General features: G+C 71.4%; 51 protein-coding genes and 2 pseudogenes (2 of these 53 only partly in view). 34 read left to right on the top strand and 19 right to left on the bottom strand.

All coding sequences use genetic code 11. From position 1 onward, the window contains the following. The 10 genes in view from ACYVIP_RS36120 to ACYVIP_RS36075 are tightly spaced (at most 13 nt apart) and all read left to right on the top strand, a layout consistent with a single transcriptional unit that may run on beyond the window. Positions 1–1558, top strand: partial view of an aldehyde dehydrogenase family protein gene (locus ACYVIP_RS36120; protein WP_460404717.1) — the 3' portion only. The gene continues 83 nt to the left of window position 1, outside the view; only the last 1558 of its 1641 coding nucleotides appear in the window; its start codon lies beyond the left edge, outside the window; it ends in the stop codon at positions 1556–1558. Position 1559: 1 nt separating this feature from the next. Then, a complete protein-coding gene (locus ACYVIP_RS36115) occupies positions 1560–2699 on the top strand; it encodes an acyl-CoA dehydrogenase family protein (RefSeq protein WP_460404715.1) in 1140 nt (379 codons plus the stop codon). Then, positions 2699–3946 carry an aspartate aminotransferase family protein gene (locus ACYVIP_RS36110; RefSeq protein WP_460404713.1) on the top strand — a complete coding sequence of 416 codons (1248 nt, stop codon included), beginning with the start codon at positions 2699–2701 and terminating at the stop codon, positions 3944–3946. The genes ACYVIP_RS36115 and ACYVIP_RS36110 overlap by 1 nt, the downstream gene beginning before the upstream one ends. 10 nt (positions 3947–3956) lie before the next feature. After that, positions 3957–4421, top strand: coding sequence for a type II toxin-antitoxin system RatA family toxin (locus tag ACYVIP_RS36105; protein WP_460404711.1), 465 nt, complete (start codon positions 3957–3959; stop codon positions 4419–4421). Beyond that, positions 4421–4834, top strand: coding sequence for a hypothetical protein (locus ACYVIP_RS36100; RefSeq protein WP_460404709.1), 414 nt, complete (start codon positions 4421–4423; stop codon positions 4832–4834). Before ACYVIP_RS36105 ends, ACYVIP_RS36100 begins: the two co-directional genes overlap by 1 nt. Continuing rightward, complete coding sequence (locus ACYVIP_RS36095) at positions 4831–5754, top strand: VlmB-like protein (protein ID WP_460404707.1); 924 nt, start codon at positions 4831–4833, stop codon at positions 5752–5754. Before ACYVIP_RS36100 ends, ACYVIP_RS36095 begins: the two co-directional genes overlap by 4 nt. Beyond that, positions 5751–6791, top strand: coding sequence for a beta-ketoacyl-ACP synthase III (locus tag ACYVIP_RS36090; protein WP_460404705.1), 1041 nt, complete (start codon positions 5751–5753; stop codon positions 6789–6791). The genes ACYVIP_RS36095 and ACYVIP_RS36090 overlap by 4 nt, the downstream gene beginning before the upstream one ends. 13 nt (positions 6792–6804) lie before the next feature. Then, the gene (locus ACYVIP_RS36085; RefSeq protein ID WP_460404703.1) at positions 6805–7050 is read left to right on the top strand and encodes a phosphopantetheine-binding protein; all 246 of its coding nucleotides are present in this window, start codon (positions 6805–6807) and stop codon (positions 7048–7050) included. Beyond that, entirely contained in the window at positions 7043–8281 is a 1239-nt protein-coding gene (locus tag ACYVIP_RS36080; protein ID WP_460404701.1) for a beta-ketoacyl-[acyl-carrier-protein] synthase family protein, read from the top strand. Before ACYVIP_RS36085 ends, ACYVIP_RS36080 begins: the two co-directional genes overlap by 8 nt. Positions 8282–8286: 5 nt before the next feature. Next, entirely contained in the window at positions 8287–9255 is a 969-nt protein-coding gene (locus tag ACYVIP_RS36075) for a diacylglycerol/lipid kinase family protein (RefSeq protein WP_460404699.1), read from the top strand. Here the strand turns inward: ACYVIP_RS36075 and ACYVIP_RS36070 are convergent. After that, positions 9177–9548: a nuclear transport factor 2 family protein gene (locus tag ACYVIP_RS36070; protein ID WP_460404697.1), complete on the bottom strand. Its 372-nt coding sequence runs from the start codon at positions 9546–9548 to the stop codon at positions 9177–9179. The genes ACYVIP_RS36075 and ACYVIP_RS36070 overlap by 79 nt on opposite strands. 128 nt (positions 9549–9676) lie before the next feature. Continuing rightward, positions 9677–10654 carry a helix-turn-helix domain-containing protein gene (locus ACYVIP_RS36065; protein ID WP_460404695.1) on the bottom strand — a complete coding sequence of 326 codons (978 nt, stop codon included), beginning with the start codon at positions 10652–10654 and terminating at the stop codon, positions 9677–9679. An 86-nt stretch (positions 10655–10740) separates the two neighbouring features. Here ACYVIP_RS36065 and ACYVIP_RS36060 point away from each other — a divergent pair, with 86 nt between their 5' ends. The 9 genes and pseudogenes from ACYVIP_RS36060 to ACYVIP_RS36020 all read left to right on the top strand — a co-directional run bounded on the left by ACYVIP_RS36060 (position 10741) and on the right by ACYVIP_RS36020 (position 22146). Further along, positions 10741–10893: a hypothetical protein gene (locus tag ACYVIP_RS36060; RefSeq protein WP_460404693.1), complete on the top strand. Its 153-nt coding sequence runs from the start codon at positions 10741–10743 to the stop codon at positions 10891–10893. Positions 10894–10970: 77 nt separating this feature from the next. Next, positions 10971–11819 (top strand): SDR family oxidoreductase, encoded by an 849-nt coding sequence (locus tag ACYVIP_RS36055; RefSeq protein WP_460404691.1) that lies wholly within the window; start codon positions 10971–10973, stop codon positions 11817–11819. After that, complete coding sequence (locus ACYVIP_RS36050; RefSeq protein ID WP_460404689.1) at positions 11819–13369, top strand: succinic semialdehyde dehydrogenase; 1551 nt, start codon at positions 11819–11821, stop codon at positions 13367–13369. Before ACYVIP_RS36055 ends, ACYVIP_RS36050 begins: the two co-directional genes overlap by 1 nt. Before the next feature lie 197 nt (positions 13370–13566). Further along, positions 13567–15258 carry a M14 family metallopeptidase gene (locus ACYVIP_RS36045; RefSeq protein ID WP_460404687.1) on the top strand — a complete coding sequence of 564 codons (1692 nt, stop codon included), beginning with the start codon at positions 13567–13569 and terminating at the stop codon, positions 15256–15258. Positions 15259–15330: 72 nt separating this feature from the next. After that, positions 15331–16134 (top strand): annotated as a pseudogene (locus tag ACYVIP_RS36040) (S1 family peptidase); the annotation flags it as partial. A 51-nt stretch (positions 16135–16185) separates the two neighbouring features. Next, entirely contained in the window at positions 16186–16506 is a 321-nt protein-coding gene (locus tag ACYVIP_RS36035; protein ID WP_460404783.1) for a proprotein convertase P-domain-containing protein, read from the top strand. Positions 16507–16718: 212 nt separating this feature from the next. Further along, positions 16719–18512 (top strand): AMP-dependent synthetase/ligase, encoded by a 1794-nt coding sequence (locus ACYVIP_RS36030; RefSeq protein WP_460404685.1) that lies wholly within the window; start codon positions 16719–16721, stop codon positions 18510–18512. A gap of 52 nt (positions 18513–18564) precedes the next feature. Further along, positions 18565–20274, top strand: coding sequence for a substrate-binding and VWA domain-containing protein (locus ACYVIP_RS36025; RefSeq protein WP_460404683.1), 1710 nt, complete (start codon positions 18565–18567; stop codon positions 20272–20274). A 66-nt stretch (positions 20275–20340) separates the two neighbouring features. After that, positions 20341–22146 carry a hypothetical protein gene (locus tag ACYVIP_RS36020; protein WP_460404681.1) on the top strand — a complete coding sequence of 602 codons (1806 nt, stop codon included), beginning with the start codon at positions 20341–20343 and terminating at the stop codon, positions 22144–22146. Here ACYVIP_RS36020 and ACYVIP_RS36015 read toward each other — a convergent pair. After that, positions 22143–22841, bottom strand: coding sequence for a class I SAM-dependent methyltransferase (locus ACYVIP_RS36015; protein WP_460404679.1), 699 nt, complete (start codon positions 22839–22841; stop codon positions 22143–22145). The genes ACYVIP_RS36020 and ACYVIP_RS36015 overlap by 4 nt on opposite strands. 42 nt (positions 22842–22883) lie before the next feature. Between ACYVIP_RS36015 and ACYVIP_RS36010 the strand changes: the two are divergent. Next, a pseudogene (locus tag ACYVIP_RS36010) lies at positions 22884–25922 on the top strand (alpha-(1->3)-arabinofuranosyltransferase); the annotation flags it as partial. Between the two features lie 894 nt (positions 25923–26816). On the opposite strand, the gene ACYVIP_RS36005 reads toward ACYVIP_RS36010, so the two are convergent. Beyond that, positions 26817–28040, bottom strand: coding sequence for a lipopolysaccharide biosynthesis protein (locus ACYVIP_RS36005; RefSeq protein WP_460404677.1), 1224 nt, complete (start codon positions 28038–28040; stop codon positions 26817–26819). Between the two features lie 81 nt (positions 28041–28121). On the opposite strand from ACYVIP_RS36005, the gene ACYVIP_RS36000 reads away from it, so the two are divergent. Together ACYVIP_RS36000 and ACYVIP_RS35995 are read left to right on the top strand one after the other, a co-directional pair. After that, entirely contained in the window at positions 28122–29873 is a 1752-nt protein-coding gene (locus ACYVIP_RS36000; RefSeq protein WP_460404675.1) for a hypothetical protein, read from the top strand. Between the two features lie 14 nt (positions 29874–29887). Beyond that, positions 29888–30058: a hypothetical protein gene (locus ACYVIP_RS35995; RefSeq protein WP_460404673.1), complete on the top strand. Its 171-nt coding sequence runs from the start codon at positions 29888–29890 to the stop codon at positions 30056–30058. Here the strand turns inward: ACYVIP_RS35995 and ACYVIP_RS35990 are convergent. After that, positions 30036–30776 (bottom strand): class I SAM-dependent methyltransferase, encoded by a 741-nt coding sequence (locus tag ACYVIP_RS35990; RefSeq protein WP_460404671.1) that lies wholly within the window; start codon positions 30774–30776, stop codon positions 30036–30038. The genes ACYVIP_RS35995 and ACYVIP_RS35990 overlap by 23 nt on opposite strands. Beyond that, a complete protein-coding gene (locus tag ACYVIP_RS35985; protein ID WP_460404669.1) occupies positions 30763–31881 on the bottom strand; it encodes a glycosyltransferase family 4 protein in 1119 nt (372 codons plus the stop codon). Before ACYVIP_RS35985 ends, ACYVIP_RS35990 begins: the two co-directional genes overlap by 14 nt. Positions 31882–31958: 77 nt before the next feature. Here ACYVIP_RS35985 and ACYVIP_RS35980 point away from each other — a divergent pair, with 77 nt between their 5' ends. Beyond that, a complete protein-coding gene (locus ACYVIP_RS35980; protein WP_460404667.1) occupies positions 31959–32708 on the top strand; it encodes a class I SAM-dependent methyltransferase in 750 nt (249 codons plus the stop codon). Here ACYVIP_RS35980 and ACYVIP_RS35975 read toward each other — a convergent pair. Next, complete coding sequence (locus tag ACYVIP_RS35975) at positions 32705–33745, bottom strand: PorA family protein (protein WP_460404665.1); 1041 nt, start codon at positions 33743–33745, stop codon at positions 32705–32707. The genes ACYVIP_RS35980 and ACYVIP_RS35975 overlap by 4 nt on opposite strands. 136 nt (positions 33746–33881) lie before the next feature. Between ACYVIP_RS35975 and ACYVIP_RS35970 the strand changes: the two genes are divergently transcribed. Next, positions 33882–34589 (top strand): 4'-phosphopantetheinyl transferase family protein, encoded by a 708-nt coding sequence (locus tag ACYVIP_RS35970; RefSeq protein ID WP_460404663.1) that lies wholly within the window; start codon positions 33882–33884, stop codon positions 34587–34589. Here ACYVIP_RS35970 and ACYVIP_RS35965 read toward each other — a convergent pair. The 3 genes from ACYVIP_RS35965 to mihF form a co-directional block, all read right to left on the bottom strand. Next, positions 34570–34983, bottom strand: a complete 414-nt coding sequence (locus tag ACYVIP_RS35965; protein ID WP_460404661.1) for a chorismate-binding protein — start codon at positions 34981–34983, stop codon at positions 34570–34572. The genes ACYVIP_RS35970 and ACYVIP_RS35965 overlap by 20 nt on opposite strands. A 2-nt stretch (positions 34984–34985) precedes the next feature. Then, positions 34986–35801 carry a chorismate-binding protein gene (locus tag ACYVIP_RS35960; RefSeq protein ID WP_460404659.1) on the bottom strand — a complete coding sequence of 272 codons (816 nt, stop codon included), beginning with the start codon at positions 35799–35801 and terminating at the stop codon, positions 34986–34988. Between the two features lie 116 nt (positions 35802–35917). Next, on the bottom strand, positions 35918–36229 hold the full coding sequence (gene mihF / locus ACYVIP_RS35955) for an integration host factor, actinobacterial type (protein ID WP_460404657.1): 312 nt from the start codon (positions 36227–36229) through the stop codon (positions 35918–35920). 290 nt (positions 36230–36519) lie between these two features. On the opposite strand from mihF, the gene ACYVIP_RS35950 reads away from it, so the two are divergent. The 6 genes from ACYVIP_RS35950 to ACYVIP_RS35925 all read left to right on the top strand — a co-directional run bounded on the left by ACYVIP_RS35950 (position 36520) and on the right by ACYVIP_RS35925 (position 41847). Beyond that, complete coding sequence (locus ACYVIP_RS35950; protein ID WP_460404655.1) at positions 36520–38160, top strand: long-chain fatty acid--CoA ligase; 1641 nt, start codon at positions 36520–36522, stop codon at positions 38158–38160. Between the two features lie 90 nt (positions 38161–38250). Next, entirely contained in the window at positions 38251–38667 is a 417-nt protein-coding gene (locus tag ACYVIP_RS35945; RefSeq protein ID WP_460404653.1) for a PaaI family thioesterase, read from the top strand. Positions 38668–38715: 48 nt separating this feature from the next. Continuing rightward, complete coding sequence (locus ACYVIP_RS35940; protein WP_460404651.1) at positions 38716–39279, top strand: PadR family transcriptional regulator; 564 nt, start codon at positions 38716–38718, stop codon at positions 39277–39279. Between the two features lie 40 nt (positions 39280–39319). After that, a complete protein-coding gene (locus ACYVIP_RS35935; protein WP_460404649.1) occupies positions 39320–40606 on the top strand; it encodes a C39 family peptidase in 1287 nt (428 codons plus the stop codon). Positions 40607–40629: 23 nt separating this feature from the next. Next, a complete protein-coding gene (locus ACYVIP_RS35930) occupies positions 40630–41334 on the top strand; it encodes a hypothetical protein (RefSeq protein ID WP_460404647.1) in 705 nt (234 codons plus the stop codon). A 54-nt stretch (positions 41335–41388) separates the two neighbouring features. After that, positions 41389–41847 carry a hypothetical protein gene (locus tag ACYVIP_RS35925; RefSeq protein ID WP_460404645.1) on the top strand — a complete coding sequence of 153 codons (459 nt, stop codon included), beginning with the start codon at positions 41389–41391 and terminating at the stop codon, positions 41845–41847. On the opposite strand, the gene ACYVIP_RS35920 is transcribed toward ACYVIP_RS35925, so the two are convergent. After that, positions 41812–43476: an FAD-binding oxidoreductase gene (locus ACYVIP_RS35920; RefSeq protein ID WP_460404643.1), complete on the bottom strand. Its 1665-nt coding sequence runs from the start codon at positions 43474–43476 to the stop codon at positions 41812–41814. The genes ACYVIP_RS35925 and ACYVIP_RS35920 overlap by 36 nt on opposite strands. 16 nt (positions 43477–43492) lie before the next feature. Here ACYVIP_RS35920 and ACYVIP_RS35915 point away from each other — a divergent pair, with 16 nt between their 5' ends. Together ACYVIP_RS35915 and ACYVIP_RS35910 are read left to right on the top strand one after the other, a co-directional pair. After that, positions 43493–44092, top strand: a complete 600-nt coding sequence (locus tag ACYVIP_RS35915; RefSeq protein WP_460404641.1) for a TetR/AcrR family transcriptional regulator — start codon at positions 43493–43495, stop codon at positions 44090–44092. Positions 44093–44198: 106 nt separating this feature from the next. After that, entirely contained in the window at positions 44199–45716 is a 1518-nt protein-coding gene (locus tag ACYVIP_RS35910) for a glycerol-3-phosphate dehydrogenase/oxidase (protein WP_460404639.1), read from the top strand. A 62-nt stretch (positions 45717–45778) separates the two neighbouring features. Here ACYVIP_RS35910 and ACYVIP_RS35905 read toward each other — a convergent pair whose 3' ends face one another. From ACYVIP_RS35905 to ACYVIP_RS35895, 3 genes are read right to left on the bottom strand one after another with little or no spacing between them, the layout of a single operon-like run. Continuing rightward, a complete protein-coding gene (locus ACYVIP_RS35905; protein WP_460404637.1) occupies positions 45779–47173 on the bottom strand; it encodes a M15 family metallopeptidase in 1395 nt (464 codons plus the stop codon). Beyond that, a complete protein-coding gene (locus ACYVIP_RS35900; protein WP_460404635.1) occupies positions 47170–47517 on the bottom strand; it encodes a type VII secretion target in 348 nt (115 codons plus the stop codon). Before ACYVIP_RS35900 ends, ACYVIP_RS35905 begins: the two co-directional genes overlap by 4 nt. A gap of 39 nt (positions 47518–47556) precedes the next feature. Continuing rightward, on the bottom strand, positions 47557–48006 hold the full coding sequence (locus ACYVIP_RS35895) for a YbaB/EbfC family nucleoid-associated protein (protein ID WP_460404633.1): 450 nt from the start codon (positions 48004–48006) through the stop codon (positions 47557–47559). A gap of 114 nt (positions 48007–48120) precedes the next feature. Here ACYVIP_RS35895 and ACYVIP_RS35890 point away from each other — a divergent pair, with 114 nt between their 5' ends. Continuing rightward, positions 48121–49431: an ABC transporter permease gene (locus ACYVIP_RS35890; protein ID WP_460404631.1), complete on the top strand. Its 1311-nt coding sequence runs from the start codon at positions 48121–48123 to the stop codon at positions 49429–49431. Between the two features lie 52 nt (positions 49432–49483). Here the strand turns inward: ACYVIP_RS35890 and ACYVIP_RS35885 are convergent, their stop codons facing one another. Further along, entirely contained in the window at positions 49484–50842 is a 1359-nt protein-coding gene (locus ACYVIP_RS35885) for a citrate synthase (RefSeq protein ID WP_460404629.1), read from the bottom strand. Positions 50843–50936: 94 nt separating this feature from the next. Then, complete coding sequence (locus tag ACYVIP_RS35880) at positions 50937–51881, bottom strand: carbohydrate kinase family protein (RefSeq protein ID WP_460404627.1); 945 nt, start codon at positions 51879–51881, stop codon at positions 50937–50939. Between the two features lie 83 nt (positions 51882–51964). On the opposite strand from ACYVIP_RS35880, the gene ACYVIP_RS35875 reads away from it, so the two are divergent. Next, positions 51965–53110: an acyl-CoA dehydrogenase family protein gene (locus ACYVIP_RS35875; RefSeq protein WP_460404625.1), complete on the top strand. Its 1146-nt coding sequence runs from the start codon at positions 51965–51967 to the stop codon at positions 53108–53110. Positions 53111–53118: 8 nt separating this feature from the next. Here the strand turns inward: ACYVIP_RS35875 and ACYVIP_RS35870 are convergent, their stop codons facing one another. The 3 genes in view from ACYVIP_RS35870 to ACYVIP_RS35860 are tightly spaced (at most 24 nt apart) and all read right to left on the bottom strand, a layout consistent with a single transcriptional unit that may run on beyond the window. After that, positions 53119–54330 (bottom strand): amidohydrolase, encoded by a 1212-nt coding sequence (locus ACYVIP_RS35870; protein ID WP_460404623.1) that lies wholly within the window; start codon positions 54328–54330, stop codon positions 53119–53121. A gap of 10 nt (positions 54331–54340) precedes the next feature. After that, positions 54341–55252 carry an aldose 1-epimerase family protein gene (locus ACYVIP_RS35865; protein ID WP_460404621.1) on the bottom strand — a complete coding sequence of 304 codons (912 nt, stop codon included), beginning with the start codon at positions 55250–55252 and terminating at the stop codon, positions 54341–54343. Between the two features lie 24 nt (positions 55253–55276). Then, positions 55277–55862, bottom strand: the 3' portion of a protein-coding gene (locus tag ACYVIP_RS35860; RefSeq protein ID WP_460404619.1) for an APC family permease. 824 nt of this gene lie beyond the right edge of the window; only the last 586 of its 1410 coding nucleotides appear in the window; its start codon lies off the right edge, out of view — the gene reads right to left on this strand; the stop codon is at positions 55277–55279.

The following is a 55862-nucleotide window of genomic DNA, read 5'->3' as shown; positions in this document are numbered from 1 at the left end:
CGGCCGGGATGTCGACGCGCCGCGCCACATCTACCCGGTCAGCACCAGGGCGATCCTCGACGACGTCTTCGCCACCCTCACCCGCAAACGCGGACTGGAACGGGGCGAGGACCTGCCGACCACCGGCGTGCTCGGCCGCTGCGCGCTGGCCGACGAGCAGACCGTCGCCGCCGCGACGGCCGCGGCCGCGCGCGCCGCACCGGAATGGGCCGCGACCCCGGTTGCCACGAGAATGGCGCTCGGCGAGCTGATCCGCGAGCGGGTGGACGCGCGGGCGGCGGAGCTGGTGGACCTGCTGGTCGCCGAGGGCAGCCCGGTCGCCATCGCCCGCTGGCAGTTGGCCGGGCTGCGCACGCTGTTCAGCCGGGAGACCCTCGACCACTGCGGCGCCCAACTGCACCAGAGCATCCGCCACGGCGACCGCGAGCTGACCATCCGCCGAATGGCCGACGGCGTGGTGTGCGTACAGCCGCCGCAGAACGCGCCGGCCGCGAGCGCGCTGTTCGCCAGCACCGCGTTGCTCGCCGGCAACGCGGTCGTGGTGCGCGCGCCCCGCAGCGCACCGCTCGGCGTCATGTTCGCGCTGCGCGAGCTGGTCCTGCCCGCGCTCGCCGAACTCGGCGCCCCGGCCGGCACGCTGAACTTCTTCTGCGCCCGCCCCGGCCAGGTACTGCGTTCCTGGCTGGCCAGCGAGCAGGTCAACGACATCTTCTACACCGGTGACGTCGACCGGGGGCTGGCACTGGAGCGCGAGTGTGTCGCCGTCGGCAAGAAGCCGATCCTGGAGCTGGCCGGCAACGACTGCGTCGTGGTGTGGCGCGACGCCGACCTCGACCTCGCGGTGGAGGCGCTCACCGAGTGCTTCTACGCCTCCGGACAGATCTGTATGGTGCCCAACCAGGTCGTCGCGCACCCGGACATCGCGGCGGAGTTGCTGGTCAAGCTCGCCTCGGCGGCCGGGGCGATCCGCCCGGGCTATCCGGAGGACGAGGGTGTGCTGCTTTCCCCAGTGCTGCGCGGTGACCGGTTCTTCGGCCACGTGCGCGACGCGCTCGCCAGGGGCGCGCGCCTGGTGTGCGGCGGGCGGCGCCTCGAGGTCGACGGCGAGCCGTCGGACACCGGCCTGTTCATCGAGCCGACCGTGCTCGCGGTGGACGGGCTCGCCGGCTGCCGGGACATCACCGCCGTGGCCGAGGAGACGTTCTTCCCGCTGCTGCCGGTGGTCGTCGCCGAGCCGGGACCGGACCTGCTCGACCGGGTGCTCGAGCACGTCAACTCCAACCGCTACGGACTGCGGAACTCGCTGTGGGCCGGTGATGAGACGGTGATCGACCAGTTCGTCGCCCGGACCGGCAACGGCGGCCTGTTGAAGATCAACGACTCGCACCTCGGCTGGCTGCCCTACCTGCCGACCCACGGTGGGACCGGGCTCACCGGCGGGGTCTTCGGCGAGGCGAACTACCCGATGCTGCGCAGCTCACATCTGCAGGGCATCTCCAGGGCGACCGGGGTCCGGCCACGGGACGCGGTCTTCGACGCACACCGATTGGGGAGTTGACATGCAGTTCATGGAGGCGGACCGGCAGGTCTGCGACAAGCTGTTACCTGGTCTGCGTCAGCAGCTCGCCGAGATCTCGTTGCCGGACCTGGAGTCCGAGGACAGCCCGGCGATCGACATCTTCCGCGCCCACGGCGGCACGAACCTGCTGGTGCCGGAGTCCTACGGCGGACTGGACGCCTCCGCGCTGGACACCGCGCGGGTGGTGCGCGCGCTCGCGGCCACCGCGCCGTCGATGACCGTGGCCACGATGATGCACCACTTCTCCCTCGGCACCCTGTTCGCGGTCGCCGAGCTGGTCACCGGTAAGTCCGATGTGGACGATCTGCTGCTGCGCCGGGTGGTCGGCGAGCGGCTGCTGATCGCCTCCGGGTTCGCCGAAGGCCGCACCGCGCAGGGGATCCTGACGCCGACGATGACCGCGACGCCGGTCGAGGGCGGCTATCTGGTCAACGGCTCGAAGAAGCCGTGCAGCCTGTCGGTGTCGATGGACCTGCTGACCGCGAGCGTCGCGGTCGAGCAGCCGGACGGCTCGACCTCGTTCGGTCTGCTGTTGTTGCCGGCGGACACTCCCGGTATCTCGGTGCACCCGTTCTGGTCGACGTTCGCCCTCGCCGGCGCGGAGAGCAACGAGGTGCGGGTGAGCGACGTGCTGGTCTCCCCCGAGCAGATCGTCACGCCGGACCCGTCGCTGGCCGACGCGATGGACCAGCTCACCACGGTCGGGCTGATCTGGTTCCAGCTCAACGTGTGCGCGGCCTACACCGGGATCGCGAGCCTGCTGGTGGAGAAGGTGCTGCACGGCGCGCGGGGCCCGGTGAGCGACCGGGCGGCGCTCGCGGTGCGGATCGAGTCCGCGGCCGCGCTCACCGAGGGCCTCGCCCGGCGGGTGCAGGCGGGTGAGACCGACAACGACACGCTGGCCGCGTCCCTGGTGACCAGGTACGCGGTCCAGGACGCGATCACCTCGGCGGTCAACCAGGCGGTCGAGTTGCTGGGCGGCATGGCGTTCATCGCCAACGGCGACATCGCCTACCTCGCCGCGGCGGCGCAGGCGATCGCCTTCCACCCACCGTCGCGGACCAGCGTCGCCGGCGGGTTGGTCGACTACTACGCCGGCTACCGGATGGTCGTGTCCTGATGGTCGCGGCCACCGAAACGTCCATTGTGGACAACGTGTTGCGCGGCTACCGGCGACACCTGTCCAGCGGCCGGGCGGCGCTGGCGGAGATGTTCGGCGGCGACGTCGAGGTCGGCTCGGCCGGCGCGTGGGTACGCACCAGCTCCGGGCGCAGGCTGCTGAACTGCGGCGGCTACGGGGTGTTCCTCACCGGGGCGCGGCATCGGCGGGTGCTGGCCGCGGTGCGCGAGCAGCTGGAGACCAACCCGGTGGCGACCCGGTTGCTGCTGGAGCCGCAGGCCGCCCTCGCGGCCGAGGAGCTGACCGCGACCATGCCGCCGGGGCTGGACCGGGTGCACTTCGCCTGTGGTGGCGCCGAAGCGGTCGAGGCAGCGATCAAACTGGCGCGGGCCAACGGAAAGCGCCACCTGGTGTCCATGGTGAACGGCTACCACGGCAAGACCCTCGGCGCGCTGTCGGTCACCGCGAAACCGGTGTTCCAGCAGCCGTTCCAACCGCTGCTGCCGGACGTGTCGCACGTGCCGTTCGGGGACGCCGACGCGCTCGCGGCCACCCTCGCCGCGCTCGGCGGGCAGGCGTGCGTGATCGTCGAGCCGATTCAGGGCGAGGCCGGCGTCATCGTCCCGCCGGCCGGCTACCTGCGGGAGGTGGCGCGGGTGTGCCGGGAGCACGGCGCACTCCTTGTCCTGGACGAGATCCAGACCGGCCTCGGCCGGCTCGGCTACTGGTGGGGCGCCGACCGCGAGCACGTGGTGCCCGACGTGTTGTTGGTGGGCAAGGCACTCGGCGGCGGGGTGCTGCCGGTGTCGGCGATGGTGGCCACCGAGGAGGCGTTCGCGCCGTTCGACCGGGATCCGTTCATCCACACCTCGACCTTCTCCGGCGCGCCGCTCGGCATGGCCGCCGCGCGTGGCGCGATCGCCGCGATCCGCGAGGACGACCTGGTGACCAGGGCGGGCATGCTCGGCCACCGGTTGCTGATCGACCTGCGCCGGCTGCTCGGCGACGTGCTCGGCGACGCGATCACCGAAGTCCGCGGCGTCGGGCTGCTGATCGGCATCGAGTGCGCGGTGGATGGCCTCGCGGGCGAACTGCTGTTGGAGCTGATGGCGGCCGGAGTGATCGCGAACCACTCGTTGAACTCCGACCGGGTGCTGCGGCTGACCCCGCCGGCACTGCTGGACGACCGCGATCTGCGGTTCCTGCTGGACGCGTTCGACCGGGCCGCGCACGCGGTGCTGAACTGAGGAGGCAAGCATGCGGACCGTAACCCTGACCGCCCGGATCGCGGCCGACGACGCGCGCTACGCGCTGGCGCGGATCGCGGAGTTCGACCGGTATCCCTTGCTGGCCGCCGATGTCCGGCATATCGAGTCCCATGTGGACAGCAGCGACTGGGAGGTGAGCTTCCGCCGAGGGGTGTTGCGCTGGACCGAGCGCGAGATCGTCGACTTCGGCCGGTCGCGGATCGACTTCGCGTTGGTCTCCGGTGACTTCGCCGCGTTCTCCGGACACTGGCGGGTGACCAGGGGCATCGGTGGCTGCGTGGTGCGGTTCACCGCGACCTGGGACTTCGGCATCGAGAGCCTGGCCGGGATCATGGACCCGATCGCGGAACGGGTGATCAAACGCGTGGTGTGCGACGTGTTGTCCGGGCTGTTCCCGGCGACCACGGTGCTCGACGACGCCGTGGCGGTCCCCGACCTCGGCCAGGCCGCCTGATGAACGGCGTGGTGGACACCTCGGTGCGGCTGGGCAACCGGTCGACCCAGGCCGTGCTGCGACTGGAGTACGGGATCGGGCTCGCGGTCTGTGTCGCGCTGTTCGCGCTGCACCTCGGTGAGGTGCGCTGGCTGCCGGCGGTACTGCTGTTCGCCGGGATCGACGTGCTCGGCTACCTGCCAGGGCTGCTCGCCCACCACCGCAGCCGGACCGAGCTGATCCCGAAGGCCTACTACGTGCTGTACAACCTCACGCACAGCTTCGCCACGCACGCGGTGCTGATCGGGGTCTGGCTGCTGGTCGCTGGGTGGGAGTGGGCGCTGCTGGCCATTCCGATCCACCTGCTCGGCGATCGGGCGTTGTTCGGCACGTCGCTCAAGTCGTTCGCCGAGCCGTTCGAGGAACCGACATGATCACCGACTGGGACCAGGCGCCCGGCCTGCTGGCCGGCGCCGCCGAGGTGGAGCTGACCGCGCGCGAGGCGAACCTGCGTTACTGGCTGACCAATGTTCCACAAGGGACACTCGTCGGCCGCCCGGACGGGTTCGACCCGGCGCTGACCCTGCCGACCCACATGCTCGCACCGAGGCCGCTGCGGGACGCGATCGCGCAGGAGTACGCGTTCCGGTCGGCCGCGGAGGACCGGGCGGCTCGCGCACTGTCCTATTTGGTGGCCAGTGCACCGGACACGGACACCATGGAGTTCTACGCCACCCAGCTGCTCGACGAGGCGCGGCACGCGATGGTGTTCCGCAACCACCTGCTGTCCCTCGGGGTAACGGACTTCGACGCGGCGGCGGGCGCGGACATCCGGTCGATCCTCGACCCGCTCGAGGAACACGGCCTTTCGGTGATCCGCGAGGACTTCATCGGTGGCGTGGTGATGATGGCGATCATCATCGAGGGCGCGCTGGCGCCGGCCGCGGAGCTGTCCGAACGCAAGTGGGCGCCGCTGAACCCGATCGCGGCGGAGATCGACCGGGGTGCGGGTATCGACGAGATCCGGCACCTGACCGTCGGCGCGTCGATCGCCAGGGAGCACCTGCTCGCCCACCCGGAGGACCGGGAGCGGGTGCGCGAGCTGATCACGGCCGGGATGCACCTGTGGACGGTGCTGCCGGTGCACGAGATGGTGCTGCGGCGGGAGATCCTGTTCCAGCGGGGACTCGAGGAGCACGCGGACACGGTCGGGGACTACGAGATCTGGCCGGGCAGGCGGCTGATCGACACCACGCCGGAGGAGCGGCTGGCCACCGCGGACCGGTGGTCCACGGAGATGAAGGAGTCCCACCTCCGCTACATCGGCATCGAGGACCTGGCGGCACCGTCATGAGTACCTCCGCGAAGATCCTGCCGTTCCCCGGGCGGGTCGGCACCTCGGCCGTCGTCTGCGGACTCGGCACCTGGGTGCCGCCCAGGGTGGTGCCCAACGCCGAGATCGCCGCCAGGCTGGACACCTCCGACGAGTGGATCCGCGCCAGGACCGGGATCCGCGAACGGCACGTGGTCGACCCCGGAATGTCCACATCGGACCTCGCGGTGGAGGCCGGGCAGCGGGCGCTGAAGTCGGCCGACACCGACCAGGTGGACGCGCTGGTGCTCGCCACCACCACCCCCGACCGGCCGTGCCCGGCCACCGCCCCCGACGTGGCCAACCGACTCGGCCTCGACCGGTGCGCGGCCTTCGACGTCAACGCGGTGTGCACCGGCTTCCTCTACGGCCTGGCCGCCGGCGCCGGGCTCATCGCCGCCGGGGTGGCGCAGCGGGTGCTGGTGATCGGCGCGGACACCTTCTCCACCATCGTCGACCCGGACTGCCGCAGCACGGCGGCGATCTTCGGTGACGGCGCGGGCGCGGTCGTGTTGCGGGCGGGCGGGCGGCACGAGCCGGGCGCGCTCGGTCCGTTCGATCTCGGCAGCGACGGCCAGGACGCCGACCTGATCATGGTGCCGGCCGGCGGTTCCCGCCAACGGTCCACACCGGAACCGGTGGCGCCGGGCGCGGAGTACTTCACCATGGCCGGCAAGGCGGTGTTCCGCAAGGCGATCTTCCAGATGGCCGGGTCGGCGCAGGCCGTGCTGCGCAAGGCGGACCTGCGACTGCGCGACATCGACCGGTTCGTGATCCACCAGGCCAACGCGCGGATCATCAACGGGGTCGCGGACATGCTGGGGCTGCCTGCCGACCGGTTCGTGCGCAACATCGACCAGGTCGGCAACACGGCGGCGGCGTCGGTGCCACTCGCGCTGGACGCCGCCTGCGCCAGCGGCGAGCTGCGCGCCGGGCAACGGGTGTTGCTCGGCGCGTTCGGCGGCGGCCTCACCTGGGGCTCGACCGTGTTGCGCTGGCCGGATCTGGAAGCCGTGTAGGGGAGGAACCGACATGTCGACAACCGTTCTGCATCGCCTGCGCGAGCTGCTGGTGGACAACTTCGGGGTCGAGGAGCACGAGGTCGTGCCGGAGGCCACCTTCGCCCAGCTGGACCTGGACTCGCTCGGCATCGTGGAGTTCGCCATGGTCGCGGAGAAGGAGTTCGGCATCGTCCTCGCCGAGGACGACGTCACCCCGAAGGCCAGCGTGGCCGACGCGCTCAGCACGTTGGCCGCCAAGGGCGTCGTCGATGGTTAGCTCCACTTCGGACGGTTTCCACGCGGCCGTCACCGGGATCGGCATGGTGACCCCGGGCGGGATCGGCGTGCCGGCGAGCTGGCGCGCGATCCGCGACGGCCGGCCGACCGCGACCACCGACCCGGCGCTGCACGGCATGCCGGTCGACTTCAGCTGCCGGGTGCCGGACTTCGACGCGGACGCGCTGCTCGGCAGGCGCACCGCGTGGCGGCTCGACCGGTACGTGCACCTCGCGCTGGTCGCCGCCAGGGAGGCGATCGCGAACGCCTGCCTCGACCCGGCGGTCTGGGACGGCGCCAGGGTGGGTGTGGTGATGGGCAACGCGCTCGGCGGCGTGGCCACCTTCACCGCCCAGCACCACACGATGCTCACCGAGGGCACCGGCAGGGTGTCCCCGCTGCTGATCCCGATGATGGGCGTGAACATGGTCGCGGGCTACCTCGCGATCGACGCCGGCGCGCGGGGGCCGAACCTGGTCACCACCACGGCCTGCGCGTCGGCCACCACCGCGATCGGCACCGCGCGGGACCTGTTGCGGGCCGGGCGGTGCGACATCGTGCTCACCGGTGGCGCGGAGGCCGGGCTGTCCCGGCCGGTCGTCGCCGGGTTCACCAGGATGGGCGCGCTGTCGGGCCGGGTGTCCGATCCGGCGGCGGCGTCCCGGCCGTTCGCCGGCGACCGGGACGGGTTCGTGGCCGGCGAGGGCGCCGGCGTCCTGGTGCTGGAACGACTCGCGGACGCGCGGGCCAGAGGGGCCAGGGTGCTGGCCAGCGTCAGCGGGTACGGCGCGTCCGCGGACGCGCACCACGCCACCGCCCCCGACCCGGCAGGCACCGGGGTGGAGGCCGCGATCCGCCTCGCCCTGGCCGACGCCGGGCTTGAGCCCTCCGATGTGGACCACGTGAACGCGCACGGCACGTCGACCAGGCTGAACGACGCGGTCGAGGCGCGGGTGCTGCACCGGATGTTCGCCGACCGGCCGGCGGTGACCTCGGTCAAGGGCGTCACCGGCCACTCGCTCGGCGCGGCCGGCGCGATCGAGGCCGCGTGCACCGCGCTGTCCATTTCGGACTCACTGGTGCCGCCGACGGCCAACCTGGACACGCCGGACCCCGAGCTGGACATCGACGTGGTGGCCGGCACGGCCAGGTCGATGCCGGTCACCACGGCCATCAGCAACTCGTTCGGCTTCGGCGGCCAGAACGCCGTCCTCGTCATGACCGCGAGCTGACCACCATGCCCGGCGCTCCGGAACGTGTCCTGATCATCGCGAACCCGGCCGCCGGCAACACGTCGGTCGACCTTGTCTGGCAGGTGATCCGCGGCTGCCGGCGGCCGGTCTCGGTGCGCTGGACCGATTTTCCCGGCTCGGCGACCGCGATCGCCGAGACGGCGGCGAACTGGGCGGACCTGGTGGTCTCGGTAGGCGGTGACGGCACGGCGCGCGAGGTGGTCGCCGGCCTGGCGACCGCGTGGCGGCCGGTGCCGATGCTGGTGGTTCCCGGCGGCACGGCGAACTCGCTGTACCGCACGCTGTGGGGGCGCATGCCGTGGCGGGCGGCGCTGGCCATGGCGCTGGCCGGCCTACCGGCGCACCGGCTCGACCTCGCCCGGCTGGACGGGGGTCTGGTGCTGACCGGGGCGAGTGCCGGCTTCACGCCGATGGCCGTGCACGACGCGAAGACCGGTGGGCTCTCCTACCAGGAGGCGATCCGGCGGGTTTCCTCCTGGTACCGCCCCTACCCCGGCCGGGTGCTCGTCGACGGCCACGAGATCCACAGTGGATCCACTTTCGTGGTGAACGTCGGCGGCAGCCGCTACCGGGGCGGCGACTACGAACTGCTCCCACACTCCATTGTGGACGATGGACTACTCGATGTGTGCGTGATCGGCGGCGAACACCCGACCACCGAGGTGCTGCGACTGACCATGGCCGGCGAGCAGCTCCGGCTCCCCGGCGTGCGTTACGCCAGGGGCCGTGAGGTGCTGGTCGAACGGACCGACGACAGTCCACTGTGGTTCGAACACGACGGCGAGGTTGTTCCGTTCCGGCGCAGGGAGTTCACCATCACCGTGGTACCCGCCGCGGTCGCGGTGCTCGCCGCGCCGGATGCCGAGTCGTTCGGTCACTCGCCGGAGCGGGGCTTGCGGTCGTACACGCAGGTGACCCGGCACAGCTTCCCGTCGTCGGCGAACTGCGCGTAGTCCACCCCGGCGATGGTGGCCGAGCCGCCGAGGTCGAGCATCGCCCAGGTGTAGCGGACGCGGTCCTTGTGGGAGAACACCTCGCTGGTGCGGCAGAAGACCCGGTTGGGGTACTTGTCCTGGATGCGGGTGATGTTCTGACTGATCGCCCGAAATCCCCTGGCCTCGATCGCCGGCGCGTGGTAGGCGCAGCTCTCGGACCACACGGCCTCGATCAGCACGTGCCGGTGATCGACGTCCGACTCGTTCCACGAGTCGACGTACACATCGATCTGTTCCTGACGTTGCCTCACATCACCAGGTATAGCCCGCTACGCGCGCGCATGACCAGCCTGTGCGAGCACCGCTCGATCTGCGCGCGAGGCGCGTGTCATCCCCCCGTGACCCGATTCTGCTTGCCATTACTCGACGATCACTCGAGCTAATGTCCGATGTGGACCTCGTGGCCCTGCCCGAACGTGCGCCGGTAGTCGTTCGGCGCGACGCCGACGACCCGGTTGAAGTGGTGGCGCAACAGCGCGGCGGAGCCGAACCCGCACTGTTGGGCGATCTCCTCCACCGGCATGCTGGTGTCCTCGAGCAGTTGGCGCGCGTGCAGCACCCGCTGCATGGTCAGCCAGCGGTGCGGGGTGGTGCCGGTCTCGGCGACGAACCGGCGGGCGAACGTGCGCTCGGACATCCGCGCCCGGTTGGCCAGCGCGGCCACCGAGTGCTCGGTGTCGAGGTTGGCGACCATCCAGGTGAGCACCGGCGAGAGGCTGTCGCCGGTGCACTCCGGGATCGGCAGCTCGACGTACTGGCGCTGACCGCCGTCGCGTTGGGGCGGCACGACCATCCGCCTGGCGATCGCGGTCGCGGCGGCCGAGCCGAGCTCGCGGCGGACCAGGTGCAGGCAGGCGTCGATCCCCGCGGCGGTGCCGGCACTGGTGATGATGTCGCCGTCGTCGACGAACAACACGTCCGGATCGAGCAACGCCTTCGGGTGGCGTTCGGCGAGCAGGTCGACATAGCGCCAGTGGGTGGTGCACCGCCGCCCGTCGAGCAGGCCGGCCGCCCCGAGGACGAAGGCGCCACTGCACACCGAGATGAGCGTGGCCCCGCCGGCGGCGGCCGCACGCAGCGCCTCGAGCACGGCGACCGGGTACTGGTCGGGGTCCCGCACGCTCGCGGCCGGCACCGCGACCAGGTCCGCGCCCACGATCCGGTCCAGCCCGAACTCGGGCACCACCTGGGCGCCGACCCCGGTCCGCAGCGGCTCACCCGCCCGCTCCCCACACACCCGGAAGTCGATCGGCGGCACCCCGTCCTCGGTCCGGTCGATCCCGAAAACCTCGCACAGCACGCCGAACTCGAAAACGGCGAACTGGTCGATCAACACCGCGGCGACAGTCCTGAGCACCCCCCGACCATACATGGCAGAAAATTGACGAACATGGTCTGTCCTGCCACTGTTGGCAGGATTGAAAGCAGCGCAAACTTACCGCCATGGAACTCCTCATCACCGCCGCCGTCCTCGCCCTCCTCATCTACGGCCTGGAGCGCAACAAGTCCCACCGCCCGCACACCCTCACCGGCTCCACCCACATCCACGACCGCGACACCGAGCGCCTGACCCTCGACCTCCGCACCCACCCCTGAACCCCGCGCAGGGTTGGCCTGGCGGGGGTGGGTGGAATACATTCCTGCTGGACTGCTTTTTTTGAGGTGGTGGCGTGATGGGTCGGTCGTTGGCTGGCAAGGTTGTCGTGATCACCGGGGGTGGGCGCGGGATCGGGGCGGCCACCGCTGAGGCGCTGGTGAGAGCCGGGGCCCGGGTCGCCATTGGGGACCTGGACCTCGCGGTGGCGACGGAGACCGCGAACCGGCTCGGCGCGGAGGCGTTTCCGTTGGACGTCACCGATCTCGCGGGGTTCACGAAGTTCTTCGAAGAGGTCGAGGGGCGTCTCGGGCCGATCGACGTGCTGATCAACAACGCCGGGATCATGGCGCTCGGGCCGTTCGAGGACGAGACCGACCGGTCAACCGTGCGGCAGCTGGAGATCAACCTGCACGCGGTCATCCACGGCACCCGCGAAGGGGTCAAACGGATGCGCCCGCGCCGCACCGGGCACATCGTCAACATCGCGTCCGCCGCCGGCAAGGCGGGCTTCGCCGGCGGCGCGACCTACTGCGCCACCAAGCACGGCGTGGTCGGTCTCTCCGAGGCGGTCCGCTCGGAGCTGCGCGGCAGCGGCGTCGACCTGACCGTGGTCCTGCCGGCCATCGTGCGCACCGAGCTCGCCAGCGGGCTCAAGGAAGCCCGGTTCTTCAAGTCCGTCGAGCCGACCGACGTCGCCGAGGCCATCGTGAAAGCCCTGCGGCGCCCCAGGTTCGAGGTCTTCGTGCCCGGTTCGCTCGGCGTGATGAACCGCCTCACCCGGCTGCTGCCCCGAGCCGCGGCCGAGTGGCTGGTGCGCGCGCTCAAGGGCGATCAGCTGCTCGTCGACACCGAGCAATCCCAACGCGCCGCCTACGAGGCCCGCGCCGCGGCCAGCGCACCGGGCACCGAACCCGAGTCCGCGTGATGCGCCCGCCCGCGCTCACCCCGGACCTGCTCGAACGCCTCAGCGCGCTGGTCACCGCCGAGTCCGGCGACACCTACACCACCACGGCCGTGTTCACCGGCGGCGACCTGGCCACGCTCCCCCAGTCGACCGTCGCCGACGTGCACACCGCCTACGAACGCGCCGCCCGCGCCCAGCCCGACTGGGCCGCCACCCCGCTGGCCACCCGCCTGGCCGTCTTCGAACGCTTCCACCGGCTGCTGGCGCGCCACCGGGAGGCGGTCACCGACCTGCTCCAGGCCGAGACCGGCAAGGCTCGCCGGGACGCGTTCGAGGAGTTCTGCGAACCGGCCCTGGTCACCAGCTACTACCTGCGCACCGCACCGAGACTGCTGCGCCCGCGCCGGCGCGCCGGCCTGCTCCCCGGGGTGATCAGCGCGCGGGAACTGCGCCAGCCCAAGGGTGTCGTCGGCATCATCGCGCCGTGGAACTACCCGCTCGCGCTGTCGGTCGCCGACCTCATCCCGGCGCTGATCGCCGGCAACGCGGTCGTGCTCAAGCCCGACAGCCAGACCCCGCTCAGCCCGCTGCTCGGTGCCGATCTGCTCTACCGCGCCGGTCTGCCGGCCGGGCTGCTCCAGGTCGTGCTCGGCGACGGGCCGACGATCGGCGGCGCGGTCGTGGACACCTGTGACTACCTCGGTTTCACCGGCTCCTCGCGCACCGGCGCACTGATCGCGCAGCGCGCGGCCGCCCGGCTGGTCGGCTGCTCGCTCGAGCTCGGCGGCAAGAACCCGATGCTCGTGCTGGACGACGCGGACATCGCGCGGACCGCGCGCGCCGCGGTCCGCGCGTGTTTCGCCAACGCCGGGCAGCTGTGCCTTTCCCTGGAACGGATCTACGTGCACGACTCGATCGTCGACCGCTTCGCCGACGCGTTCGTCGCCGAGACCGAGCGGCTGCGGCTGGCCGCCGGCTACCACTACGGCGCCGACGTGGGCTCGTTGTCCTCGGCCCGGGTACTGAAGACGGTGTCCGAGCACGTCGACGACGCCCGCGCGAAGGGCGCGACCGTGCTCACCGGCGGACGCCCCCGGCCCGACCTCGGGCCCTACTTCTACGAGCCGACCGTGCTCGCCGACGTCACCCCCGACATGCGCTGCCACGCCGAGGAGACCTTCGGCCCGGTGGTGTCGCTGTACCCGTTCGCGTCCGAGGACGAGGCGGTGTCGCTGGCCAACCAGACCCCCTACGGGCTCAACGCCGGGGTGTTCGGCCGGGACCGCGCGCGGGCGGGCGCGGTCGGCGCGCGGCTGCGGGTCGGCACGGTGAACGTCAACGACGGCTACGCCGCCGCCTTCGGCAGCACCGACGCCCCGATGGGCGGCATGGGCGCCTCGGGCATCGGCCGTCGCCACGGCGCGGCCGGGCTGCTGAAGTACACCGAGGCGCAAACGATTGCCAGCCAACGGTTCGCCGCGCTCGACCCGCCGCGCTGGGTGCCCTACGGCCAGTACGCGAAGGTGATGACCCGCTCGCTTCGCCTGCTGCGCAAGCTGGGTGTGCGCTGAGCGCTGACTGTGAATTGGGAACAACCAGAGCGCGCCAACGCTGGTTTGCCCCTTGTGGTGGCGTCCGTCTCAGGTAAACATCAGCTACCAGGTGTAGTGGCCGTGAGGGCACCGCAACGGTTTCGGACCACTCGCCGGGACAACTGAAAATCACCTCCGCGCCGACCACAGAACGGCGCCCCTGCAGGAGGCACCGCGTGAGACACACACGCCCGTCCATCATCGCGATCGGGGCGCTGGCCGCCCTGTCGCTGGTCCTGTCAACCAACGGCTCCGCGGCCTCCGAACAGGAATCCGCCGCGCCGTCCGCCAACCGCACCTCCGGCGAGTACTACGTCACCGGTGAGCTCGACATCCATCTGCGCAACGCGGTCGCCAAGACCGGCGCGGTGATCAACTCCGTCGAGCACGGCGCGCTGAACATCACCGCCACCGCCACGGAAGTCCGCGAGATCGAGGCACTCGGCCTCACCGTCGACGCCGAACCCGGCCTGGCGAACACCCATGACCACGGCACCCATGACCACGGTGACGACGTCACCGCCATGGACTTCCCGCCGGCCGACTCGAACTACCACAACTTCGCGGAGATGACCGCGGTGCTCAACACCGCCGTCGCCGACCACCCGACGCTGCTCAGCAAGCGCGTCATCGGTCGCTCATACCAGAACCGCGAGATCGTCGCGCTGAAGATCTCCGACAACGTGGCCACCGACGAGGACGAGCCGGAGGTGCTGTTCACCCACCACCAGCACGCCCGCGAGCACCTGACCGTCGAGATGGCGCTGTACCTGGTCGCCGAGCTGACCGACAAGTACGGCACCGACAGCCGGATCACGAACCTGGTCAACACCAGGGAGATCTGGATCGTGCCGGACATGAACCCCGACGGCGGCGAGTACGACATCAGCTCCGGCTCCTACGCCGGCTGGCGCAAGAACCGGCAGCCCAACTCCGGCAGCTCGTCGATCGGCACCGACCTCAACCGCAACTGGGACTACCAGTGGGGTTGCTGCGGCGGCTCGTCCGGCTCGCCGTCGAGTGAGACCTACCGCGGCTCGGCCGGCGAGTCCGCGCCCGAGGTCAAGGTGGTCGCCGACTTCGTCCGCACCCGCGTCGTGGGTGGCGTGCAGCAGATCAAGACGAACATCGACTTCCACACCTTCTCCGAGCTGGTGCTCTGGCCATACGGCTACACCTACAACGACACCGCGCCCGGGCTGACCGCCAGGGACCAGAGCGCGTTCGCCACGCTGGGCCGCGAGATGGCCGGCACCAACGGCTACACCCCCGAGCAGGCATCGGACCTCTACATCACCGACGGCACGATCGACGACTGGCTGTGGGGCAACCAGCGGATCTTCTCCTACACCTTCGAGATGTACCCGTCTTCGGGCGGCCTCAACGGTTTCTACCCGCCGGACGAGGTCATCGCCCGCGAGACCTCGCGCAACCGGGAGGCCGTACTGCGGTTCCTGGAGTACTCCGACTGCGTGTACCGGGTGATCGGCGAGACCTGCGACGGCTCCGAGCCGCCGCCGGCCGGGCCGACCTTCGAGAACGCCGCCGACGTCACCATCCCGGACGCGGGCGCCGCGGTGACCAGCCCGATCGCGGTCTCCGGCGTCACCGGCAACGCGCCGTCGGACCTCCAGGTGGCGGTGGACATCAAGCACACCTACCGCGGCGACCTCCAGGTCGACCTGGTGGCCCCGGACGGGACCGCGTTCCGGCTCAAGAGCACCAACAACGACTCTGGCGACAACCTCGTCACGACCTACACCGTCAACGCCTCCGGCGAGGCCGCCAACGGAACCTGGCAGCTGCGGGTGCAGGACCTGTACCAGCAGGACACCGGCTACATCGACCGGTGGGCACTCACCTTCTGAACAGCACCTTCCGAACAGCACTAGCTCAACAGCACTAGTTCAACAGCACTGACTACCGAAAGGACCCGACAGATGAACAGCTGGATGTCGAGGCTAAGACGGCTGACCGGACGGGCGGTGCTGGTCACCGTCGGCGCGGCGGCGGTACTCGGCGCGGCCACCGGACAGACCCTCGCGGCACCGCCACCCACGCCGGGTGACGTGCAGCCCCAGGTCGTCGGTGGCGTACGGGCGTCGCAGGGCGAGTTCCCGTGGATGGTGCGGCTGTCCATGGGCTGCGGTGGCGCCATGTACACCCAGCAACTGGTGCTGACCGCGGGTCACTGCGTGAACGGCACCGGCAACAACACCAGCATCACCGCCACGCTCGGCGCGGTGGACCTGCAGGACGCCAACCGGATCACGGTCCGGTCCAACTACGTCTACCGCTCCCCCGGGTACAACAGCGGTGACGACTGGGCGCTGATCCGGCTGGAGCGCGCGGTCGACGTGCCGACGCTGGCGGTGGCCTCCACCACGGCCTACGACAGCGGCACGTTCACCGTCGCCGGCTGGGGCGCGGCCGTGGAGGGCGGCGGCCAGCAGCGCTACCTGCTCAAGGCCAACGTGCCGTTCATCAACGACACCCAGTGCGCGCAGGCGTACTCGGACCTGATCCCGGCCAAGGAGATCTGCGCCGGCAACTGGGACGACGGCGGCGTGGACACCTGCCAGGGTGACTCCGGCGGCCCGATGTTCCGCCGCGACGACAACAACGCGTGGATCCAGGTCGGCATCGTCAGCTGGGGCATCGGCTGCGCGCGGCCGGAGAACCCGGGCGTCTACGCGCAGACGAGCTACTTCTCGGCGCAGATCGCGGCGGCCGCGGCCGACCTCGGTGGCGAGGAGCCGGCGCCGACCTGCACCACCGCGGCCAACACCACCCGGGTGTCGATCCCCGACGGCGGCGCGGCGATCACCAGCCCGGTGACCGTCGCCGGCTGCTCGGGCGCGGCGTCCTCGTCGAGCCAGGTCGCGGTCGACATCAGCCACTCCTACCGAGGTGACCTGGTGATCGACCTGGTGGCCCCGGACGGCACCAGCTACCGGCTGAAGAACTCCAGCGGCAGCGACTCGGCGGACAACGTGAACACCACGTACACGGTGAACGCGGCCAGCGAGACCGCCAACGGCACCTGGCAGCTGCGCGTCCAGGACGTCTACCAGGCCGATGTCGGCACCCTCAACACCTGGTCACTGACCGTCTGAAACCCCAGGTCACCTCGCGAGCCCAACGCTCCCGCCACGCGAGTCCAACCCCGCTGACAGGGTGGACCCGCCGCGCTGGAGCGTTGGGCTCGCGTTTGTGTCGGGGGGTGGCCCTTCGCGCCGTTGGCAGGCAAGATGTGCGGCAAGTTACTGTGAGGTAAGGCGGCGCTGACGTCGCGCGGCCCCCCTTGCTCGTGCTCGAGGAGCTGATCATGCGCGAAGTTGCCGTCCCCCCGCTGGCCACCGTGTCGGACAGTGGCGGCGTGGCCGACGTCGTCTTCACCAACGCCGAGCAGGCGCCGAACTCGATCGCCTTCCGGCGAAAGACCGGCGGCACCTGGGGCGAGGTGACCGCCGCGCAGTTCCACGACGAGGTGGTCGCGGTGGCCAAGGGCCTGGTCGCGCAGGGCGTCGGCCAGGGCGACCGGGTCGCCATCCTGTCGGCCAACTGCTACGAGTGGACCCTGTTCGACTTCGCGATCTGGGTCGCGGGCGCGGTCTCCGTGCCGATCTACGTGACCTCCTCCGACGAGCAGATCGAGTGGATCATGTCCGACTCCGGCGCGATCGCGGTCGTGGTGGAGAACGGCGCGCTGGAGAAGAAGATCGACGCGGTCCGCGCGAAGATTCCCGCGCTCGAGCACGTCTGGCGCATCGACGGCGACGCGGTGGCCACCCTGACCACCTCGGGCGCGGACACCTCGGCCGAGGTCGTCGACGAGCGCCGCCGCGCGGTCGCCCCCGACGACCTCGCCACCATCATCTACACCTCGGGCACCACCGGCCGACCAAAGGGCGTCGTGCTCACCCACCGCAACCTGGTGGCCGCGGTGAGCAACGCGGTGGAGTACCTCGCGCCGATGTTCAAGGGCGAGGGCGGCGTCGAGGCCTCGACGCTGCTGTTCCTCCCGCTGGCGCACGTGTTCGGCCGGATGGTCGAGGTCGGCGCGGTGATGGCCAGGGCCACCCTCGGACACTGGGCCGACGTCAAGACACTGACCGACAACCTCGCGGTGTTCCGGCCGACGTTCATCCTCTCGGTGCCCTACGTGCTGGAGAAGGTCTACAACGGCGCCCGGCAGAAGGCGCACGTCGGCGGCAAGGGCAAGATCTTCGACGCCGCCGCGGCCACCGCCATCGAGTACAGCGAGGCGGCCGGGCGGGCCGGCCTCGGGCTCAAGCTCAAGCACGCGCTGTTCGACCGGCTGGTCTACAGCAAGCTGCGTGCCGCGCTCGGCGGCCAGGTCCGGTACGTGATCTCCGGTGGCGCGGCGCTTGGCACCCGGCTGACGCACTTCTTCCGCGGCGTCGGCATCGTGGTGTTCGAGGGCTACGGGCTCACCGAGTCCACCGCCGCGTCGGTGGTCAACGCGCCAGGGGAGTTCAAGCCGGGCACCGTCGGCAAGCCGCTGCCGGGCACCGCGGTGCGGATCGCCGACGACGGCGAGATCATGCTGCGCGGCGCCGGCGTGTTCACCGGCTACTGGCAGAACGAGGCGGCGACCAAGGAGTCGATCGACGCCGACGACTGGTTCTCCACCGGCGACCTCGGCGAGCTGGACGCCGACGGGTTCCTGCGGATCACCGGGCGCAAGAAGGAGATCCTGGTGACCAGCGGCGGCAAGAACGTGGCGCCGTCGGTGATCGAGGACCGCATCGCCGCCCATCCGCTGGTCGCGCAGGCACTCGTGGTCGGCGACGGGCAGAAGTACATCGCCGCGCTGATCACCATCGACGCCGACTACTTCACCTACTGGAAGACCACGGTCGACAAGTCGGCGACCGCGACCGTCGCCGAGCTGGCCGAGGACCCCGCGCTGCTCGCGGAGATCCAGCGCGCGGTCGACGAGGGCAACCTGGCGGTGTCCACGGCGGAGTCGGTACGCAGGTTCCGCGTCCTGGACACCGAGTTCAACCCGGAGAACGGCTATCTGACCCCGTCACTCAAGCTCAAGCGCAGCGTGATCATGCAAGATTTCTCCGACGAGGTGTCCTCCCTGTATTAGGGTTTGCCCGACCCGAACAACGTCCCTGTGCCGACATTGGAGGGCGACCGCGATGGGACGACATTCGTCGGCCAAGCCACGGGGGCTGCGGTCGCGGTCGCCGATCATCCTGCTGAGCGCGCTGCTCGTGGTGGCCTTACTCGGCTGGTTCGTGTTCGATTTCCTCAACGAGCGGCTGCGGGCCGCCAGTTGCGACACGACCACCCAACTCAACGTGACCGCGGCCGAGGACGTCGCCGGTGTGGTCACCCAGGTCGCCAAGCGGGTCTCCGAGCAGGACGACGGCTCCTGTTTCGACGTGCGGGTGACGCCACGGGAGTCCTCGTCGACCGCGGACGCGCTGGTGCTCTCCGACGGCACCGAGCGGCCGCACGTGTGGATCCCGGAGTCGACGATCTGGTTACAGCGCGCCCAGGAGAAGGGCGCGTGGAACGTGCCGGTGAACGGCACGTCGATCGCCAGCTCGCCGGTGGTGCTCGCGCTCACCGAGGACGCCGCCGGCCGGCTCGGCTGGCCGGCGCAGCCGGTGACCTGGCCCAAGGTGCTCGGGCCGGAACCGGCCGAGCCGCTCACCATCGGCCTGCCCGACCCGGCCCGCGAGCCGGTCGGGGTGTCCACGCTGTTCGCCGTGCGTAACCTGTTCGCCACCGTCGATGACCCCGGCCGCGCGATCACCAGCCAGCTGCGCGGGCTCTCGCCGAACACCGTGCCCCAGGCCGCCGACCTGTTCACCCGGTTACCCGGCGTTGACAGCACCGACGAGCCGCTGGACGGCTTCCCGTCCTCGGAGCTGGCGGTGCTGCGGCACAACGTGCGCAACACCAACGCGCCGCTGGTCGCCGCGTACGCCGAGCCGGCCATTCCGGCGCTGGACTACCCGTTCGTGGTGCTGCCGGACACGCCGAGCACCGAGCGCGAGGCGGCCGAGCGGTTCCTGTCCGCGCTGATCGACCAGGAGTCCGCCGACGAGTTCGCCGACGCCGGCTTCCGCACCCCGGACGGGGAGATGCTGCGCCCCCGGGGTGACGACAAGCGCACCGACGACACCAAGATGACCCCGGTGCCCTTACCCCAGCCCGCCGAGGTCGACGAGGCGCTCAACCAGTGGGCCGGGGTCAACCTGAGCGCACGGATCCAGGTGCTGATCGACGTGTCCGGCTCGATGGCCGAGCCGGTGCCCGGGACCGGGCGCAACCGGATGGCGGTGACCCTGCAGGCCGCGGAGCTGGGCATCGGCCTGATGAAACCGACGACCAAGCTCGGGGTCTGGCTGTTCTCCACCGATCTGGACGGCCCGAACCAGGACTACCGGGAGTTGTTCCCGGTGAAGTCGGTGGCCGAGCTCAAGAACGGCGGGTCCATCGAGGCGCTGCGCGGGGTCCAGGCCCTGCCCAACGGCGCGACCGGGCTCTACGACAGCACCCTGGCCGCCTACCGGTCCTCCACGCAGAACTACGAGGCCGGCCGGATCAACGTGGTGGTCGTGCTGACCGACGGCCGCAACGAGGACGCCAACGGGATCAGCCGGGAGCAGCTGCTGGCCGAGCTGGACGGGTTGCAGGACCCCCGGCGGCCGGTGCAGATCGTCGGCATCGGCATCGGGCCGGACATCGACCAGAAGGAACTGCAAGCCATCTCCGAGGCGACCGGCGGCGAGGCGTTCACCACGCCGGATCCCACCCGCATCAACGAGATCTTCTACGCGGCGCTGTCCAAGCTGCTCTGCCAGCCACCCGCCTGCCAACCCAACGCCGGCGGCTGACGGGCGGCACGTTCGGCGTTAGGGTGAAGCGGAGTCGGGGCTCACTCACGTCCACGCGGGGGTCCCTTGTCTGTCGACGTCCAGGTGTCGGGGCCACGACACCTGAGTCCCCGCCGGCCGGCGCGCTCCCCGGTCGCGATGGTCGCGTTGCTGGTCGCCGCCGTGCCGTTCGTGGTGCACGCGGTGGCCGCGCTGAACGGGTACTTCGGCCAGGACGACTTCATCTTCACCTACCGCGCGGCGCACGCCGCGCCGCACGAGCTCGACTACCTGTTCCAGATCTACAGCGGGCACGTGCAGCCGGGCGCGTTCCTATACGTCTGGGTGGTCACCACCATCGCGCCGCTGAACTTCCCGGTCGCGATGGCGCCGCTGCTGGTGGTGCACGCGCTCACGCTGCTGTTGTGCTGGCGGGTGCTCCGGCGGCTGTTCGGCGTCCGCTGGGCGGTGGTGGTGGCGTTCGCGTTCTTCGCCTGCTCACCGCTGATCCTGTTCCCCACCCTGTGGTTCGCCTACGCGCTGCAGCTGCTTCCGGTGCTGCTGGCGATGTTCGGCGCGATCCACGCGCATCTGCGTTTCCTGCACGGCGAAGGCACCCGGCACGCGGTCTACGCCGGGCTGTGGACGGTGTTCGGGCTCGCGTTCTACGAGAAGGCGGCGCTGATCCCGGCGATGCTGCTCGCGGTGACGATCCTGGTCGCGCCCGCCGGGCGGCCGCCGATCCTGTTCGCCCTGCGTCGCTATCGGTGGGTGTGGCTGGCCAACGGCGCGCTGGTCGGGCTGTTCGTGCTCGGCTACCTGAGCCTGGCCGACGCGCCGGTCAACGAGAACCCGGTCGGCAGCCGGGATGTGCTCAGCCTCAGCTATCGGTCCATTGTGGACACATTGTTGCCTGGGCTGTTCGGTGGCCCGCTCACCGACAGCGCCGGTGGCGCGACGCTGGCCACCCCGCCGGCGTTCGTGCGGATCGGCGCGGCCGTCGCGGCGGTGGCGCTGATCGTGCTCAGCGCGGTCCGCGCCGGCCGGCGGGCGTTGCTGCCGTGGCTGTTCCTCGCCGCCTACCTCGTCGTGGACCTCGCGCTGGTCGCCTCGGCGCGGCTGGGGCTGTTCGGCTCGGTGATCGCCACCGAGCCGCGGTACCTGGCCGACGCGGTACCGGTCGCCGTGCTGTGCGCCGCGTTCGCTTTCCTTGAGCCCCAGCGGATCGGCGCGTCCGCACCCGAGGTGGCGTCCGCGCCGGCGCGGACGCGGGCGCTGGTCGCGGCGCTGACCGCGCTGGTGATGGTGGGCGGGGTGGTGAGCTTTCTGCGGGTCGCGCCCGCGCTGCGGTTCGCCGACGCCCGCGACTACGTGGCCACCGCGCGGGCGGCGCTGGCCGAAGCGCCGGGCATGGTCCTCTACGACACCGCGGTGCCCGGTCCGATCATGATCGACTGGTTCGTCGGGGACGCGTTCACCTCACGGGTGGTCGGCCTGGTACCCGAGTCGCCCCGGTTCGACCGGCCGGCCGAGGAGCTGTACCAGCTCGACGGCACCGGCACACCGCAGCCGATCATCAACCTCACCGACACCACGGCCGCGCTGCCCGGCCCGCAACCCGACTGTGGCTACCAGGTCGGCACCGACGTGGTGCGGATTCCGTTGGCGGACAGGGTGACCGGCCGCCGGATCGTGCGGATCGGTTACTTCACCGGCGAGTCCGGCGACGGCGTGGTCCAGGTTGGCGACACCGCGGTCCGGGCGCGGTTCACCGAGGGCCTGCACGTGCTGCACGTGGTGGCCACCGGGACCTACACCCACGTGGAGATCAGCCGCAGCCTGCGGGTGGCGCCGATCTGCGTCACCGACGTGCTGGCCGGGGTGCCCGGCTAGAACGGGTCGTAGGGGCCGTGGTGGCCCAACCAGCCGGCGACCGCGCGCAACCGTAGGCGCAGCAACACTTTCAGGAACACGTTGCCGAGAAACCACGGCAGCTGGCGGAGTACCCGCAGCCGGTCGGCGAACCCGGGCCGGCGCAGGGTGAACCTGGCCAGCGAGCGGCTGCGGTCCAGGTAGCGGTACCGCGAGCCGAGCAGCACCTTGTGCAGCGTGCCGGCGGTGACGCCGATCGAGGAGAAGCAGTCGTGCACGAGGATGTCGCCGCCCGGCGGCAGGTGGGCCGACCAGCGTAGGTCGTCCACATAGGTCCAGTAGTCGTGCTTGCCGTCCACGTAGAGCAGCTCGAACGGCCGGGACCAGGTGGGCCGCAGTCGCGTGGAGTAACCGACCACCAGCTCCACGACGTCGTCCAGGCCGGCGGCGGCGATGTTGGCTTCGAACAGCTCCCGAGTGGACGCCCCGCCGAACAGCCGGCCGTCGACGAACGCGTCGATCGCCACGACCGTCGCGCCGATGTCGCGGGCCGCGTGCCCGAGGATCACCGTGGAGCGGCCCTGGTGGCTGCCGATCTCCACCACGGTCGCGCCCGGCTCCAGCCGGCGCACCGCGTCCCACAGCATTCTGGCCTGGTCCTCGGTGAGCCAGCCGGGAACCTCGGCCACCGACGCCCACGCGTGGTCGAAGTCCACCGCTCTCCCATCAGCGCAAGATCGGCCCACTCTAGCCCTAGTATGCGGACGATGTTATCCACCGACGGTAGGGTCGGCCGGTTGCTGCGCAACCCGGCCGCCTGGGTGATGCTCGGGCTCACCCTGCTGTCGTTCCTCCAGCGGCCCGGCCGCACCACCTTCGACACCAAGCTCGACCTGGCCGTCGACCCGATCGCCTTCCTCACCCGCGCGCTGCACCTGTGGAACCCCGAGGCCACCGGCGGCGAGCTGCAGAACCAGGCCTACGGCTACCTGTTCCCGATGGGCCCGTTCTTCGCCGCCGGCCAGCTGCTCGGCCTGCCGCCATGGCTCACCCAGCGGGTGTGGTGCGCGCTGCTGCTCTGCCTCGCGTTCGGCGGGCTGCTGGCGCTGGCCCGCGCGCTGCGGGTGGGCACCGAGCCAGCCCGGTTCGTCGGCGCGCTCGCCTACACCCTCGCCCCCAGGATGCTCACCGAGATCGGCCCGCTCTCGGCCGAGATGCTGCCAGCCGTCGCCCTCCCGTGGGTGCTGTTGCCGCTGGTCAGAGCCGGTCGGATCGGCTCGCCGCGGCGGGCGGCCGGCCTGTCGGCGCTGGCCGTGCTCTGTATGGGCGGGGTCAACGGCGCGATGGTGCTGATGGCGCTGGTGCTGCCCGGACTGTGGCTGCTGACCCGCCGGTGGAGCGCCGAGCACGTCCGGCTGGTCGCCTGGTGGTGTGTCTCGGTGATCGCGGTCTGCCTGTGGTGGATCCTGCCGCTACTGCTGCTCGGCGAGTACAGCCTGCCCTTCCTCGACTACATCGAGTCCGCGACGAACACCACCGCGCCGATGTCGCTGTGGGAGGTGCTGCGCGGCACCAACCAGTGGGTCGCCTACGTCGTCGCCGGCACGCCGTGGTGGCCATCGGGCTTCATGCTGATCGACAACCCGGTGTTGATGCTGGTCACCGGCCTGGTCGCGGCGGTTGGCCTGTTCGGGCTGGTACTCGGCCGGCTGCCCGAGCGCCGCTTCCTCACCCTCGGCGTGCTCACCGGCCTGGTGCTGCTGACCGTGGGTTATGTCGGCACGCTGGACGGCCCGCTGGCCGCGACCGTGCGCGAGCTGCTGGACGGGCCGCTCGCCCCGCTACGCAACGTGCACAAGTTCGAGCCGGTCCTGCGGCTGCCGCTGACCCTCGCGTTCACCCACGCGCTCGCCGGGCGGCTGCCCGGCCTGGCGCGCGGCACCTCGACGCTGCGCGCCAACCGCGCCCGGGTCGCCGTCGGCTGCCTGTTGGTCGCGGTGATGGCCGCCCCGGCCTGGCTGCTCACGCTGCGTCCCGGTCCCGGCTGGGCCGAGGTGCCCGACCACTGGCGCGCGGCGATGACCTGGGTCGCCGACCAGGACGACGACGCGCGCACGCTGCTGCTGCCCGGCTCCGGGTTCGGCGACTACAGCTGGGGACGCACGGTCGACGAGCCGGCGCAGGCGCTGGCCAGGTCGCCGTGGGCGGTGCGCAGCCAGATCCCGCTCGGCTCGGAGGGCAACACCCGGCTGATGGACACCGTCGAGGACGCGCTGACCAACGCCCGCGGCTCACCGGAGCTGGCCGCGTTCCTTGCCCGTGCCGGCTACCGGTTCCTGTTGCTGCGCAACGACCTCGACCAGTCCAGTACCGGCGCGCCCGCCCCGGACGCGCTGCGCGCCGGGCTGGCCGGCTCGCCGGGACTGCGCCGGGTCGGCGAGTTCGGGCCGCCGGTGCGCCTGGAGGGCGTCGGCGAGGTGCCGGCGATCGAGATGTACGAAGTGGACAGTGCGGTACCGCGCACCACCCTGATGTCCACTTCGGACGTGCCGACGGTGAGCGGCGGCCCGGAGTCGTTGCTGCCGTTGCTGGAGTCCGGGCTGCTGGACGCGGACACCCCGACGGTGCTCGCCGGCGACGGCGGGCTGGCTGACTCGTCGCGCTGGCTGGTCACCGACGGGCTGCGCCACCGGGAGCGCAACGTCGGGCGGGTGCGGGACAACCTGAGCCAGACCCTGGCCGCCGAGGAGACGCCGAGACAGGCCCGGCCGTCAACCGACGTGCTGCCCTTCCGCGGCATCGAGCACCAGACGGTGGCCGCCTACCGCGGCATCCGCGGCGTGCACGCGTCCACCTCGATCGCGTTCGCCGACGCGGTCAGCGCCTCGGACCCGTCCGGCCAGCCGTTCGCGGCGATCGACGGCGACCCGCTGACCGCCTGGCGCTCGTCGAGCTTCACCGGCCCGGACGGGCAGTGGCTCGAGCTGGAGCTGGACACGCCCCGGCAGGTCAGCGAGGTGACCATGCGGATCGTGGACAGTCTGCGGGTTGGCTGGCCGGTGACCAGGATCCGGCTCACCACCGACACCGGCAGCGTGGACCACGACGTCGCCAGGGGCGGCGGCGAACAGCGCTTCACCACCGCCCCCGGGCTCACCAGCACGGTCCGGGTGACCGTGCTCGGCGTCGCGGCCGGCAAGCAGACCGGCAACGTGGCCATCGCCGAGCTCGCCGTGCCGGGGGTGAGTCCGTTGCGCGCGCTGCGGGTGCCGGCCGACGCCGCGCCGGAAACCGGGCAGGAGACGGCCTTCGCGTTCAGCCGGGGCGCGGTGCCGAGGTACGCCTGCGTCGCCGGGCGCTGCACGGCCGACTCGGCCAGGGACGGCGAGGAGCCGGCCGGCGTGCACCGGCTGTTCCGGACCGCGTCGGCCGGGACCTTCCAGCTCGGCGGGACGGTGCTGCCGGCGGCGGGCGGCACCGTGCCCGGCTCGCCGGACGGGCTCGCGGTGTCCGGCTCGAGCCAGCTGGCCGGTGACCCGGCGGCGAGCCCGCTCTCGGCCGTCGACGGCGACCAGCAGACGACCTGGATCGCCGACACCACCGACCTGAACCCGACCCTGCGCCTGGAGTGGGACCAACCGGTGCGGATCAAGGATCTCCGACTGTCCACAGCGGAGGATTCGGGCGGCTCCCGGCCGACCGACGTGCAGATCACGGTGCCGAAGGGCACCCAGTCGGTGCCGGTCACCCCCGACGGGGTGGCCCGGTTCGCGCTGACCACCGACCGGATCGAGATCACCGTGCGCGGCCACGAGGCCCGGCCGGGCGCGCCGGCCGGGATCACCGAGCTGACCTTCGGCGGCGTCGACCTGCCGGCGCCGCCGACCGACTTCGCGGTGCCGTGCGGGTCCGGGCCGACCGTGGAGCTCGACGGGTTCGTCTACCAGACCTCGGTCGCCGGCACCCGCGCGGACTTCCTCGCCCACCGGCCACTGCGCCTGTCGACCTGCCGTGACCTGGTCGGCGGGGTCGAGCTGCCGGCGGGCGAGCACGAGCTGCGCACCGGCGCGTCGGACTCGTTCGTCGTACAGGACCTCAGCCTTGCTCCATCCACATCGGACTCCGCGAAGCCGGAGCCGCGCGCGCACACGGTGACCCGCTGGGACGTCGCCGACCGCGAGCTGACCGTGGCCGAGGGCCCGGCGGCGATCCTCGCCGTGCCGGAGAACGCGAACGACGGCTGGGTGGCCACAATGGACGGTCAGCCGCTTGCCAGGGCCAGAGTGGACGGCTGGCAGCAGGCGTGGCTGGTGCCCGCCGGCGAGGGCGGCACCGTGTCACTGACCTTCGGCCCGGACGCCCAGTACCGCCAGGGCCTGGCGATCGGCGGCGGCACCGCGGCGCTGCTCGCGCTGTCGGTGCTGGTGCCACCCCGGCGACGGCGACTCGTCGACGTGCGGGCGAGCGGGCGGGCGCTGGTGCCGGTGGTGCTGATCGGGCTGTTGGTGGTGCTCGGCGGGATGCTGCCGGTGGTGCTGCTGATCGCGTGCCTGCTGCTGCGGTCGCTGTGGCCGCCCGCGCCGAGATGGCTGGTGCTCGGCGGCGCGCTGACCGCGACGGTGGTCGCGGTGACCGGCAGAGTGCTGGAGTACGGGCAGTCCTGGGCCTACGGGTGGGTGGCGCAGAGCGCGCTACTGCTGGCCGCGGCCGCCGCCGTGTCCGTGTGCGTCGACTGGTTCGACCCGCCTGGCCCGCAGCTCGACCAGCGCGCCGGCACCCACCAGCAGCCCGGTGGCCACGACCGCGGCGGTGACCACCTCGGCGAGGCTGTGGTGGAGCCAGAGGGTGACCAGCGCGGCCTCCACCACGACCGCGGCCCAGATCAGCAGGGTTGACCGCCGGTCGGCACTGGCGATGCGGGAGTACAGCAGGATCTGCACGAGCGAGAGCAGCGACCCGACGATCGCGAACGCCCACAGCGGCAGGTCGCTGCCGGCGTAGTCGGCGCCGCCGATGATCGCGACCACCGTCGGCCCCATGGTCGCGGTGCCCAGGACGACGACACTGTCCAGCGCGGCGCAGACCAGCAGCGCGACCGGCACGAACCGCCGCCTGCCGGCCGCGTCGGCCAGCCGGGGCAGCACCAGGATGGCGACCGCCTGCGGCAGCCAGTAGGCGATCTTGGTGACGATCGCGCCGACGGCGTACTCGCCCGCCTCGTCGGCGGGCAGGTGGTGGCGCGCGAGCACGAGGTCGAGGTTGACCAGCAGGACGAGCGCGAGCATCGCCTGCACCGCGTGCAGCACCTCGCGGATGTGGCCGCGGTGGTGGCGGGCCGGGCGGGGCCGGCCGACCACCACCCAGCCGATCATGGCCACCACCAGCGCGCCGATGGCCGTGCAGGCCAGCGCGCCGGTGGCGTCCCGGAAGATCGCGAGCCCGACGGCGGTGCCGCCGATCCGCACGAGGCCCTCGCAGCCGAGCAGCGCGGCCAGCGCGCCGAAGCGGCGGGTGCCCTGGAGCATGCCGTACCAGAGGCAGGTCATGGTGATCGAGGCGAGCGAGGCGGCCACGCACAGCGCCGGCCAGATGCTGTCCAGGTGCAGCAGCGCCATCAGCAGCGGCGCCGAGCCGGCCGTGACGGCGGTGACCACAGCGCTGGTGGTGAGCCCGAGGGAGCACAGTTGGCTGGCGCCGTCCCGGCCCGCCCGCGCGATCCGCAGTGCGGCCGCGGTCTGCAGCCCCATGGCCGGCACCGCGCCGACGACCAGCACCGCGAGCAGCGAGCCCAGCTCGCCGAAGTCGGCGGGGACCAGCAGGCGCGCGCCGGCGACGTTGAGCAGGTAGGAGGCGGCCTGGTTGCCGGCGACGCCGATGGTGACCAGCAGCGCGGTGAGCCGTATGCGCTCCGCCACCGTCACCTCCCCGGCTACCGACGAGCGGACCATAGCCGACAGTGGGGGTGCTGGGGAGTCCGCCGGAAGTAGCCTCCTCGCATGCGGGCGGTCGGGGTGGTGGCGGTGGGGCTGGCGTTGCTGGTGCTCGCGCCGCTGCTCGGGCGGGGGTTCGTGCTCAGCTACGACATGGTGTTCACGCCGAGGCAGTGGCTGTTGCCGGAGGCGTTGGGGCTGTCCTCGGCGCTGCCGAGGTCGGTGCCGGCCGATGCCGTGGTCGCGCTGCTGACGGCGGTGGTGCCGGGTGATGTCGTGCAGCAGGTGGTGTTGCTGGCGGCGCTGGTCGCGGGGCCGGTGGGGGCGGGGCTGCTGGTGCCGACGGGGTCGGTCGGGGTGCGCGTGGTGGCGGCGGTGACGTACGGGTGGAGCGGGTATGTGGCCGAGCGGTTGTTCATCGGGCACTGGCCGTATCTGCTGGCGTACGCGTGCCTGCCGTGGGTGGCGCGCGCGGGGTTGGCGCTGCGGGCGGGGTGGGGCGTTGGCCGCCGGCCCCCGGTAACCAGTTTACCGGCCGGCACCGACAGTCCCGCTGATCGCGACCTGCGCCCGAGCGCCTCGAGGGAGTCCACGCGACGGGCGGTGGCGTTGTTGGCCGTGACCTCCGCGCCCGCGGTGCTCACGCCATCCGGGGGGCTGCTCGCGGCCATGGTCGGCATCGTCTGCGGGGGTCGACGCGCGCTGCTGGTGACCGTGCCGCTCGCGGTCGTGCTCAACGCGCCGTGGTGGCTGCCGGCGATCCTGCACCCGTCCGGTGGGCTGTCCTCCCCGGACGGCTCGGCCGCGTTCGGCGCCCGGGGCGAGAACTGGGCCGGCACCATCACCAGCCTGCTGGGACTGGGCGGGATCTGGAACGCCGAGGTCGTCCCCGCCAGCCGCGCCAACCCGCTCGTCCCCGTGCTCACCATCGCCATCGCCGTGGTCGCGGTCCTCGGCTGGCGGGAGTGGCGCCGGCGGCAGGGCTCGGCGACCACCGGGCTGATCGTGCTGGGGCTCGGCGGCGTCGTGCTCGGCGCGCTCGGCGGCACGGCCGCGGTCGGCTGGTTGGCGGCCAACGTTCCCGGGGGCGGGCTGTTGCGGGACTCCCAGAAGTGGGTCGCCTGGTGGGCGCTGCCGCTCGCCGTCGGGTTCGCGCTCGGTGTCGGCGCGGCGGCGCGCACGCTGGCCAGGGGCGGGCGGCTGCTGCTGGTCGCGGCCGCGATCGTGCCGCTGGCGATGATGCCGGACCTGGCCTGGGGCGGCTTCAACCGGCTCGAGGCGGTCGAGTACCCGGCGGACTGGCAGGCCGTGGCCGACCGGCTGGCCACCGACCCCCGGCCGGGCGACGTGGTCGCGCTGCCGCTGTCGGCCTTCCGGCAGTTCGGCTGGAACGACCACCGCACCCAGCTCGACCCCGCCCCGCGCGCGCTCCCCCGGCCCACGGTCATCGACGACACCCTCTACGTCTCCGGGAAGGCGGTGCCCGGCGAGGACCGGCGCGCGGCCGAGGTCCGGGCCACCGTCGCCGAGGGTGGCGATCTTGGTCGGCTCGGTATCGGCTGGGTGCTGGTCGAGCACGGCACCCCCGGCGCGCCGACGGCCACCGTCACCGCCGGCCTAGACCGGGTTCACCAGGGCGAATGGCTCGATCTGTACCGGGTCCCCGGCTCGGTGACGCCCTCGGCGGCGCGCACCCCGCCGGTCGCGCCGGTCGTCGTGGCCGATGTGATCGCACTCGCAACTGTCACGCTGGGCTTGTTGTGGCTTGTGTTACCAGCCGGTAGATTGAGCCCGTCCAGACCCCGTCGGCGGGAGTAGGCACCGTGGGAAAGATGGTCGGCGCGATCGCAGCCGTTCTGGTCGGGCTCGCGCTCGCCACCGGGGTCGCGGTCGCCGTGTCCTCGGCCTCCGCCCCGGACAAGGGCGTCAACCTCAACGAGCCGGGCACGCCGAACAACTTCGGCGGCGGCCGCAACACGGTCAACTACGGGACGGCCCCCTGAGCACGTACCTGGTCGAGCGCCAGTGCGTCGCGCGATCGTCGACCGTCCTGGTCGCCAGCACCGCACCACCGGCCGCGCCGACCACCCGCCGCACCCGTGCCGGCGGGAACCGGGTCATCCGCATCGGCGCCGGATAGCCGAGCAGCCGCCGCTGCGCCTGCCGGACCACCGGGCCGGGAACCACCCGCCACACCAGGCCCTTGAACGTCCACAGTGGACGGGTCGTGCACTGCAGCAGCGCCACCCCGCCCGGGGCGAGCACCCTCGCGAACTCCCGCAGGTAGCCCTCGATCACCCGCCTCGGCAGGTGTTGGAGCACCAGTTCGGAGTAGACCAGGTCGAAGCCGCCGGTGTCGAACGCGGACAGGTCGCTGGCCTCGTTCAGCACGAACCGGCAGTTGGCCGGCGGGTCCAGGGTGCGCGCGGTGGCCAGCATCGCGGGCGCCACGTCCACGCCGACCACCTCGTCGGCGTAGGCGGACAGCGCCTGGGTCAGTCGCCCGGCCCCGCAGCCGAAGTCGAGCACCCGCCCCCAGCGCGGCCCGGCCCCGATCTCGGCCAGCCAGGACACCGCGCCGGCCACGTCCACCCGGCCGGTCTCCAGGAACTGCGCGGGATCCCAGCGACCGCCCCGCTTGTCCGCGGCGACGTACACGGCCCACAGCGGGTCCTGTTCCGCCAGCCGGACCCAGTCCCGCCGTACGTCATCGAAGCTCACGTCGGGCATTAAACGCCATACTCCGCACCAGCACTCGTTCGAAGGCGTCCACGCTGTGCTCCCACGCGAACGTCGCCGCCCGTCGCCTGCCGGCCTCGCCGAACGACGCGCGCAGCTCCGGTGCGGCCAGCAGGCGCTCGACCTGCCGGGTGAAGTCGTCGAAATCGTTGGCCAGCAAGCCGGTCTCACCATCCACAATGGACTCCGCGACCCCGCCGGCACGGTGGTAGGCGACCGACGGCACGCCGTGCGCGGCGGCTTCCATGATCGCGATCCCCCAGCCCTCCTTGACCGAAGGACACAGGTGCACCCAGGCGCGCGCCAGGATCTCGTGCTTGTCCTGCTCGCCGACATACCCGTGCAGCGTGACCCGGTCGGCCAGGTCGTGCCGGTGCACGTGCTCGACCAGGTTGGCCAGCCACCAGCCGTCACCGACGACCTCCAGCCGCAGCTTGGGCCAGCGGTCGAGTAATCGGGCCATGGCGTCCACCGCGTGCTCGACCCGCTTGTGCGGCACCACCCGGCCGACCACCACCAGCACCGGGTCCTGGTCGCGCTCGGCGCGCACCGGCGGGGCCGGGTCCATCCCGTTGTGCACCACGGTGGTCCGCGCGGTCGACACGCCGAGACCGGCCAGCTCGCGCCGGGTCTGCTCGGACACCGTGAGGTACGCGCAGTTCCGGTACAGCAACGGCGCCAGCCGCGACTCCACCCACCAGCCGACCCGGCCGAGCATCGGCCCGACCACCGCCGGCCACTGCTCGCGGTGCACGTGGTGCACCAGCACCAACACCGGACACCTGGCCACCAGCCGGGAGAAGAACGGCATGCCGGCCTGCACGTCCACCACCACGTCCGGGCGCAACCGCACCACGGCCACCAGCGCCAGCAGGTACACCGTCCAGCGCCCGCCCCGGCGGCGGAACCGCACCCCGTCGACCCACTCGTCGGCCGGCGCGCGCCCGTGCGCGGCGCACTGGACCGTCACCCGGTAACCGCGCCGGACCAGCCCACGCGCGATGCGCTCGTTGTACCGTTCGGAACCGCCACCCTCCGGGTGCGCCGTATCTCGCCAGTTCACGAGGAGTACCGACGGACTGTTCATCCATTCTCCAGATCAGCGGACTGGTAGGTTACCGGCCGGTACAGTGGATCAAATTAGTGACGAAAGCGAAACCCCCAATGGTAGGTAGCGGCCCGCGAACCGATCAAGAGAACGCGACCCTCGCCAGGTCTGTCCGGCTTTTCCGCGCTTTTCTGAAAGAACAGTCGGACCCGGACCACTTCTACCAAATTCTGGCCGGCGATTCGGTCGCCCAACTGTCGACCTTTACGCCACTACAAGATCGACTGGTACTCGATGTCGGCGGCGGTCCCGGCTATTTCGCGGACGCGTTCCGCGGCGCGGGCGCGCGCTACCTCGGCATCGACCCGGACGTCGGCGAGCTGTCCGCGCGCGGCCACCCGGCCGCCGGCATGGTCCGCGCCAGCGGCACCCAACTTCCGTTGCGCGACGGCACAGTCGACGTCTGCTACTCGTCCAACGTGCTGGAACACGTCGCCGACCCGGCCGCGATGCTCGCCGAGATGGTCCGGGTGACCAAGCCGGGCGGCACGGTGTTCGCCTCGTTCACGCCGTGGTTCTCCCCGTGGGGCGGCCACGAGACCGCGCCATGGCACTTCCTCGGCGGCCACCACGCGCGGCGACGCTATGTGAGAAAACACGGCCGGGAGCCGAAGAACCGATTCGGCGAGAGCCTGTTCGCATTCCGGGTCGGCCCCGCGATCAGCTGGGCACGGCATTGTGCGAACGCCAGCCTGGTGCGTGCCCTACCGCGATATCACCCGTGGTGGGCCACCTGGATCGTGCACGTCCCGGTACTGCGGGAATTCGCCTCCTGGAATCTCGTCCTGGTACTCAGGAAACGTTAGTTCTCGGCGTGCGCAGGCGTCCGGCGCAGCGTCCGCGCGTCCGCGCCCCGGCCACGCCTGCCCCCGGAGTTCGCGGTCAGCAGCAACAGCGCCCCGGCCACGATCAGCACCCCGCCACCGACCCACATGTAGACCGGCCAGCTGGTCAGCATGCTCAGCTTGGACATGGTGTCCTCGGCCTTGGTGACGTTGTCGTTGACCGTGGTCTCGTTGAACCCCAACGTGCCCTCGAAGACCGTGGTGCCGTCGCCTGGGGCGTCGCCCGCGGTGACCAGCTCCTGCTTCATGTCCTGGGCGCCCCGGATGACGATCCCGGTCTCCGGCTCGACCCAGACGGTGCGCCGCACCTGGTAGAACAGCTCGGCGGTGACCGACGGCGCCTGCTCGCCGATCAGCGAACCGGGCACCTCGCGGTCGGCGACCTTGGTCGCCGGCACGTCCATCACGTACCGGTTGACCGGCAGGCCCTGGATCTCCTCGGTGCCCTGGAAGCGCGCGTCGATGCTCTCCCCGACGGTGAGGTCGAAGTACTGGTAGTCGCGCTCCTCGGCGCCGAACGGGAACTTGAAGCTCTGGCCGGGCTGCTGGAGGGTGTTGCGGTCGGCGGTCTGCCGGTTCCCCTGCTCCTGCTCGACGTACTGGCCCTCGCAGGGCACCACGGCCTCGTTGGTGAACCGGTCGACGCACAACGATCGCACTGTGGCGTTCACCACGATCCCGCTGGCGTCGTCGACGGTTCTGATCGCCTCGACGTACACGGCGACGTCGCCGCCCTCCTCCACCTCGGGCGCGGTCAGGTCACCGGTCACGTAGGTGGTCGAGGTGAGGTTGAGGTTCTGCCGGATCTCCGGCGATGGCGCCCCGTCGACGGTCTGCACCACCAGCGCGGTGATGCCGGAGCCCTCGGAGACCGAGGTCGACTCCTGGTCGAGCGGGACCTTGGCGAGTTGGGGGTAAGCGTAGAAGCGCAGCAACAGGCCGAGCGCGACCGCGAACACCCCTAGCCCGAGCAGAATGAAGCTGAGGATGCGGCGCAACGGTCCTCTCCTTTGAGGTTTTCGTAGTTTTGGCTAAATTACCCGACAGTAACCTGTGCGCAAGACCCAATCGGGCTAGTGCGCGAACTGACTGCCCCGGGTGCCGGTCGCCCACCGGGGCAGCGATGATCTACGCATGCGATGCGACGTGTGGTTGGCCTCCCCGGCACCAGCGACTCCGCGCCTGCTCGGGCTGCTGGACGACCATGAGCGCACCCGGTACGGCAACTACCGCCGCGAGATCGACCAGCTGCGCTTCCTCACCGGCCGCACGCTGATCCGCGCGGTCACCGCGGACCTGCTCGGCATCGAGCCGGCGGCGGTGACCATCGACGCCAGCTGCTACGACTGCGGCAAACCGCACGGCAAGCCCCGGGTGGTCGCCCCCGGCGCGCCCGAGGTGTCGATCTCGCACTCCGGCCAGCGGGTGGCGCTCGCGGTCGTGGCCGGCGCGCCGGTCGGCGTCGACGTCGAGGAGATCCGCGACGCCGAGGTCGACGGCCTGGCCAGGATCGCCTTCTCCGCCGTCGAGCAGGAGCGGTTCGGCCAGGTGCCGGCGCCGGCGCTGCTGTCGGCCTTCTTCACCTACTGGGCCCGCAAGGAGGCCGTGGTCAAGGCCACCGGCAAGGGCATGTCGGTGGCGATGAGCTCGTTCACCCTCGCCGCGCACGACGCGGCCCCCTCGGTGCTGACCTCCGAGACCGCCGAGGTCGTGCCGGCGACCATCCGGATGGCCGACCTGGACGCGGGCGCGGACTACCGGGCCAGCCTCGCGGTGTTCACCGACCAGGAGCTGACGGTCACCGAGCAGCCGGCCGACGAGCTCATCGCGACACTGGGCTGACCGTCATCCCCATCGCACGCAGCAGCGTGGCGAACTTGGCGGAGGTCTCGGCCAGCTCCAGGTCCGGCCGCGAGGCCGGCATGATGCCCGCCCCCGCGTACAGCGTCATCACCCGGTCGGCGAGCTCGGCACACCGGATGCCGACCACCCACTGGCCATCGCCATCGGCGTCGCACCAGCCGACCGCCCCGGCGTAGAAGCCCCGGTCGAACGGCTCCAGCTCGGCGATCGTGTCCCGCGCGGCGGCGAACGGGGACCCGCACACCGCCGGGGTCGGGTGCAGCGCGCCGGCCAGGCGCAGCGAGGTCATCTCCCGGTCGATCAGCTCGCCGGTGATCCGGGTGGACAGGTGCCAGACCGCGCTGGTGCTGACCAGCTCCGGGCGGTCGGGCACGGTCAGCGACCGGCAGTACGGGGCCAGCGCGTCGANCAGACCGCGCTGGTGCTGACCAGCTCCGGGCGGTCGGGCACGGTCAGCGACCGGCAGTACGGGGCCAGCGCGTCGACCACCGCGGCCACCACCACCCGGTGCTCGTCGTGGTCCTTGACCGAGGCCAGCAGTTCCTCGGCGGCCAGCGCGTCCTGCGCCGGGTCGGGATGGCGCGGGATGGAGCCGGCCAGCGGGTTGGCCTCCACGGTCAGCCCGGTACGGGTGAGCAGCATCTCCGGGGTGGCGCCGACGAGCGTGCGGCCGCCGGGCAGGTCGACGGCGTAGGTGTAGCCGGTGGTGTTGTCCCTGGCCAGGTTGGCCAGCAGCGCGCGCACCTCGACCGGGTCGGGCAGGTGCAGCCGCAGGGTCCTGGCCAGCACGACCTTGTCCAGCACACCGGCACGCAGCCGGCGCACGGCGCTGGCCACGGCCAGCTCGTAGTCCGCGCCGGAGGGCACCGGCACGACCGTGGCGCCGGCCGCGATGGGGGCGGGTTCTGGCGTGTCGGCGGTGTCTCCGCCGGGGTGCGCCGGGCCGGCCCAGGTGGCGGTCTCCGGCAGCACGATGTGCGCGGCGGCGGCCCGGTCGAACGGGAGCGCGCCGACGGCAAGCGGCGCCGAGGTGTCCGCCAGCAGCCTGGTGACCTTCGCCGACAGCTCGTCCGGGTCGCGTTCGGCGACCACGGCCCTGGCGCCGGTGGCCAGCAGCGCGCGCCGGGGCGAGGAGAGCAGGAAGGAGCCTGGCCGGTAGTCCGCGATGAGGCCACGTGTCACGCCACTCATCATGCCCACCAACGGGCCGGCGAAACCCCTCGACGAGTAGGATTTTGAACACGTTCAGGGCCCGCCGGCCGCCGATGCCGGCGGGCGACGGGCCCTGTGCTGAAACGGGTGACGCGCTACTTCAGCGCGTCGATCAGCGCCGACCGCTGACGGTCGCCGAGACCGGCTGCCCGCCGGTCCGGGTCGACGCCGGCCTGCTCGAGCAGCGCGGCCACCTTCACCGCGCCGAGACCCGGGACGGCCTTGAGTAGCGCCGCGACCTTGGTCTTGCCGATCGTCTTGTCTTCCTTCGCTCGTCCGAGCACCGACGCGATGGTCTGCTTACCGGACTTGATCGACGCCAAAAGCTCGGAACGCGCCTTGCGCGCCTCCGCCGCCTTGGCCAACGCATCAGCGCGCTGTTCTGGAGTCAACGTGGGCAGAGCCACCGTGGTGATCCCTTCTTACTCGACATCTGGCTGAGCCGCGAATGCTCCCCGCCCAGGCCTGACCTGGGCGTTCCCCGCGGTGCCGCGACCCAGTAAACACACCGTCGTCCACGAACCTACGCGCGACACGCGCATTCTTCACGGCGAAACCGCAGGTAACCCACGTTCTGGGGGTCTGATACGCAGCGTTACCCGTCTGGCCCGCCCGGTTCCGGCCCATGTTCACGGCGCCCGTTTCCGCACTAATGTGCCACCAACCGGTCGACCAGCCACCAGGGAGCTGAACAGCGATGTTGGGCACCATGCAGGACGGGCAACTGTCCATCGCGAACCTCTTGCGTCACGGCAGCCGAGTCCACGCCTCCGCCGAGGTCGTGACCTGGACCGGCGCCGAGCCACGCCGCGCCACCTTCGCCGACGTCGGCCGGGAGGCCGCCAAGCTCGCGCACGCGCTGCGCGGCCTCGGCGTCACCGGCGACCAGCGGGTCGCGACGTTCATGTGGAACAACACCGAGCACCTGGTCGCCTACCTCGCGGCGCCGGCGATGGGCGCGGTGCTGCACACGCTCAACATCCGGCTGTTCCCCGAGCAGCTCACCTACGTGGCCAACCACGCCGAGGACCACGTCATCCTGGTCGACGCCACCCTGGTGCCGCTGCTCGCGCGGGTGCTGCCCACCTTCGAGACCGTCCGGCACGTGATCGTGGTGAACGGCGACCCGAGCACGCTCGCGGCACCCGACGGGGTGACCGTGCACTCGTACGCCGAGCTGCTCGCCGGCCAGCCCGACGAGTTCGACTGGCCGGACGTGGACGAGACGTCGGCGGCCGCGATGTGTTACACCTCGGGCACCACCGGTGACCCGAAGGGCGTGGTCTACACCCACCGGTCGATCTGGCTGCACTCCATGCAGGTCTGCATGACCGACTCGATGGCGCTGGCCCAGTCCGACCGCGCGCTGGTGATCGTGCCGCAGTTCCACGCGATGTCCTGGGGCCTGCCGTACGCGGCGTTGCTGGTCGGCGCGTCGCTGATCATGCCGGACCGGTTCCTGCAGCCGGAGCCGCTGGCCGCGATGATCGCCGCCGAGCGGCCGACGATGGCCGGCGCGGTGCCGACCATCTGGCAGGGCTTACTGGCCCACCTGCAGGTCACGCCGCAGGACCTGGCGCCGCTGGGGCGCGCGGTCGTCGGCGGCTCCGCGTGCCCGCCCGCGCTGATGAGCGCCTTCGACGAGCTGGGCGTGACGATCGTGCACGCCTGGGGCATGACCGAGACCTCCCCGCTGGGCAGCGTGTCCCGTCCGCCAGCGGGCCTGGACCCGGAGCGGGAGTGGGGCTACCGGATCCTGCAGGGACGCTTCCCGGCCGGCGTGCGCGCGCGGCTGATCGACGACGACGGCGCGGAGCTGCCGTGGGACAACGAGGCGGTCGGCGAGCTGGAGGTGGCCGGGCCGTGGGTTGCGGCGTCCTACTACCGGGTCGGCCCTGGTGAGGACGGCGCGGAGAAGTTCCACGACGGCTGGCTGCGCACCGGCGACGTCGGCGCGATCACCCCGGACGGGTTCCTGCGGCTGACCGACCGGTCCAAGGACATCATCAAGTCCGGTGGCGAGTGGATCTCCTCGGTCGACCTGGAGAACGCCGTGATGGGCCACCCGGCGGTGGCCGAGGCGGCGGTGATCGGCGTGCCGGACGAGAAGTGGGACGAGCGCCCGCTGGTGGCCGTGGTGCTGGCCGCCGACGCGACCGCGACCGCCGACGAGCTGCGCGAGTTCCTGCGGGACAAGGTCGCCAAGTGGCAGCTGCCGGAGAACTGGGCCTTCGTCGACGAGGTGCCAAAGACCAGCGTCGGCAAGTTCGACAAGAAGGTGCTCCGCGCCGCGGCGGCCGACGGGAAACTGGACATCCTGCGCAGCGAGGTCTCCTGAGCCCTGGCCGGCATGTCACGTTCCCCTCAGGTGCGGTTGGGTAGAACCTGGGTTGACCTATGACCTTTGATCTTTGGCGCTAGGGGTGTCATGACTGCTGTTGAGCCGGCCGACGCGGAGGCGACCGCCGGGTTGCGGGCGATGGTGCCCTTCGCCGGTGCCATCGGCATGGAGGTGTTGGTGAACACGCCCGCCGAGGTGCGGGCGCGGGTCGCCTGGAGCGTTGAGCGCACCACGATCGGCGGTGCGCTCAACGGGGGCCTGCTGATGGCCTTGGCGGACAATGCCGGTGGGCTGTGTGCGTTTCACAACCTGCCGGAGGGGGCCGGCGGCACGTCGACGGTGGAGTCGAAGACGAACTTCCTGCGCGCGGTGCGCGGCGGGCACGCCACCGCGGTCTCCCGGCCGTTGCACGTCGGGCGGCGGTTCGTGGTGGTGGAGACCGACATCCTGGACGACGACGAGCGGCTGGTGGCTAGGGTCACGCAGACCCAGGCCGTGCTTTGATCGATGATCACACCTCATTCGTCGGATGACCTGGGTATCGTCGACCGGGTGCCGGACCAGGGGAAGAAACGGGGCAGGCGCCGCAAGCTCAACGCCACGTCGTACGTCGTCCTCGGCCTGCTCAGCTACTCGCCGGCCACCAGCTACGACCTCAAGCGCTGGGTGGCCAGCACAATCGGCAACTTCTGGGCCTTCGCGCACTCGCAGCTCTACGACGAGCCGGCCCGGTTGGTCGCCGACGGGCTGATCACCGAGACCGTTGAGCAGACCGGGCGGCGGAAACGGACCTACGAGATCCTGCCCGCCGGGCGGGAGGCGTTGCGCGAGTGGCTCTCCTCGTCGACCGAGGAGCACACCGAGGTCCGCGATCTCGGTCTGCTCAAGCTGTTCTTCGCGAACTTCGGCGACCGGGACGACGTGCTCGCGCTCGCGCGCGACCAGCACACCACCCACCGCAGACGCGCGGACAACTACGCCGACCGCCGCGACGAGCTCGCCGACTACGCCGACCGCTGGCAGCTCAAGACGATCGAGCTGGGCATCCGCTACGAGCGGTGCGTCGAGCAGTTCTGGGCGGACTTCCTCAAGGAGCTGGAAGAAGAGCAGCCGTAAGCTGTTTACATACAGCACAACAGAAGCGAAAATCTTCACCATGAAGGCGCTTCCCGTGCTGCTGACCGCGCTCGCCCTGCTCACGGCGCTGCCCGCACCCGCCATCGCCAGCGGCCGCGACGATGCCCCCGACGATGCCCCGGTGGACTTCCACCAGTGGCGCACCCCGCGCGAGTTCCGGTCGGGGCACGCGGAGGGCGTGCGCCCCGGCCCCGGCGGGACCCTGGTCATCGGCCGCCCGATCGGCGTCGTCGAGCACACCGAGCCCGAGCTGGGCACCACCCGCGAGTACGAGTACGGCCGCTGGACCTCGCCGGCCTACCGGCACGGGTTCGGCGCGACCCAGCTGGTGGCCTCGTGGAACGCCACCACGCCCGAGGACACCTGGCTGTCGGTGCAGTTGCGCGGCACGACCGCCACCGGCGAGCAGACCTCCTGGTTCACCATGGGCCGCTGGGCGCTTGGCGACCAGGACATCGTGCGCACCACCGTGCCCGACCAGTCCGACGCGCACGGCTACGTCGACGTCGACACGTTCGTCGCCAGGTCCGGGGTGACGCTGCGGTCCTACCAGCTGCGGGCGACCCTCTACCGCGAGGCGGGCAGCCAGGCGACACCGCGGCTGGCCATGGTCGGCGCGATGACCTCGGCCATCCCGGACCGGTTCACCGTGCCGACCAGCCCGTCGGCCGGCGCGTGGGGCCGGGAGCTGCCGGTGCCCAGGTACTCGCAGAACATCCACGTCGGCGAGTACCCGCAGTACGGCGGTGGCGGCGAGGCCTGGTGCAGCCCGACCTCGACCGAGATGGTCGTCGAGTACTGGGGTCGCGGGCCCACCGCCGATGACCTCGCCTGGGTCGATCCGTCCTACCAGGACCCGAGCGTGGACCACGCGGCCAGGTTCACCTACGACAAGGACTACGACGGCACCGGGAACTGGCCGTTCAACACCGCCTACGCGTCGACCTTCGGGCTCACCGGGCACATCACCCGGCTGTCCTCGCTGCGCGACGTCGAGCGCTACATCCTGGCCGGCGTCCCGGTGATCACCTCGCAGTCGTTCCGCGCCGAGGAGCTGGACGGCGCTGGCTACGGCACCGCCGGGCACATCATGGTGATCGTCGGCTTCACCGAGGACGGCGACGTGATCGCCAACGACCCGGCGTCGAGCACCAACGACGGCGTGCGCAACGTCTACCAACGCGAACAGTTCGAGACGATCTGGTTGCGCACCAAGCGGTACAACGACTCCGGCGGGATCTCCAGCGGCTCCGGCGGGATCGCGTACATCATCGCGCCGCCGGGCAAGCGGCTGCCAACGCCGTAGTCCAGTTCCCTAGTCTGGCGCGGATGAGGTTCACCGACCAGGACTACCCGGCGCTGCCCTACCCCGGCGCCCGGCCCGACTGCTCGTTCGCCCACGACGACGCGACCGGCTGGCCGCTGCGGCCCGACCACGCGACGCCGTCGGGTTGGCGGCTGCCCGACGACACCGACCTCGACGACTGGCTCGCCACCAGGGACGCCGCGCCACTGGCGGCACGGCTGCCGGTGCTCTGCTACGGCTCCAACGCCTGCCCGTCGAAGCTGACCTGGCTGCGGGACACGCTCGGGCTTCCCGGCCCGGCGGTGCTGCTGCGCGCGCGGTGCACCGGCCTGGCCGCGGTGTGGGCGGCCGGGCTACGCGTGGTCGACGACCAGCGGCCGGCCACGCTCGCCGCCATGCCCGGCGTGCGGGAGACCCACGCGATCTGGCTGGCCACCACCGACCAGGTCCGGGTGCTCGACCGGTGCGAGGGCCGGGGCAGCCGCTACCGGCTGGCCGTGGTCACCACCGGCGAGGTCCGGCTCGACGACGACGCGCTGGTCGACCGGCCGCTGGCCTACGTCGCCGCCGAGACCGACGGGAGCCGACCCCGGCTGGTGCGTTACCCGCTGCTGGTCGACGGCGCGCCGGTGCGCTGCGCGCTGGTCGGGCAGGCCGAGGCCGCCGGCCTGACCGGCGTGCCGGCCACCGGTGACGGGCTCACCGTGATCGAGGTCGACCAGGACTGACCGATCCTTGAGGATTCACTGGTTTCCGGCGAACCCAGGGGGCAGGCTGTGCCCATGAACCCGGATCAGCAGACCGCCACGCTGCCGACGGCGACGCTGCCGACGGAGCACGCACCCGTCGCCGAGCCGCCCGGGAACCCGGTCGACCCGCTGGCCAGGATCACCCTCACCCCGCGCCGGTTCGCCACCCTGCTGGCCGGCGCCGGGCTGCTGCTCGGGCTGATCCTGGCGCTCGTGCCGGTGCACGTCGCCAGCCTCGACGAGGGCCGCGCCAGCTCGGTGAGCTGCGGAAACGCCATCGGCGGGGTGGAGACGCCGCTGTTGACCGACGACCTCGGCGACGCCGGCCCCACGGTGATCGCGACCTATGTGGGCACCTGCCAGGACGCGATCGGCACCCGGATGCTGTTCGCCTGGCCGATGTTCTTCGCCGGCATGATCGGCATCGTCTGGCTCGGCGCGGTCCGCCGCGAGCCGCTACCCGAGCAGCTTGCCGGGGTTGAGCACGCCTGAGGGGTCCAGCTCGCGCTTCACCGCGGTCAGCACGTCCACGCCGAGCGGGCCGATCTCGGCCGGCAGGTAGGGCGCGTGGTCGACGCCGACCGCGTGGTGGTGGGAGATCGTGCCCAGCGAGCCCTGGCCGGCGATCGCCGCGCACGCCGCGTCCTTTGCCTGCTGCCACTGGCCGATCGGGTCGTCCAGGTCGCGCGGCACGAGCACGGTGAAGTACAGCGAGGCGCCGGTCTCGTAGGCGTGCGAGATGTGGCAGGCGACGATCGGGCGGCGGCGATCGGTGGCCAGCGAGTCGACCAGCGCGGCGCGCACGGCCGAGCGCAACGTGTCCAGGCCCGACCAGTAGGCCGCGGTCTCCAGGGTCTCCACGCACACGCCCGCGTCCAGCAGCGCGTCCCGCTGGCGCGGGCCGTGGAACCGGCCGTGGCGCCACTTCTCCCCCACCGCCGTGCCCAGGGTGACCGGCCTGGCCTGGCCGAGCACGCGCAGGGTGGCCCGGCGCCTGGCGGCCACCTCGGCCGCCGACGCGCCGTCCCAGCCCAGCACCAGCAGACTCGGCTCGAGCACGCCGCGCGCCCGCAGGTACCGCTTCACCCCCGCGGTCTTCCACCCGCCGGACATGGCGAAGGCCAGCTCGGTCTCATGTGGATCCGACAGCCGGGTGACGTCGCCGAGCACCCTGGCCTGCGCCAGCAGGCGCACCGCGGTCGCGCCGTTGGTCCAGCCGTCGAGCACGAAGCCCTCGTAGCGGCTGACCGCCGGGCGGGGGCGCACCCGCACGGTGACCTCGGTGAGCACCCCGAAGGCGCCCTCGCTGCCGACCACGAGCTGGCGCAGGTCGGGCCCGGCGGCCGACGCGGGCGCGACACCGAGGCGCCACTCGCCGCGCGGGGTGGCCAGCCGGACGCCCTCGACCATGTCCTCGAACCGGCCGTAGCCGGCGGAGGCCTGGCCGGAGGAGCGGGTGGCGGCGAACCCGCCGATCGTCGCGCGTTCGAAGGACTGCGGCAGATGACCGAGGGTGAACCCGTGCGCGGCCAGCATCCGCTCGGCCGCCGGGGCGACCACGCCGGCCTGCAGCACCGCCAGGCGGGACACCGGGTCGACCGACACCAGCCGGTCCAGCCGGCACAGGTCGAGCACGACCACCGCGGCGTGCTCGCCGGCCAGCGCGCTCACCCCGCCGACGACCGAGGTGCCGCCGCCGAAGGGGACCAGGCCGATCCGGTGCTCCGCGCACACCACCAGCACCTGCGCCACCTGCTCGGGATCGGCGGGCACGACCACCGCGTCCGGCACCGTGAGGTCGCCGGTTCCCCTGTGCCGCAACAGGTCCACATAGGACATTCCGCCGGACCGGCCGAGCCGGTCGTCCCGGCCGAGCAGCACGTGGCCGACCCCGACCACCGCCTCGAGCGCCTCCCTCGCCGGCTCGGGCAGCGCCGAGTCGGCGACCACGAGCGCGGAGTCCGGCGCGGCGGGCGTACTTGTTTCGGTAAGGCCGGTTTTTGAAGATAGCCAACGGGTCGCGTGATTGGGCAGGATGGAGTCCTGCACGCCCGCGGGCGTCCATCCGCGACGAACAAGATGATCGATCTGCGCGCCGGTGTGGTCACTGGGTTCGGTCACGGGTATAGTGTGACATATGACGTCTATCCGTCACACCGTGTCCCCCAATCGCGTCGCCGACGACCTACTGCTGGATGCGGCCATGACGTGCGTGCTGGCGGTGGGCGTGCGGCGGACCACCCTGAGCGACGTCGCCAGGACCGCCTCGGTCAGCAGAATGACGCTCTACCGGCGCTTTCCGGACGTGCGCGGCATGCTGTCCGCGCTGATCACCCGGGAGTTCGGCAAGATCCTCGGCGAGGCGAACCGGGCGGCGGCCAGAGAGGCGACCGCGCGCGGGCAGCTGGTGGTCGCCTCGGTGCACACCATCCGCGCGCTGGCCGAGAACCCGTTGATGCACGCGGTGATCGAGCGGGACGGCGAGATGCTGGTGCCCTACATCATGGAGCGGATCGGCACCAGCCAGCGGATGACCGAGGAGTTCCTGCGCGCGCAGCTGGCCGCCGGGCAGCGCGACGGCTCGATCCGCACCGCCGACCCCGCCATCCAGGCCAGGTCGATCTTCCTGCTGCTGCAGCCCTACGCGTTCGCGATCCGCCCGTCGACCTCCGACCTCCCGCTGGAGTCCCTGCTCGCCGAACTGGCCCGCTTACTCGACGCGGCGCTGCGCCCATGACCGAGTTGGCAAGCAGCGAAGGGTCCCTTGCCTGCGTCCACCGCAGCGAAGGGACCCTTCGCTGCGTTGTCGACCAGGCCGGCGACCGTGCCGGGGGCCGGTCGTGATGCGGGCGGGGACCTCGCTCAACGGGGCACGGCGGGCGGTGGAGCTGGCGGAGCTGGCCGGTGGGGCCGTGGTCGACGTGCTGGTGATCGGGGGCGGGGTGACCGGCGCCGGGATCGCGTTGGACGCGGCCGCGCGCGGGTTGTCGGTCGCCCTGGTGGAGGCCAACGACCTGGCGTTCGGCACGTCCCGCTGGTCGAGCAAGCTGGTGCACGGCGGCCTGCGGTACCTGGCCAAGGGCGACGTGGCGCTGGCGCACGAGAGCGCGGTGGAGCGCGGGATCATGATGACCCGCACGGCCCCGCACCTGACCCGGCCGCTGCCGCAGCTGATCCCGTTGCACGAACAGGTTTCCCGCGCCGGCGCGGCGGTCGTACGGACCGGCCTGCTCGCCGGCGACGCGCTGCGCCGGGCCGCGCGCACACCGGCGAAGCTGTTACCCCGCCCGAGACGGGTCTCCGGTCAGGAGGCGCTCGCGTTGGCGCCCGGGCTGCGGACCAGCGGCCTGCGCGGCGGCCTGCTCTCCTTCGACGGACAGCTCGTCGACGACGCGCGGCTCGTGGTCGCGTTGGCCAGGACCGCGGCCGGCTACGGGGCGAAGGTGTTGACCCGCCTGAAGGTCACCGAGGCGACGGGCACCGGCGTCACCGCGCGGGACACCCTCGACGGCCAGGACGTGACCCTGCGGGCCCGCTGCGTGGTGAACGCGGCCGGCGTGTGGGCGGGCGAGCTGGTCGACTCGGTACGGCTGCGCCCCTCCCTCGGCTCGCACGTGGTGCTCGACGGCGACGCGCTCGGCATCGGCGGCACGGCGCTGACCGTGCCCGTTCCGGGTGAGCGCAACCGGTTCGTCATCGTGCTGCCACAACGGAACGGTCTTGTCTACATAGGACTCACCGACGAGCTGTTCGACGGCGACGTGCCGGACGAGCCGGTCGCCCCACAGTCCGATGTGGACTTCCTGCTGACGGTGGCGTCCTCGGTGCTCGAACGCCGGCTCGGCCAGCAGGACGTGCTCGGCAGCTACGCCGGCCTGCGCCCACTGCTCGACGCGCCGGGCCGCAGCGCGGACCTCTCCCGCAAACACGCGGTACTCACCTCGGCCACCGGCGTGCTCACCGTGGTCGGCGGAAAGCTGACCACCTACCGGAAGATGGCCCAGGACGCGGTCGACGCGGCGATCCTGGCCGCCGGCCTGCCCAACCGCCCGTCGCCGACAAGGAACCTGCCGCTGGTCGGCGCCGCCACCAGAACCGAACTGTCCATTGTGGACGCTCCGGCACGGCTGGTTGCGTCCTACGGCACCGAGGCCCCCGCCGTGGCCGCGCTGTCCCCGGAGCGGGTCGCCGGCGAGATCACCGCCGGCGAGATCGCCTGGGCGGTACGCCACGAGGGCGCGCTGTCCTCGGCCGACGTGCTGCACCGGCGCACCAGGATCGGCCTGGTACCCGCCCGGCTCGCCGAGGCCAAGGACACCGTCACCACGCTGGTCGAGGACGCCCTGACCGCGCTCACCTAGGCACATACCGGAAACCGAACGGGCCGGCCACCAGCAGGTGACCGGCCCGGAACAGCTCGTCGCTACTGCGCGTTCGCGTTGCGCAGCCGCTGGGCCACCGCGGTGACCTCCTCGACCGAACCGACGATCTCGAAGTGCATCTCGTCCGCCCGGCCCTGGTAGTCCCCGCCCCAGCGGACCACGTTGTCGACCTCGCCGAGGATGGCGCGGATCTCGGTGGTCTGCTCCGTGGTGAACGTGCCCCGCTCGCCGAGCACGTGCCTGGTCGCGTTCATGTCGACGGCCGTGGCGCTCGCGTGGTTGGAGATGTCGCCACCGCCGCGGACGTTGCGCTCCGCGTGGCCCCAGTCGTCGCGCTCGCCCGCCTCGGAGTCCATCGAGATGTCCTCCACCCGCCGGCTCACCTCACCGAGCACGTGCATCAGCACGTCGCCCGCCGGGCCGTCGGCCACGTTCACCCGGACGTTGGTGCCCGGGATCGTGCGCATCCCCCTCGGCGGGTTCACCGGCCAGCCGTTCTGCGACACCGGGCCCTCCGGCGTCCCGTTCACCGTCGGGATCGGCGGCAGCGCCCCCAGCTCGGGGCCGGCCTGTGCCAGCCGCACCGGCGCGCTCGCCGAGTCGGTCAGCCCGAAACCCTGTGGGATCGGCACCGTGCCGCCGCCGGTCTGCGGCGCGGCCAGGGTCTGCGGCTGCGCGGCGCTGGCCTTGCCGCCGATCTGCTCCAGCAGCTGCTTGACCGACTGGGCCGTCTGCACGATCTGCTGCACGGTCTGCATGATCTTCTGCAGGCCGGACACCAGCTTCTGGATCGCCTGCATGAGCTTCTGGCCGGTCTGCACGGCCTTCTGCACCGACTGCGCGATGCCCTGCGCCACGCTCGCGCCGAAGGACATCCAGGACTTCGCCAGCGCCTCGATGCAGATCTGGATGATCTGCTGCACGGCCTCGCTGATCAGGTCCATCACGGCCTTGCGCACCGAGGCGAGCAGCTGACCACCCTGCTGGGTCGCCTGCGAGACGCCCCGGCTGGCCTGGCTCAGCGCGGCGATGCCGTCGGCCTGGTTGGTCGAGGCGCTCCGGTAGCCGTCGGCCGCGTTGCCGGCCCACAACCGGGTCTGGCTGGTGGACGCCTCGCGGTACTGCTGGGCGGTCTGGCCCAGCCCGCTGCTGGCGCCGTTCCAGGAGTCGGCCGTCGAGCTGATCGCGCCCGCGTCGCCCTTCAGCACCTGGAACGGCTCACGCAGGAACGACACCGCGCCGAGCACCCAGCTGACCCCGGAGGACGCGATCGCGCCGAGCGGGTCGCCGTCCATGCTGATGACGTCCAGCGCGACCTTGGCCACGCCACCGGCCGCCTCGAGCCAGTCGCCCTCCTCGATGGCGTTGGCCGTGGTGCGGATGTCGTTGAACAGCGACTGGGCCGAGCCCGGCTGCTGCGTTGTCCCCGTGGTCATCGGCTCTTCGCCTCCAGCTCGGGTTCGAACGCCCGGAACAACGTCATGTGCGCCTCGTCCGCTGCCTGGTAGGCGTTGGCCACCTGGCTCAGGCCCGCCTGGACCTGCTCGACCGTCTGGCCAGCCCGGTCGATGCCCTCCCGCAGCTCGGAAGCCGCCTGGGTGATCGCCTGCGCGAAGAACTGGCCGATCTGGCCGAACGCGCCGCCGCCAACCGAGTCCTGGGCGTTGGAGGAGGCCGAGCGCACCATCGTGGCGACGGTGGTGACCGTCTCCGCGTGCGCCCGCACCTCCCCGACGCTCACGTTGAAATCACTGCACATCAGGGATCCGCCGATCGTCATCGATACCTCGCCCCGGCCTGCCCCGACCGGGAGCGCACGTCACTTGATCACTTCAGGGGGGTTGTCGAAGTAGTCGTCGTCCGGACGCTTGTCCCGCTGCGCCTCCAGGTTGAACACCTCGTCCCGGCCGTCTCCGGCGAAACCCTCCGGCAGGTGCTCCTTGACCGCCTCCAGTGCGGCGCCCTCGCCGACGAACTTGGTCATCACGTCGACGACCTGGGCGCCGACCTCGCGCTGCGCCTGCCTGGTGGTCTCCAGGATCACCCTGGCCAGGTGCTCCGGTTCGATCTCGCGCGCACCGGGCCGCAGCACCAGGTCCGTGGTGGCGCCGCTGGCGTTCACCCGCACGGTCACCTCGCCGTCCTGCGAGGTGGCCGAGCCGCCGACGGTCTTCAGCGCCTTCTCGGCCTTCTCAGCTTTCGCCGCGGCGTCGCGCAGTTTCTCGTCGTACTGCGCGAACCACTTCGCCGGGTCGCTGCTCTGGTCCATGACCTAGCCACTCCAATGGTCCTTCGTGGATCATCACTGCATCCTGGCCAGGAACCTACGCGGTCCGCTCCCGCCGAAGGTCGTAGACCCGTGAAGAATTTTCAAAGGTAATCCGTGGCCGATAGGCTCTTGACGGGCCGGGGAATTCCAGGGGAGGTCGGGGTAGCGTTGCCGGAGATCGACCGGAGCACCAGGCTGCCGACCGGCCACCGCCAGGAAGGTGTGGACGACGTGCGCGACCCCGCCGGCTCGGCCAACCTGGTCTACCTGGTCGCCAGCCGCGAACTGCGCATCCGGTTACGCGCCAGGTCCTTTGTGGTCAGCACGGCGGTCTCCCTGGTGGTGCTCATCGGTTTCGTGCTCACCCAGAGCAGCGTGTTCGACGGCGAGCAGGTCACCACGATCGGGCTCAACGGCCAGTCGATCGCGGTCGCCGACACGCTCGCCGCCTCGGCCGCCGAGCTCGACTTCGCGGTGCGCACGGTCGAGATCACCGACCTGGCCGCCGGTCGCGACCAGGTCGCCGACGGCACGCTGGGCGCGTTGGTCAGCGGTGCCCCCGCGGCGCTGAACGTGTTGGCGCCAGGGGATCTCGACCCCGATCTGCACACTGTCCTCAATGGAATCGTGCAGCGCCAGGTGCTCGCCGGCCTGCTCGCCTCGGTGGAGGAGCTCGACGCCAACGCGGTGCTGGCCACGGTCGCCGCCTCCGGGGTCCAGGTGCGCTCGCTCGAACCGGACGATCCCCATCACGACCAACGCATCGCGCTGGCGCTGACGATGGTCGCGCTGCTCTACGTCTCCCTGCTGGTCTACGGTTCCATGGTCGCGCAGGGGGTCGTCGAGGAGAAGTCCAGCCGCGTGGTCGAGCTGCTGCTGGCCACCGTCCGGCCATGGCAACTGTTGTCCGGCAAGGTGGTCGGGCTCGGGCTGGTCGGGTTGATCCAGCTGGCCACCGTCGGCGTGGTCGGGCTGCTGCTGGCGATCATGACCGGGACGCTCACCATCGCCGGCACCGCGGCCGGCACGCTGGTCTGGGGCCTGCTCTGGTACCTGCTCGGATACCTGTTGTACGCCACGGTGTTCGCCGCGGTCGGCTCGCTGGTCTCCCGGCAGGAGGACGTGCAGTCGGTGCTGATGCCGGTCACCGCGGTGCTCGTGGTCGCGTTCGTGCTCGGCTTCGCCGTGCTGTCGGGCAATCCCGCCGGCACGACGGCCACCGTGCTGTCCCTGCTGCCGCCGCTGTCGCCGATCCTGATGCCCGGCCGGCTCGCGCTGGCCGCGGTGCCGCTGTGGCAGGTCGGCCTCGCGGTGCTGCTCACCGTGGCCTCGATCGCGCTGCTCGCCCGGCTCGGCGGCGTGGTCTACCACAACTCGGTGCTGCACCGGGGACCCCGGCTGCGGCTGCGGGACACGCTGCGGTGAAAGCAGAACGACGCCCCCGCTCATGGCGGAGGCGTCGTCGGCGGCTGGTGGGTCAGCGCTGCGTGAGCGGCACGTAGTCGCGCTCGGTCTGACCGATGTAGACCTGGCGCGGGCGGCCGATCTTCGTCGCCGGGTCGTTCATCATCTCCCGCCAGTGGGCCACCCAGCCGGGCAGCCTGCCGAGCGCGAAGAGCACGGTGAAGAACTTCGTCGGGAAGCCCATCGCGCGGTAGATGAGCCCGGTGTAGAAGTCGACGTTCGGGTACAGCTTGCGCTCGACGAAGTAGTCGTCGGCCAGCGCGTGCTCCTCGAGCTGCTTGGCGATCTCCAGCAGGCTGTCGTCGCCGCCGAGCCGGCCGAGGATGTCGTCCGCGGTCTTCTTGATGATCGCCGCGCGCGGGTCGTAGTTCTTGTACACCCGGTGGCCGAAGCCCATGAGCTTGACGCCCTGCTCGCGGTTCTTCACCCGGTTGACGAACGCACCGACGTCGCCGCCGGAGTCCCGGATGCCCTCGAGCATGTTCAGCACCGCGCTGTTCGCGCCGCCGTGCAGCGGGCCGAACAGCGCGTTGATGCCCGCGGAGATGCTCGCGAACAGGTTCGCCTCCGAGGAGCCGACCAGCCGCACCGTCGAGGTCGAGCAGTTCTGCTCGTGGTCGGCGTGCAGGATGAACAGCAGGTCCAGTGCGCGGGCGAGGTCGGGGTCGACCTCGTAGGGCTCGGCGGGGAAGCCGAAGGTCATCCGCAGGAAGTTCTCCACCAGCCCGAGCGAGTTGTCCGGGTACAGGAACGGTTGGCCGACCGACTTCTTGTAGGCGTAGGCGGCGATCGTCGGCAGCTTGGCCAGCAGCCGGATGGTCGAGATCTCCACCTGCTCCTCGTCGAAGGGGAACAGGCTGTCCTGGTAGAAGGTGGACAGTGCCGACACCGCCGAGCTGAGCACCGGCATGGGGTGCGCGTCGCGCGGGAAGCCGTCGAAGAAGCGCTTGAGGTCCTCGTGCAGCAGGGTGTGCCGGCTGATCTTCGAGGTGAACTCGTCGAGCTGGGCCTGGTTGGGCAGCTCGCCGTAGATGAGCAGGTAGCTGACCTCGGGGAAGGTCGACTTCTCGGCCAGCTGCTCGATCGGATACCCGCGGTAGCGCAGGATGCCGGCGTCGCCGTCGATGAAACAGATCTCCGACGCGCAGGCCGCGGTGTTCACGAAACCCGGGTCCAGGGTCACCAGACCGGTGGTCGGCAGCAGTTTGCTGACGTTGACCCCGTGCGTCCCCTCGGTGGCATGCGTGACGGACATCTCGTATTCGCCGCCCGGATAGTGCAACGCAACGGATTCCGGCGCGCCGTTGGGTGTTGCCGAACCGTGGGCACTGTTGTTACCAGTCCCGGCGGTTACGGTCCTCGCGTCAGGCATGCGTAGTCCCTCTCAACAAATCTTGTCTTGTTGTTCTCAACGCTAGTGCGATCCGCGCCGCCCGGACAGTCCACGGAGTGTGGGGCACCGCACTCTATGGGTGAACAGCCAGCTCAGCGGTATACGGTGGCTCGGCGCCCGCCCGGGAAACGGTGACCGAAGCGGCCAGCGCGGCGAATTCGAGCGCGTTGTGCCAGCCGTCGGCGTCGATCTCCCGCACGCCCGCCGGGTCACTGATTCCGGCTTTTTCCAACCAGTGCAGCAACGCACCGTGCACGGTGTCTCCCGCGCCAATGGTGTCCACCACCACAGCCGGGACCGTTGGCACCTCGATCCGGTCGCCGGCCGCGGTCAGCGCGACGAGACCGTCGCCACCCCTGGTGAGTACCGCGGCCGCGGGTCCGTTAACCAGCCAGCCGCGCACGGTGTCCTCAATGGCGTGTTCGCCGCCGGCGAGCCAGGCGGCGTCCTCAACGGACAGTTTGAGCAACCCGATGTCGGGCAACCAGGAGGTGAACCGGGCGCGGTAGGCGTCCGGGTCGGTGATCATCGCCGCCCTGATGTTGGGGTCGACGACGACCAGCCCACCGCGCGCGGAATGGCGGCGTAGCAACGTTTCGTAGGTCGTGGCGCCCGGTTCGAGGACCATCGAGAGCGTGCCGAGGGACAGGATCGTCACCGCCGCCGGCAACTCACCCGGGTCGGTCACCAGCCGGTCGGCGGTGGCCTCGACGTGGAAGGAGTAGCTCGCCGAGCCGTCCTGGCCGATGCCGGTGACCGCGAGCGTGGTCGGCTCTGCACCCCGCTGTACCAATGAGACGTCCACACCGGACACCCGCAGCCGGTCGAGCAGCACCTCGCCGAAGGTGTCGGTCGACAGCCGGGACAGGAAGGCCACCGGCGCGCCGAGCCGGCCGAGGGTCACCGCGACGTTGTACGGACCGCCGCCGGGCAGTGGCCGCAGGGGGCCGAGCTCGCCTGGTGGGGTCTCGGCCGCCGGTACGAGATCGATCAGGGCCTCGCCACCGACACAGAGCATGCGCACACCTCGCTGTTTCGATTCCTACCCGACAGTAGGTCGTCATACTAATCGGGCCCGTGCCGACCTGCGGAGGACCGTAAATGCCTGCTGAGCGCCTGCTCCCCGATCAGGACGCCGAGGACCTGATCAAGCTGACCGCGCAGATCGCCAGAGACGAGCTCGCGCCGCTGGCGTCCCGGTACGAGGAGGAGGGTCGCTTCCCGCGCGAGCAGTTCCGGCTGCTCGGCCGCTCCGGGCTGCTCGGCCTGCCGTATCCGGAGCGCTGGGGCGGCTCCGGGCTGCCCTACGAGGTGTACCTGCAGGTGCTGGAGGAGATCGCGACCGCGTGGATGTCGATCGGCGTCGGCCTGTCGGTGCACGTGATGTCGTGCTTCGCACTGGCCGAGTGCGGCACCGATGAACAGCGCGCACGGTGGCTGCCGGAGATGCTCGGTGGGGAGTTACTCGGCGCGTACGCGCTGTCGGAGACCCAGGCCGGCTCGGACGCGGCCGCGCTGGCCACCCGCGCGGTGCGCACCGGGGACCACTACGTGGTCAACGGGGTCAAGGCGTGGATCACCCACGGCGGCCAGGCGGACTTCTACACCACGATGGTGCGCACCTCGCCCACCGGCGGCAAGGGCATCAGCTGCCTGCTGGTCGACGCCGCGACGCCGGGGCTGTCGGCCAGCGCGCCGGAACGCAAGATGGGCCTGACCGGCTCCACGACCACTCAGATGATCTTCGAGGACGCCGAGGTGCCGGCCGACCGGCTGCTCGGCGACGAGGGCGCCGGCCTGCGGATCGCGCTCACCGCGCTGAGCTCCGGACGGCTGGGCATCGCCGCGTGCGCGGTCGGGCTCGCCCAGGCCGCGCTGGACGAGGCGGTGGCCTACGCGCGGGAGCGGTCCCAGTTCGGCCGGCCGGTGATCGAGTTCCAGGGCCTGGAGTTCCTGCTGGCCGACATGGCCGCGGCCGTCGAGTCCGCCAGGGCCACCTACCTCGACGCCGCCCGCCGCCGCGACCGCGGCCTGCCCTTCGCCCGCCAGGCCTCGATCGCCAAGCTCATCGCCACCGACGCGGCGATGAAGGTGACCACCGACGCCGTCCAGGTCCTCGGCGGCGCCGGCTACACCCGCGACTTCCCCGTCGAGCGCTACCTGCGCGAGGCCAAGGTCCCGCAGATCTTCGAGGGCACCAACCAGATCCAGCGCATGGTCATCGCCAGAGCCCTGCGCAACCCCTGAGCCCGGGGTTACTCGGCGTAGAAGGGGTTGGCGGTGATGCCCTGGGCGGTCGTGTCGTCGTAGTGGTAGACGTCGCGACCGTTGACGAAGACGCGGACCGCGCGGCTCATCACGTCCAGGGGGTCGCCCGACCACAGGACGATGTCGGCGTCCAGGCCTGGCTTCAGCGCGCCGACGCGGTCGGCAAGGCCCATGATCTGCGCCGGGTTGACGGTGATCGAGCGCAGCGCGGTGTCGGTGTCCAGGCCCTCCTTGACCGCGAACGTCGCCTGGTGCACCAGATAGTCGATCGGCAGCACGGGATGGTCGGTGGTCAGCGCGATCCGCACGCCGGCCCGCGCCAGGATCCCGGGGTTGCGCAACGACCGGCGGCGCACCTCAACCTTGGACCGGCCGACGATCAGCGGCCCGAGGATCACCGGGATGTCCTTGGCGGCCAACGTGTCCGCCAGCAGATGGCCGTCCGTGCCGTGGTTGATGATCAGCTGGTAGCCGAACTCCTCCGCCAGCCGGATCGCGGTCGCGATGTCGTCGGCGCGATGGGTGTGCTGGCACCACGGCAGCTCCCGCTCGAGCACCCGCAGCATGATCTCCTGGGTGGTGTCCCGCTCGAACGGCTTGCCCTCGCGGACCGCGTACGCCTTGGCCTCCCGGTAGTCCTGGGCCTTGGTGAAGGCGTCCCGGATCACCGCGGCCACCCCGAGCCGGGTGGACGGGAGCTTCTGCTGCTCGCCGTACACCCGCTTCGGGTTCTCCCCCAGCGCGCTCTTCACGCTCACCGGCTCGCGCACCAGCATGTCCTCGACCGTGCGGCCCCAGGACTTCACCGCCACCGTCTGTCCACCGATCGGGTTACCCGACCCCGGCTTGACCACCACGGTGGTCACCCCGCCGGCCAGCGCGTCCCGGAAGCCCTGGTCGTCGGGGTTGATGCCGTCCAGCGCGCGCAGCCGGGCGCCGTTGGGGTCGGTCATCTCGTTGACATCGATGCCGGCCCAGCCGTCGCCCTCCTCGATCACGCCGACGTGCCCGTGCGACTCGACGAAACCGGGCAGCACCCAGGTACCCGCCGCGTCCACGATCTCCGCGTCGTCCGGGATGTCCACATCGGCCTCGGCACCGACCGCGACGATCACGCCGCCCTCGATCAGCACGGTTCCGCCATCGACGGGCTCGCCGTCGACCGGAACGACATATCCACCAGTGATCGCAATACTCACGAGCGGCAACCTACCCCGCCAGCGGGCGCACGCCCCACCGCCCGGACCAGGTCTCCCCGGCCGGCAGCACGATCAGGTCGGTGCCCGAGTTCAGCGCGTCCGGCGGGCAGGTCATCGGCTCGATGGCGATCGCCCGGCCGCCGCGGCCGGGGAACGCCGATGGCGTGAACACCTGCACCCAGCCGAACGCCGCGTCCGCCCACACCTCGACGCCGCCGCCGTCGTGGGTCACGGTGTGGCGCACCAGGCCGTCCGCGCCGGGCTCACAGCCGCCGAACGCGGTATCCAGGTCGGCGGTGCGCAGCGGCCGGCCGGCGCGGAAGTCCAGCTCGGTGCCCTCGACCGACACCGGCTTGCCGATCGGCACCATCGTCTCCGCGTCGACCGGCAGCACGGTCGAGGCGGCCAGGGTGAGCACGCAGTCGTCGATGTCGGTGCCGCCCGGCCGGGGGTAGGGGTGGCTGCCGATGCCGAAGGGCATCTCCTCGTCGGCGAGGTTGTGCACGGTGTGCGACACCGTCAGCCCGGCCGCGTCCACGGCGTAGGTGATGCCGGTGCGAAAGGGGAACGGCCAGCCCTGCCGGCCGTCGAGCTCCACCTCGAGGGTCACCTCGGCGTCGGTGCGGGTGGCCACGGTCCACTCCTCCCGGCGGGTCAGGCCGTGGATGGCGTTGCCCCGCGCGGGCTCGGTGACCTCCAGTTGCTGGGTCAGGCCGGCGTGCGGCCAGGTGCCGCCGCGAACCCGGTTGGGCCAGGGCACCAACACCGCGCCCGCGCCCAGCGGTGGGGTGTCCTCGGCGCCGAAGGTCTCGACGTAGGCGACACCCGCCACCTCGAAGGCACGCAGCGACGCGCCGACCGTCGTGACGGTCGCGCGCGCGTCGCCGTGCCCGATCTCCAGTTGTCCTCCGGTAGGTCCCATGGCAATGACCTTATTGCCAGGACGTCACTCCTTGAGAGCCTCCGGGTCGATCTCCGTCACCTGCTCACCCTTACGGCGCAGATACAGCCAGTTGAGCAACCACAGCAGGACGCCGACGCCGACGAGGATGAGCGCGATGTAGTAGTCGCTGCCCGGCCGCCCGGACAGGCCAGGGATGGCGAGGTAGCCACACAGCACGCCACCGACGATCGGCGCCCAGGTCGGCGCCCGGAAGTGCTGGTGGTCCACCGACTCCCGGCGCAGCACCAGCACCGCGATGTTGACCACCGCGAACACGCACAGCAGCAACAGCGCCGTGGTGCCGCCGAGCTTGCTCACGCCGTCGGAGCCGGCGGTGGCCACCAGCACGGCGGCGATGCCGCTGGTGATCAGGATGGACACCCACGGCGTGCGCCGGAACGGGTGCACGGTGCCGAAGATCTTCGGCAGGATCCGTTCGTTGGCCATGCCGTAGAGCAGCCGGCTGGCCATCAGCATGTTGATCAGCGCCGAGTTGATGACCGCGAACATGCCGATCCACTCGAAGATCCAGCGCGGGAAGTCGGGCGCGCCGACGCCGATGACCTCGAGCAGCGCCCCGGACTCGGCG

It is taken from the genome of Actinophytocola sediminis, from assembly GCF_054779715.1.
Note: the sequence above shows the minus strand (reverse complement) of the source record. Positions and strands in the feature narration are given on the sequence as shown.

What these genes read in the sequence shown, in the direction of transcription:
- ACYVIP_RS35925 (WP_460404645.1), top strand. Translation starts at nt 41,389, where the DNA reads ATGAACCCGGATCAGCAGACCGCCACGCTGCCGACGGCGACGCTGCCG.
- ACYVIP_RS35970 (WP_460404663.1), top strand. Translation starts at nt 33,882, where the DNA reads ATGCGATGCGACGTGTGGTTGGCCTCCCCGGCACCAGCGACTCCGCGC.
- ACYVIP_RS36095 (WP_460404707.1), top strand. Translation starts at nt 4,831, where the DNA reads ATGATCACCGACTGGGACCAGGCGCCCGGCCTGCTGGCCGGCGCCGCC.
- ACYVIP_RS35915 (WP_460404641.1), top strand. Translation starts at nt 43,493, where the DNA reads ATGACGTCTATCCGTCACACCGTGTCCCCCAATCGCGTCGCCGACGAC.
- ACYVIP_RS35935 (WP_460404649.1), top strand. Translation starts at nt 39,320, where the DNA reads ATGAAGGCGCTTCCCGTGCTGCTGACCGCGCTCGCCCTGCTCACGGCG.
- ACYVIP_RS35895 (WP_460404633.1), bottom strand. Translation starts at nt 48,006, where the DNA reads ATGGACCAGAGCAGCGACCCGGCGAAGTGGTTCGCGCAGTACGACGAG.
- ACYVIP_RS36030 (WP_460404685.1), top strand. Translation starts at nt 16,719, where the DNA reads ATGCGCGAAGTTGCCGTCCCCCCGCTGGCCACCGTGTCGGACAGTGGC.
- ACYVIP_RS35885 (WP_460404629.1), bottom strand. Translation starts at nt 50,842, where the DNA reads ATGCCTGACGCGAGGACCGTAACCGCCGGGACTGGTAACAACAGTGCC.
- ACYVIP_RS35945 (WP_460404653.1), top strand. Translation starts at nt 38,251, where the DNA reads ATGACTGCTGTTGAGCCGGCCGACGCGGAGGCGACCGCCGGGTTGCGG.
- ACYVIP_RS36115 (WP_460404715.1), top strand. Translation starts at nt 1,560, where the DNA reads ATGCAGTTCATGGAGGCGGACCGGCAGGTCTGCGACAAGCTGTTACCT.
- ACYVIP_RS36080 (WP_460404701.1), top strand. Translation starts at nt 7,043, where the DNA reads ATGGTTAGCTCCACTTCGGACGGTTTCCACGCGGCCGTCACCGGGATC.
- ACYVIP_RS35865 (WP_460404621.1), bottom strand. Translation starts at nt 55,252, where the DNA reads ATGGGACCTACCGGAGGACAACTGGAGATCGGGCACGGCGACGCGCGC.
- ACYVIP_RS36090 (WP_460404705.1), top strand. Translation starts at nt 5,751, where the DNA reads ATGAGTACCTCCGCGAAGATCCTGCCGTTCCCCGGGCGGGTCGGCACC.
- ACYVIP_RS35985 (WP_460404669.1), bottom strand. Translation starts at nt 31,881, where the DNA reads ATGAACAGTCCGTCGGTACTCCTCGTGAACTGGCGAGATACGGCGCAC.
- ACYVIP_RS35995 (WP_460404673.1), top strand. Translation starts at nt 29,888, where the DNA reads ATGGTCGGCGCGATCGCAGCCGTTCTGGTCGGGCTCGCGCTCGCCACC.
- ACYVIP_RS35950 (WP_460404655.1), top strand. Translation starts at nt 36,520, where the DNA reads ATGTTGGGCACCATGCAGGACGGGCAACTGTCCATCGCGAACCTCTTG.
- ACYVIP_RS35910 (WP_460404639.1), top strand. Translation starts at nt 44,199, where the DNA reads ATGCGGGCGGGGACCTCGCTCAACGGGGCACGGCGGGCGGTGGAGCTG.
- ACYVIP_RS36100 (WP_460404709.1), top strand. Translation starts at nt 4,421, where the DNA reads ATGAACGGCGTGGTGGACACCTCGGTGCGGCTGGGCAACCGGTCGACC.
- ACYVIP_RS36025 (WP_460404683.1), top strand. Translation starts at nt 18,565, where the DNA reads ATGGGACGACATTCGTCGGCCAAGCCACGGGGGCTGCGGTCGCGGTCG.
- ACYVIP_RS35905 (WP_460404637.1), bottom strand. Translation starts at nt 47,173, where the DNA reads ATGACCACGGGGACAACGCAGCAGCCGGGCTCGGCCCAGTCGCTGTTC.
- ACYVIP_RS35880 (WP_460404627.1), bottom strand. Translation starts at nt 51,881, where the DNA reads ATGCTCTGTGTCGGTGGCGAGGCCCTGATCGATCTCGTACCGGCGGCC.
- ACYVIP_RS36055 (WP_460404691.1), top strand. Translation starts at nt 10,971, where the DNA reads ATGGGTCGGTCGTTGGCTGGCAAGGTTGTCGTGATCACCGGGGGTGGG.
- ACYVIP_RS36085 (WP_460404703.1), top strand. Translation starts at nt 6,805, where the DNA reads ATGTCGACAACCGTTCTGCATCGCCTGCGCGAGCTGCTGGTGGACAAC.
- ACYVIP_RS35980 (WP_460404667.1), top strand. Translation starts at nt 31,959, where the DNA reads ATGGTAGGTAGCGGCCCGCGAACCGATCAAGAGAACGCGACCCTCGCC.
- ACYVIP_RS36050 (WP_460404689.1), top strand. Translation starts at nt 11,819, where the DNA reads ATGCGCCCGCCCGCGCTCACCCCGGACCTGCTCGAACGCCTCAGCGCG.
- ACYVIP_RS36075 (WP_460404699.1), top strand. Translation starts at nt 8,287, where the DNA reads ATGCCCGGCGCTCCGGAACGTGTCCTGATCATCGCGAACCCGGCCGCC.
- ACYVIP_RS35875 (WP_460404625.1), top strand. Translation starts at nt 51,965, where the DNA reads ATGCCTGCTGAGCGCCTGCTCCCCGATCAGGACGCCGAGGACCTGATC.
- ACYVIP_RS35900 (WP_460404635.1), bottom strand. Translation starts at nt 47,517, where the DNA reads ATGACGATCGGCGGATCCCTGATGTGCAGTGATTTCAACGTGAGCGTC.
- ACYVIP_RS36110 (WP_460404713.1), top strand. Translation starts at nt 2,699, where the DNA reads ATGGTCGCGGCCACCGAAACGTCCATTGTGGACAACGTGTTGCGCGGC.
- ACYVIP_RS36060 (WP_460404693.1), top strand. Translation starts at nt 10,741, where the DNA reads ATGGAACTCCTCATCACCGCCGCCGTCCTCGCCCTCCTCATCTACGGC.
- ACYVIP_RS36000 (WP_460404675.1), top strand. Translation starts at nt 28,122, where the DNA reads ATGCGGGCGGTCGGGGTGGTGGCGGTGGGGCTGGCGTTGCTGGTGCTC.
- ACYVIP_RS35930 (WP_460404647.1), top strand. Translation starts at nt 40,630, where the DNA reads ATGAGGTTCACCGACCAGGACTACCCGGCGCTGCCCTACCCCGGCGCC.
- ACYVIP_RS36105 (WP_460404711.1), top strand. Translation starts at nt 3,957, where the DNA reads ATGCGGACCGTAACCCTGACCGCCCGGATCGCGGCCGACGACGCGCGC.